This window comes from Amycolatopsis plumensis, assembly GCF_042652605.1.
GTDB lineage: Bacteria > Actinomycetota > Actinomycetes > Mycobacteriales > Pseudonocardiaceae > Amycolatopsis > Amycolatopsis plumensis.
Genome location: NZ_JBHSJY010000001.1, coordinates 8,881,712 through 8,939,010 on the forward strand (window position 1 = coordinate 8,881,712; position 57,299 = coordinate 8,939,010).

The 57,299-nt window shown below is 68.1% G+C and carries 56 protein-coding genes and 2 pseudogenes (2 of these 58 running past the window's edge); 40 read left to right on the forward strand and 18 right to left on the reverse strand.

The window, feature by feature from the left end; translation table 11 throughout:
- The 8 genes from ACFPLC_RS42750 to ACFPLC_RS42785 form a co-directional block, all read left to right on the forward strand.
- Positions 1–837: the 3' portion of a S1 family peptidase gene (locus ACFPLC_RS42750; protein ID WP_378194780.1), read on the forward strand. The gene continues 165 nt to the left of window position 1, outside the view; the window shows 837 of its 1,002 coding nt (coding positions 166–1,002); its start codon lies off the left edge, out of view; the stop codon is at positions 835–837.
- A 173-nt stretch (positions 838–1,010) separates the two neighbouring features.
- On the forward strand, positions 1,011–1,856 hold the full coding sequence (locus tag ACFPLC_RS42755; protein ID WP_378194783.1) for an SAM-dependent methyltransferase: 846 nt from the start codon (positions 1,011–1,013) through the stop codon (positions 1,854–1,856).
- The gene (locus ACFPLC_RS42760) at positions 1,853–2,281 is read left to right on the forward strand and encodes a hypothetical protein (RefSeq protein WP_378194786.1); all 429 of its coding nucleotides are present in this window, start codon (positions 1,853–1,855) and stop codon (positions 2,279–2,281) included. The genes ACFPLC_RS42755 and ACFPLC_RS42760 overlap by 4 nt, the downstream gene beginning before the upstream one ends.
- A gap of 124 nt (positions 2,282–2,405) precedes the next feature.
- Positions 2,406–3,647 carry a hypothetical protein gene (locus ACFPLC_RS42765; protein WP_378194789.1) on the forward strand — a complete coding sequence of 414 codons (1,242 nt, stop codon included), beginning with the start codon at positions 2,406–2,408 and terminating at the stop codon, positions 3,645–3,647.
- A 67-nt stretch (positions 3,648–3,714) separates the two neighbouring features.
- On the forward strand, positions 3,715–4,497 hold the full coding sequence (locus tag ACFPLC_RS42770) for a Scr1 family TA system antitoxin-like transcriptional regulator (RefSeq protein WP_378194792.1): 783 nt from the start codon (positions 3,715–3,717) through the stop codon (positions 4,495–4,497).
- Between the two features lie 17 nt (positions 4,498–4,514).
- On the forward strand, positions 4,515–4,925 hold the full coding sequence (locus ACFPLC_RS42775; protein WP_378194795.1) for a hypothetical protein: 411 nt from the start codon (positions 4,515–4,517) through the stop codon (positions 4,923–4,925).
- Positions 4,922–5,359 carry a hypothetical protein gene (locus ACFPLC_RS42780; protein WP_378194798.1) on the forward strand — a complete coding sequence of 146 codons (438 nt, stop codon included), beginning with the start codon at positions 4,922–4,924 and terminating at the stop codon, positions 5,357–5,359. Before ACFPLC_RS42775 ends, ACFPLC_RS42780 begins: the two co-directional genes overlap by 4 nt.
- A gap of 311 nt (positions 5,360–5,670) precedes the next feature.
- Positions 5,671–5,901 carry a helix-turn-helix domain-containing protein gene (locus ACFPLC_RS42785; protein WP_378236177.1) on the forward strand — a complete coding sequence of 77 codons (231 nt, stop codon included), beginning with the start codon at positions 5,671–5,673 and terminating at the stop codon, positions 5,899–5,901.
- A 154-nt stretch (positions 5,902–6,055) separates the two neighbouring features.
- On the opposite strand, the gene ACFPLC_RS42790 is transcribed toward ACFPLC_RS42785, so the two are convergent.
- Entirely contained in the window at positions 6,056–6,580 is a 525-nt protein-coding gene (locus tag ACFPLC_RS42790) for a hypothetical protein (RefSeq protein ID WP_378194804.1), read from the reverse strand.
- 615 nt (positions 6,581–7,195) lie between these two features.
- Between ACFPLC_RS42790 and ACFPLC_RS42795 the strand changes: the two genes are divergently transcribed.
- From ACFPLC_RS42795 to ACFPLC_RS42805, 3 genes are all read left to right on the forward strand, one after another.
- Positions 7,196–7,594: a DUF7715 family protein gene (locus tag ACFPLC_RS42795; protein ID WP_378194807.1), complete on the forward strand. Its 399-nt coding sequence runs from the start codon at positions 7,196–7,198 to the stop codon at positions 7,592–7,594.
- 45 nt (positions 7,595–7,639) lie between these two features.
- Positions 7,640–8,596 carry a DNA-processing protein DprA gene (gene dprA / locus ACFPLC_RS42800; RefSeq protein WP_378194810.1) on the forward strand — a complete coding sequence of 319 codons (957 nt, stop codon included), beginning with the start codon at positions 7,640–7,642 and terminating at the stop codon, positions 8,594–8,596.
- A 182-nt stretch (positions 8,597–8,778) separates the two neighbouring features.
- Positions 8,779–9,756 (forward strand): DUF4192 family protein, encoded by a 978-nt coding sequence (locus ACFPLC_RS42805; RefSeq protein WP_378194812.1) that lies wholly within the window; start codon positions 8,779–8,781, stop codon positions 9,754–9,756.
- A 163-nt stretch (positions 9,757–9,919) separates the two neighbouring features.
- On the opposite strand, the gene ACFPLC_RS42810 is transcribed toward ACFPLC_RS42805, so the two are convergent.
- On the reverse strand, positions 9,920–11,284 hold the full coding sequence (locus ACFPLC_RS42810; RefSeq protein WP_378194815.1) for a hypothetical protein: 1,365 nt from the start codon (positions 11,282–11,284) through the stop codon (positions 9,920–9,922).
- Between the two features lie 387 nt (positions 11,285–11,671).
- Between ACFPLC_RS42810 and ACFPLC_RS42815 the strand changes: the two genes are divergently transcribed.
- Entirely contained in the window at positions 11,672–12,190 is a 519-nt protein-coding gene (locus tag ACFPLC_RS42815; RefSeq protein ID WP_446681639.1) for a DUF4760 domain-containing protein, read from the forward strand.
- A gap of 244 nt (positions 12,191–12,434) precedes the next feature.
- Here the strand turns inward: ACFPLC_RS42815 and ACFPLC_RS42820 are convergent, their stop codons facing one another.
- Positions 12,435–12,647, reverse strand: a complete 213-nt coding sequence (locus tag ACFPLC_RS42820) for a hypothetical protein (RefSeq protein WP_378194818.1) — start codon at positions 12,645–12,647, stop codon at positions 12,435–12,437.
- A gap of 356 nt (positions 12,648–13,003) precedes the next feature.
- Between ACFPLC_RS42820 and ACFPLC_RS42825 the strand changes: the two genes are divergently transcribed.
- From ACFPLC_RS42825 to ACFPLC_RS47550, 6 genes and pseudogenes are all read left to right on the forward strand, one after another.
- Complete coding sequence (locus tag ACFPLC_RS42825) at positions 13,004–14,008, forward strand: DUF932 domain-containing protein (RefSeq protein ID WP_378194821.1); 1,005 nt, start codon at positions 13,004–13,006, stop codon at positions 14,006–14,008.
- A gap of 56 nt (positions 14,009–14,064) precedes the next feature.
- Complete coding sequence (locus ACFPLC_RS42830) at positions 14,065–14,748, forward strand: hypothetical protein (protein ID WP_378194824.1); 684 nt, start codon at positions 14,065–14,067, stop codon at positions 14,746–14,748.
- A gap of 310 nt (positions 14,749–15,058) precedes the next feature.
- Positions 15,059–15,262, forward strand: a complete 204-nt coding sequence (locus ACFPLC_RS42835; protein ID WP_378194827.1) for a response regulator transcription factor — start codon at positions 15,059–15,061, stop codon at positions 15,260–15,262.
- Between the two features lie 146 nt (positions 15,263–15,408).
- Entirely contained in the window at positions 15,409–15,912 is a 504-nt protein-coding gene (locus tag ACFPLC_RS42840) for a hypothetical protein (protein ID WP_378194830.1), read from the forward strand.
- Entirely contained in the window at positions 15,857–16,798 is a 942-nt protein-coding gene (locus tag ACFPLC_RS42845) for a helix-turn-helix domain-containing protein (RefSeq protein WP_378194833.1), read from the forward strand. Before ACFPLC_RS42840 ends, ACFPLC_RS42845 begins: the two co-directional genes overlap by 56 nt.
- 150 nt (positions 16,799–16,948) lie before the next feature.
- A pseudogene (locus ACFPLC_RS47550) lies at positions 16,949–17,654 on the forward strand (GP88 family protein).
- Between the two features lie 53 nt (positions 17,655–17,707).
- Here the strand turns inward: ACFPLC_RS47550 and ACFPLC_RS42860 are convergent.
- Complete coding sequence (locus tag ACFPLC_RS42860; protein ID WP_378194839.1) at positions 17,708–19,708, reverse strand: hypothetical protein; 2,001 nt, start codon at positions 19,706–19,708, stop codon at positions 17,708–17,710.
- Positions 19,709–20,271: 563 nt separating this feature from the next.
- Here ACFPLC_RS42860 and ACFPLC_RS42865 point away from each other — a divergent pair.
- The 15 genes from ACFPLC_RS42865 to ACFPLC_RS42935 all read left to right on the forward strand — a co-directional run bounded on the left by ACFPLC_RS42865 (position 20,272) and on the right by ACFPLC_RS42935 (position 31,766).
- On the forward strand, positions 20,272–20,394 hold the full coding sequence (locus tag ACFPLC_RS42865) for a hypothetical protein (protein WP_378194842.1): 123 nt from the start codon (positions 20,272–20,274) through the stop codon (positions 20,392–20,394).
- 47 nt (positions 20,395–20,441) lie between these two features.
- Positions 20,442–20,612 (forward strand): hypothetical protein, encoded by a 171-nt coding sequence (locus ACFPLC_RS42870; RefSeq protein WP_378194845.1) that lies wholly within the window; start codon positions 20,442–20,444, stop codon positions 20,610–20,612.
- 428 nt (positions 20,613–21,040) lie between these two features.
- Positions 21,041–23,143 carry a hypothetical protein gene (locus tag ACFPLC_RS42875; RefSeq protein ID WP_378194848.1) on the forward strand — a complete coding sequence of 701 codons (2,103 nt, stop codon included), beginning with the start codon at positions 21,041–21,043 and terminating at the stop codon, positions 23,141–23,143.
- Between the two features lie 138 nt (positions 23,144–23,281).
- Positions 23,282–24,238, forward strand: coding sequence for a PP2C family protein-serine/threonine phosphatase (locus ACFPLC_RS42880; protein WP_378194851.1), 957 nt, complete (start codon positions 23,282–23,284; stop codon positions 24,236–24,238).
- Entirely contained in the window at positions 24,235–25,224 is a 990-nt protein-coding gene (locus ACFPLC_RS42885) for a bifunctional DNA primase/polymerase (RefSeq protein ID WP_378194854.1), read from the forward strand. Before ACFPLC_RS42880 ends, ACFPLC_RS42885 begins: the two co-directional genes overlap by 4 nt.
- Before the next feature lie 16 nt (positions 25,225–25,240).
- Entirely contained in the window at positions 25,241–25,951 is a 711-nt protein-coding gene (locus ACFPLC_RS42890; protein ID WP_378194857.1) for a hypothetical protein, read from the forward strand.
- A 191-nt stretch (positions 25,952–26,142) separates the two neighbouring features.
- The gene (locus ACFPLC_RS42895) at positions 26,143–26,748 is read left to right on the forward strand and encodes a hypothetical protein (protein ID WP_378194860.1); all 606 of its coding nucleotides are present in this window, start codon (positions 26,143–26,145) and stop codon (positions 26,746–26,748) included.
- 12 nt (positions 26,749–26,760) lie between these two features.
- Positions 26,761–27,114, forward strand: coding sequence for a hypothetical protein (locus ACFPLC_RS42900; protein ID WP_378194863.1), 354 nt, complete (start codon positions 26,761–26,763; stop codon positions 27,112–27,114).
- A 53-nt stretch (positions 27,115–27,167) separates the two neighbouring features.
- On the forward strand, positions 27,168–27,770 hold the full coding sequence (locus ACFPLC_RS42905) for a hypothetical protein (RefSeq protein ID WP_378194866.1): 603 nt from the start codon (positions 27,168–27,170) through the stop codon (positions 27,768–27,770).
- The gene (locus tag ACFPLC_RS42910) at positions 27,763–28,002 is read left to right on the forward strand and encodes a hypothetical protein (RefSeq protein WP_378194868.1); all 240 of its coding nucleotides are present in this window, start codon (positions 27,763–27,765) and stop codon (positions 28,000–28,002) included. Before ACFPLC_RS42905 ends, ACFPLC_RS42910 begins: the two co-directional genes overlap by 8 nt.
- 171 nt (positions 28,003–28,173) lie before the next feature.
- Positions 28,174–28,581 carry a hypothetical protein gene (locus ACFPLC_RS42915; RefSeq protein ID WP_378194871.1) on the forward strand — a complete coding sequence of 136 codons (408 nt, stop codon included), beginning with the start codon at positions 28,174–28,176 and terminating at the stop codon, positions 28,579–28,581.
- Positions 28,582–28,583: 2 nt separating this feature from the next.
- Positions 28,584–29,021: a hypothetical protein gene (locus ACFPLC_RS42920; RefSeq protein ID WP_378194874.1), complete on the forward strand. Its 438-nt coding sequence runs from the start codon at positions 28,584–28,586 to the stop codon at positions 29,019–29,021.
- Between the two features lie 66 nt (positions 29,022–29,087).
- Positions 29,088–30,125 (forward strand): DUF4192 domain-containing protein, encoded by a 1,038-nt coding sequence (locus ACFPLC_RS42925; protein ID WP_378194877.1) that lies wholly within the window; start codon positions 29,088–29,090, stop codon positions 30,123–30,125.
- A 410-nt stretch (positions 30,126–30,535) separates the two neighbouring features.
- Positions 30,536–31,045, forward strand: coding sequence for a single-stranded DNA-binding protein (locus ACFPLC_RS42930; protein WP_378194880.1), 510 nt, complete (start codon positions 30,536–30,538; stop codon positions 31,043–31,045).
- Between the two features lie 256 nt (positions 31,046–31,301).
- Entirely contained in the window at positions 31,302–31,766 is a 465-nt protein-coding gene (locus ACFPLC_RS42935) for a hypothetical protein (protein WP_378194883.1), read from the forward strand.
- Between the two features lie 73 nt (positions 31,767–31,839).
- Here ACFPLC_RS42935 and ACFPLC_RS42940 read toward each other — a convergent pair whose 3' ends face one another.
- A complete protein-coding gene (locus tag ACFPLC_RS42940) occupies positions 31,840–32,448 on the reverse strand; it encodes a hypothetical protein (RefSeq protein ID WP_378194885.1) in 609 nt (202 codons plus the stop codon).
- 865 nt (positions 32,449–33,313) lie between these two features.
- Between ACFPLC_RS42940 and ACFPLC_RS42945 the strand changes: the two genes are divergently transcribed.
- The 3 genes from ACFPLC_RS42945 (at position 33,314) to mobF (ending at position 40,355) form a co-directional block, all read left to right on the forward strand.
- Entirely contained in the window at positions 33,314–34,594 is a 1,281-nt protein-coding gene (locus ACFPLC_RS42945) for a hypothetical protein (RefSeq protein WP_378236178.1), read from the forward strand.
- A 66-nt stretch (positions 34,595–34,660) separates the two neighbouring features.
- A complete protein-coding gene (locus tag ACFPLC_RS42950; RefSeq protein WP_378194890.1) occupies positions 34,661–34,882 on the forward strand; it encodes a hypothetical protein in 222 nt (73 codons plus the stop codon).
- A 358-nt stretch (positions 34,883–35,240) separates the two neighbouring features.
- Positions 35,241–40,355, forward strand: a complete 5,115-nt coding sequence (gene mobF / locus ACFPLC_RS42955) for a MobF family relaxase (protein WP_378194893.1) — start codon at positions 35,241–35,243, stop codon at positions 40,353–40,355.
- Positions 40,356–40,479: 124 nt separating this feature from the next.
- Here mobF and ACFPLC_RS42960 read toward each other — a convergent pair.
- Positions 40,480–40,914: pseudogene (locus tag ACFPLC_RS42960) on the reverse strand (histone-like nucleoid-structuring protein Lsr2).
- Positions 40,915–41,185: 271 nt separating this feature from the next.
- Here ACFPLC_RS42960 and ACFPLC_RS42965 point away from each other — a divergent pair.
- On the forward strand, positions 41,186–41,956 hold the full coding sequence (locus ACFPLC_RS42965) for an SAVED domain-containing protein (protein ID WP_378194896.1): 771 nt from the start codon (positions 41,186–41,188) through the stop codon (positions 41,954–41,956).
- 209 nt (positions 41,957–42,165) lie between these two features.
- Here the strand turns inward: ACFPLC_RS42965 and ACFPLC_RS42970 are convergent, their stop codons facing one another.
- From ACFPLC_RS42970 to ACFPLC_RS43015, 10 genes are all read right to left on the reverse strand, one after another.
- A complete protein-coding gene (locus tag ACFPLC_RS42970; protein WP_378194899.1) occupies positions 42,166–43,041 on the reverse strand; it encodes a nucleotidyltransferase family protein in 876 nt (291 codons plus the stop codon).
- 429 nt (positions 43,042–43,470) lie between these two features.
- A complete protein-coding gene (locus ACFPLC_RS42975) occupies positions 43,471–44,145 on the reverse strand; it encodes a hypothetical protein (protein ID WP_378194902.1) in 675 nt (224 codons plus the stop codon).
- Positions 44,142–45,998, reverse strand: a complete 1,857-nt coding sequence (locus ACFPLC_RS42980; RefSeq protein ID WP_378194905.1) for a type IV secretory system conjugative DNA transfer family protein — start codon at positions 45,996–45,998, stop codon at positions 44,142–44,144. The genes ACFPLC_RS42975 and ACFPLC_RS42980 overlap by 4 nt, the downstream gene beginning before the upstream one ends.
- Positions 45,999–46,043: 45 nt before the next feature.
- Positions 46,044–47,168, reverse strand: coding sequence for a C40 family peptidase (locus ACFPLC_RS42985; RefSeq protein ID WP_378194908.1), 1,125 nt, complete (start codon positions 47,166–47,168; stop codon positions 46,044–46,046).
- Entirely contained in the window at positions 47,165–48,592 is a 1,428-nt protein-coding gene (locus tag ACFPLC_RS42990) for an ATP-binding protein (RefSeq protein ID WP_378236179.1), read from the reverse strand. The genes ACFPLC_RS42985 and ACFPLC_RS42990 overlap by 4 nt, the downstream gene beginning before the upstream one ends.
- 107 nt (positions 48,593–48,699) lie before the next feature.
- A complete protein-coding gene (locus ACFPLC_RS42995; protein WP_378194914.1) occupies positions 48,700–50,208 on the reverse strand; it encodes an SCO6880 family protein in 1,509 nt (502 codons plus the stop codon).
- Entirely contained in the window at positions 50,205–51,614 is a 1,410-nt protein-coding gene (locus tag ACFPLC_RS43000) for an ICP22 family protein (protein ID WP_378194917.1), read from the reverse strand. The genes ACFPLC_RS42995 and ACFPLC_RS43000 overlap by 4 nt, the downstream gene beginning before the upstream one ends.
- Positions 51,611–52,426: a hypothetical protein gene (locus tag ACFPLC_RS43005; protein WP_378194920.1), complete on the reverse strand. Its 816-nt coding sequence runs from the start codon at positions 52,424–52,426 to the stop codon at positions 51,611–51,613. The genes ACFPLC_RS43000 and ACFPLC_RS43005 overlap by 4 nt, the downstream gene beginning before the upstream one ends.
- 3 nt (positions 52,427–52,429) lie before the next feature.
- Entirely contained in the window at positions 52,430–52,720 is a 291-nt protein-coding gene (locus ACFPLC_RS43010; protein WP_378194923.1) for a hypothetical protein, read from the reverse strand.
- A 90-nt stretch (positions 52,721–52,810) separates the two neighbouring features.
- Entirely contained in the window at positions 52,811–53,290 is a 480-nt protein-coding gene (locus ACFPLC_RS43015; RefSeq protein WP_378194926.1) for a hypothetical protein, read from the reverse strand.
- Between ACFPLC_RS43015 and ACFPLC_RS43020 the strand changes: the two genes are divergently transcribed.
- Positions 53,267–53,404 carry a hypothetical protein gene (locus tag ACFPLC_RS43020; protein WP_378236180.1) on the forward strand — a complete coding sequence of 46 codons (138 nt, stop codon included), beginning with the start codon at positions 53,267–53,269 and terminating at the stop codon, positions 53,402–53,404. The two genes, ACFPLC_RS43015 and ACFPLC_RS43020, sit on opposite strands and share 24 nt — an antisense overlap.
- A 552-nt stretch (positions 53,405–53,956) precedes the next feature.
- Complete coding sequence (locus ACFPLC_RS43025; RefSeq protein ID WP_378236181.1) at positions 53,957–54,604, forward strand: hypothetical protein; 648 nt, start codon at positions 53,957–53,959, stop codon at positions 54,602–54,604.
- 26 nt (positions 54,605–54,630) lie between these two features.
- On the opposite strand, the gene ACFPLC_RS43030 is transcribed toward ACFPLC_RS43025, so the two are convergent.
- Together ACFPLC_RS43030 and ACFPLC_RS43035 are read right to left on the reverse strand one after the other, a co-directional pair.
- Positions 54,631–55,845 carry a hypothetical protein gene (locus ACFPLC_RS43030; protein ID WP_378194931.1) on the reverse strand — a complete coding sequence of 405 codons (1,215 nt, stop codon included), beginning with the start codon at positions 55,843–55,845 and terminating at the stop codon, positions 54,631–54,633.
- Positions 55,838–56,191, reverse strand: coding sequence for an ImmA/IrrE family metallo-endopeptidase (locus ACFPLC_RS43035; protein ID WP_378194934.1), 354 nt, complete (start codon positions 56,189–56,191; stop codon positions 55,838–55,840). The genes ACFPLC_RS43030 and ACFPLC_RS43035 overlap by 8 nt, the downstream gene beginning before the upstream one ends.
- A 423-nt stretch (positions 56,192–56,614) precedes the next feature.
- Between ACFPLC_RS43035 and ACFPLC_RS43040 the strand changes: the two genes are divergently transcribed.
- On the forward strand, positions 56,615–57,299 hold the 5' portion of the coding sequence (locus ACFPLC_RS43040) for a cytochrome P450 (RefSeq protein WP_378194937.1). 551 nt of this gene lie beyond the right edge of the window; only the first 685 of its 1,236 coding nucleotides appear in the window; the start codon lies at positions 56,615–56,617; its stop codon lies off the right edge, out of view.

A 57,299-nucleotide genomic window follows, 5' to 3' on the forward strand; every position in this document is an offset into this window, starting at 1 on the left:
GCCGGTTCCCTGCAGCTGCTCGACCACGGCGATCCCGACTGGCACTCATGCGGGGTTACCCTCCTCGCCCAGGGCTACGACGAAACCGGTAAGCCGGCCGCGGTGGCGGTCACCGCCAGTCACTGCCTCAGCAACACCCCCAGTCCCGAAGAGCAAGCGCGGATGAGCCCCGCGGCGAAGAAGATCTTCGCCAGCTTCCGCACCGACCTGCGCAACCCGACCATCGACCGCAGCAATCCCGCGATCTATCACGCGCGGTTCGGTTCGCCCAACCGGCTGCAGGGCGGCGTCGTCCGCACCGGCGCCAAGATCGTCGTCCCGCCGCGCTGGGCCTGGGGCCTGCCGGACATTGAAGGCAAGATCTGGGACGTCTCCCTCATCCGCTTCACCGGCCACGTCGACGGCGTCCGCCCGGCCCGCATAGCCCCCACCTGGCTGTGGCAACCCGCGCGGGCGATCGGCTGGGGCATCACCACCGACCCCGCCGCCTGGACCGGCCCCGCACCGGCCCAGCTCAGCCAGCTCGACGTCCCGCTCCTGCACACAGCCAAATGCGCCCCCGGCGGCATCGGCACCAGCGAACTGTGCGCCGGAGTCCCGCCCACCGGCGGCGGCATCTGCAACGGCGACTCCGGCTCCGGGCTCCTGCAACGCCACGGCGGCGACTGGTACCTGCTCGGCGCGGCCTCCCGCACCATCGCCGAGTTCTGCGGCAGCGCGGCCATCTACACCAACCTCCACGCCTACGAGTGGTGGATCAACCAGCAGATCCGCAAGCTACTGCCCGGCGCCCCAGGCGCAACGATCCACACCGCGTCGGCCACGCCCGTCGGCTGACACACAAACACCTGCTCTCGGGGTGGTCGCGGCGGATCCGATGCCGCGACTACCCCCGGTCCAACGGACGCCCCGCCACTGCGCGAGCGCCTGACCAGCTTCGAAAGCACCTCGACATGCCACCACGCACCGCAGCCACACCCGCTCACCCGCACGCGCACGATGGCGAACGCGTGCACGTCGACATCGAAAGTCCTCGCCGGGACGCTGTCGCCGACTACCTGCTCGACGGCCACCTCAACACCACCGTCGACCGCCTCTTCGCCGACCGCCTCCTCGCCGACTACCCGCAGCTGCCCCGGCTGGCGATCGCGGCCGCAACCTGGGATCGCCGCGCCGCAGCGGCCATGCTCGATCACGGGCTCCGCCACTTCCTCGTCCTCGGCACCGGCGGACTGTCCATCTGGGCTCACTCGTCCACGCTGACCGACCTGCACAACGCTGGCGCGCGGATCCTGCTGTTCGAACACGACCCGGTCACCCAGCACTTGCACAGCTGCATCGACCACGGCGCCGCCGCCGGCCGCGCCCACGTCCTCTGCCTGCCTACCCACCGCCACCACAATCTCGCAGCAACACCCGCGGTCACGCACCTGCTCACCGCCGGCGCGCCGCTCGGCATCCTCGCCACCGGGCTGCTGCGGCCAGCCGGGATCTGCCTCGCCGCCATCCTCGCCCTGCTGAACAGCGCGCCCTCCGGCAGTCGCGCCGCGACCACCCAGCTCATCACGCACGGAACTAACGATCAGGACCACATCTATGCATCACTTGTCGCGCGCTTCGCCGAGGCCGGAATCCCGCTCGCCGTCGAGAACCGGCTCGCCGCCGATCAGCTGCTCGGCAACTTTGCGCACATCACGACGGACGCCGTCATGTCGGCTGCGCTGGACCAGGATGCGGCCAGCCCCCTCATGCGCACTGCACTGCTCGGACACCGTGACCCGCGCAGTTCCACCGTCGCGCTCCGCCCGGGCAGCGAGCGGGCCATCCACCTCGGTGGGCGGAGAGAAGGCCGGTGACCTCGAATACCGCTTGCCCCTGCGGCGTCGCCGTTCTGGCGATTGTCGAGGCCGCCACGGCCCAGGAGGCGGTCGCGGCCTACGAGCACGCGGCGTTCCAAGCGCTCGCGCTCGGGGCCCAGCTCCACCTACGTCGGCACAACGCCGATTCCTCCGCAGCTGGGACGGCCGACGGGATCGAGGAGATCCTGCGGCGGCTACGGGTCACTCTCGCGCTGATGGAGAAGCAGGTGGCCGAGAACCCGCCGACACAGACGGCTCCAGGAACGCTCGCCGGATACCTGCGTTGGTGGGCGCACACCACGGGCCAGATCACGGCCGGTCTCTACCGGCAGGCAGCGCACCAGGACGCGGCAGCCTCCGCTGATCAGTTCACCGGCAGGCCCGCCGATCCCGGCTCCGCGGCGACGGGAGGTTGCCGGTGACCGGTGGAGGGCACCAGAGGAAACCGCGACGCCGGACCGACCCAGTCAACGTCGTCGTCGCTGTGATGGGCGGACTCGGCTGCTGCATCCTGCTGTGGGCGCTCGATCTTCATCGTGGGCGCCGGTGAGCATCCCGTACGCACAGCTTCCTGCCGCGATTCAGCGGGTCTACGAGCTCCTGGCCGACCACCCCGGCCCCGACACCACCGCGCCCCCGATTGCTGCAGCCCTCGAAATCAGCGAGCTGGACGCGGCCACGGCGCTGCAACGGCTGCACGCCGCACGCCTGCTCGACCAGCTCCCGCCCGGCGACCGGTACGCCCTCGCGCCCTGGGCTCGCCAGCACGCCACCCATCAACGCGCCCGGGTGCCCGACTCGACTCGATCCGGCCAGAACAGCCGTCTGATCGACTGGTACGCCGCCACCGCCTGCGCCGCCGTCCTGCTCATGGCCCCCGAAGCACTGCGGTTCAGCGCCTCTGCCACGCATGAGGCAGTGCCCCACGATCACGTGGACGGGCACCGTGCGCTGCGCTGGTACACCTGGGAACACCGCGTCCTGAGCCACGTCCTCACCACCGCTGTCGATCACGGGCGCAGTGACGTCGCCGTCGAGCTGGCCGACGCTATCTGGCACCTGGCCCGCACCACCGACCACCACGACGACCTCGCTCACGCCCACCACACCGGCCACACCCTCACCCACCAGACCCGACACCCGATCGCTGCGGTCTTCCGCGCCCGCGAAGCCAAGGCCCTGGCCGACCTCCGACACATCACCGACGCGCTCAACGCCGCGGCCGAAGCCGCCGCACTCGCCCGGGACACTGCCGAACCGGGCATTCTCGCGCTGGCCCACTCCCACAGCGGTCGCGTCGACCTCGTCGCCGGCGACCCGGACCAGGCGCTGCGGGAACTCACCACTGGCCTACGCCACTACCGCAACGTCGTCGACGACCACGGCCACGCCCTCACTCGCCGCCGCATCGGCCAGGCCCACCTGGCCCTCGGCTACACCGCCGATGCCCTCTGCTACCTCGACGCCTCGATCGGCGCCCTGATCCGCGCGGACCACCGGTTGGGGGCGGCGCGCGCATTGACCTACCTCGCCGACGCGTTCACCGCTGACCGACAGCCGTCCAACGCACTGTCGGCCCTCGGTCGCGCTCACGCTCTGCTGGGCAACTCCGCGGCCCCGCGCTATCGGACCGGGCTTGACCTGGCCGCCGCCCGCGCCCGCTACGCCCTCGGCGAGACCACGATCACCCGCCGCCTCACCGAGAACCTCATCACCCGGCTTGACCGCGCCGGCCCCGGTGCTGCAGGTGACCTCGCAGCCGCCGTCGCGCTACATGACCAGCTCTGACCCGGGACGACGCGAGGAGTCCCTCGACGAGCCCGTCCGACGCCTCCGCCACCTGGAATGAGAATGCATGACCACACCTAAATCGCTCCCGGCGCTGCTCGCTTTCAGTAGCGCTCTTCGGGCGGTCAGAACAGATCGAGAGCAAGGCCTGCGCAGGTTCGCAGACAAGCTGGGAGTCTCTGCTCAGACCTTGTCGAACTGGGAAACCGGCAAGCGGGCGCCGGCGATCGACGAGGTGGCGCACCTGCTCGGATTTCTCCGCGTCAGCCCCGCTGAACACCAACGCGTCATGCGGCTCTGGCACCAACTCGACTCCCCGACTTTCATCGAAATCCCGGGCACAGACACCAGTCTGCAGCAGAAGCTCGATGAATTCGCCGTCCGCGTCTGGGAATGGGCACCGCACACTGTCCCGGAACCGTTGCAGACCGTGGAGTACGCCCGCGCGATCCTGCAGCGTGACCAGACACCGCTTGACGACGTTGACGTCGAACTCTTCCTCCGACAAGCCCGACAGTTGGACCGTAAGCAGCCACGATGCAGGACTGTCCTGTTGAGCCATGCAGCATTGGCGCCAGCACCCGAGTCACAGCTACACGCGATCAAGACGATGTCAGATCGTCCCCAGCTGAGGATCATGCTCGTACCGGTCACCGGCACAGTGCGAACGATCGAGCCTTTCACGATCTACGAGACCGATAGCAAGGCCTTCACTGTCGCGTTTCCCCACCACGACAACGTCATCTTCGTCAGTGAGCGAAACCTCGTACAGAGCTACCGGTCGACCTTCAAGAAGCTAGAGCGGGAAGCGATCGACCATGTCGATAGGCGTGAGGGCATGAGGGCATGACTGCGAAAGTCACAGTGGTGACCGAAACTGCGCAACCGATTCGCGCGCTGCTGAGCGACGCGGCATGGCACACGGCCCTTGCTGCAGTACGCGAGCAGGCAGTGATCGATACCCATGAACCCGCAGCGATCATCGAACTGCTGACACGGGCGGTCGACTGCGCGGAACACGACGGCGACAGGGCACTAGCCGAGTCCGGCCGGGTCCGGATACTCAAGCTCGCGCTGACTCACCACGACCACGCCGGAGTGCAGGCAGGCGTGGCCGCGTTGAGCCCTCTCTACCACCGGTGGGACGGCGGGCAATACGCGACATACGTCGCATCCGATCTCACCGGCACCGATGATTCTGCTCCGGTACTGGACGGGGGGCGCGATCGCCATGCTTTGTGCTGCGGTGCAACAGGGCCTTCGGAGACCGACCGATGACCTGCCACGACCGCACCTACGAGATGCCCGGCCTGGACTTCGCCCAGAATTACCGTATCCGTTGCCTCTCATGGCAGCTTGGAACGTTCGAGCGCCGCGGGCACATACGCCGCGAGTGGGCATTACGGATGCAACGCCAGGACGGCGACGGCCAGCAGCGTTCGCTGACGTGGCTACACGACCTACCCGGACACGAAGCACTCGACTGGGACTGGGCGATCTTCCTGCTCGCCCGCGACGCCGGAGACGGCCGACAGTCCTTCGACGCCTACGTCGAGGAACACCTCTCCCAACGCGACGACGATGACATCCCCCGGCACGAGCATCACGACTGGGTGCGCGCTGAGCACCTGTGGCATCAGGTCCGGGACTTTCTCGGGCGCGATCCGGTCCTGCTCACAGCGTTCTTCGACATCCTGCCGCCCGAGCGTTGAATGCCATCCCCGCAACCCTCCGGTTTGGGACGCATCCTCGGCGACGCCATCGCAGTGCCGTGCGTCGCAGCGCTGGTCATTCCGATCATCGCCATGGTCTTCACCCGTTGGAACCCCGTCTCCGGCGCCGTCGCCACGTGGGTGGCGGTGATCGCTGGATATCGGCTGGGGTGGCGCGTTGTTCACGTCCGGGATACGCCAGCTCAGGAAGGAATCCACGATAGATGTCAAGCCCGAACGCGCGTCAGCACCCACCGAAGTCGGCAAGAGGCGGCGGAAGCTGGCCGACGATCGGTGAGCACATCACCGCAGTGCACCGACGATCCGCAGCCGAGGGCGTGCCGGACCCGGACTGGCTTCCCTGGCCGCCCACCGCCCGCAACTGCCCGCTGCTGCTACCGCGGGGCGAGCGCACTCCGTATCGGGTGTGGGAGGTGATGGAGCTGCGGGCCCGCTATGTGCGGTGGCCCCAGATCGCCGCGCGGCTCGGCGTGCCCGAGCACGTCGTCCGCGATTGGATCCACAGACTCGGTAACCGGTGAGCACGAACAGTCCGTGGTTGCGAGATCGATGTGCTACAGCACGCCGGTTCGCCAGATCGAGTGAGGGCGGGACGTCGGCCCGGCCAGCGTTGGACACCGGCCGGACCGACCCGCCCACGCACGACACCCGGCGGATATCAGGGCGTGTGTGACGTCACGGGCACCGCGGAACCTGCGGGGTGCCGCCTCCGCCTGGACCGGTGTGCTGCTCGACCTCCCACAGGTCGCCGCGGACCCAGCCGTAGGTGCCGCCGCGGTAGGACCACCCCCACGCGTGTCCATCGGAGGCCCCGCGCGTGCACGAGACCCAGAACCCGGCGCCGTAGCCGATCGTGCCGAGCACCGGACCGTCCACCGGCCGTGACCGGATGCGCGCGCCGTCCGCGGTCGCGATGACCGCGATCCAGCCCTGAGCCGTCGCGGCCGACATCGGCCGAGCGTGCGACGACTTAGGCGTGGACCAGGTGAGGGTTCCGTCGGGCGCGACCGCCGGCGTGTCCGCGTTGGCCTCACCCTCGCCGACCGCGCCGACGTCCGGTTGCTCGGACACCATGCCGCCGGCGGGCGAGAGCTCCGCTGCCTGACCCGACGCCGCGGCCGCCATCGTCGCACTCGCAAGCGCTCCAAATGTCAGCAACGACGCCGCGATCCGCTTCGCGCACAAAAGACTCGCGGTCATGGAAAGACTCCAGCCTTGAAGGGGCGCGCTCACGGCCGCCTGAACAGAATGCTCATTCGAGCGTGCAGGCAACGGCTCATCAACGTGTGCAAGGAAACCCAACCGCCGATCCAGGCCGTCCGATCACCTCAGCCCGAGGCGTGGCCGGCGGTAAAGCCGGCCGGGCGACGTCGGACAGGGAGATTTTGGCTCGGGAGAGGTGCCCTCCCCAGTGCCCTCTCCCGAGCCGGGAACCCTTCTACCGCTGGGGTTGACGCGGACCGGATCCCCAGAAGGGTCCACTGTGGCCGCTCCCTGTGGACCACCGTGGATCACCTTCTGAAACCAGAGTGCCCCACAAACCAGTAATTCGCCACAACTGTGGCGGATTTTCTGGTAATAACTTTGGGTGTCAGCGCGTGCGCGAAACGCAGCGCCCGACAACCTCCTCCCCTATGCCAGCGCCGGCTGGGCCTGGCTGCAGCTCAGTGCAGCAGACCCGCGGCCCGCGGCAAGCCCACAGTCCACCAGGGACGCCACCGTCACCCTGCGGCCGGCTTGCCCCGGGCCCGCGGGGCCCGCGGGCGAAGGCCGCGTCCACCGCCCACCCCGGGCGTGTCCACCGAGGAGGAATCCGTGTTGAAGTACTTCGTCTCCACCCACCGCACCCAAGGCGAACGGGACAACGACTCCAACAGCATCCCCGAGACCGAGATCGTCGACCTGGCCAGCCTGTCGCACGAGGATCCGGACCACCCGTACTGCGGCTGCGCGCGCAGCTTCGTCGGCATCGCCAGCCGCCAGACCACCACGACCGCCGAGATCGTTGAATCCGACATGACAGCAGTCGAATTCGTCGCCCGCTTCCACGCCGCCTTCGTGGCCATGGGATTTCCCGACACTCCCGAAATGCGCGCCGAGGTCGGCAACGACGCCACGGAGCTGCTGCGGCTGGCGGCGGTGTGGCCGGTCGGCACCGTCGTCAAACGCCGATGCCACGAGATCCGCGTGCGCGAATTCCCCGCCGCGACCTGACCTGACCGCAACCACCAGCCCCGCACATCGCTAGAAGGAGTGCTCATGTCCAGTTCCACCGACGCGCGGCGCGCCCGCGCGTTCCTCCAGCATGTCGCCGAACCCACCAACCCGGTCCTCGCGCGCTACATCGCCGACGTCGGGCCCGTCGACGCCGCCCACCGCATCGCCGATTGCAGCGCACCGGCCGATGTCCTCACCGAGTCTCGCCGCGACGCGAGCTGGCCGCTCGTCGACACCAACCTGCAGACAGCGGCCAGTCTCGGTGGCCGGTTCGTCATCCCCGAAGATGACGAATGGCCGGCCGTCGCCTTCGCCGGGCTCAGCACTCTGGCCCCCAACGGCGACACTTATGTCGGACCCCCTGTGGGTCTGTGGGTTCAGGGCGAGCCACGGCTGGACGAGCTGGCGGCCGCTCCCTCGATCGCGATCGTGGGCTCCCGCGCCGCCACCGAGTACGGCGAACACCACGCCGCCGAGTTCGCCAACGGGCTCGCCGCCCGCGGCGTGCCGGTGTTCTCCGGCGCCGCTTACGGCATCGACGGCGCAGCGCACCGCGGTGCGCTCGCCGCCGACGGCGTGACCGTCGCGGTGCTGGGCTGCGCTGTCGATGTCGGCTACCCGGCGGGGCACGTCGGTCTGCTGGACCGGATCGTCCGCTCCGGCGGCGCCGTCGTCAGCGAATACCCGCCCGGCACCCCGCCGGCGCGCCACCGGTTCCTCGACCGCAACAGGCTCGTCGCCGCCCTCACCACGGCCACCCTGGTGGTCGAGGCCGGGCGGCGCAGCGGCGCCCGGCACACCGCGCGCCTGGCCTACACGCTCAGCCGGCCCGTCCTCGCCGTGCCCGGTCCCGTGTCCTCGGCGACATCGGCAGGGTGTCACCAGCTGATCCAGGACGGCACCGCCCGCCTGGTCACCTCCGTCGATGACGTCATCGGCGTCATCGAGGAAGGCAACGACGCCGACACGGCACCGGAGACGGGTCGTCCCTGCAGCTGAGGCCGGCCGACGCTAGCGCACGCTCCGGCGGCAACCCGGACCTGACGCGGACCTGCCGACCGGGCGGTTGTCACAGGCCGCCGCCGGGACGCGCGCTCGGGCGGTGGCGGCTCACACCTGCGTGGGCCGCCACCGCCTCCCACGGCCCAGACGGCCGGAGAGGCCGATCCGAGGAGCGCCGAGTGACCACCTACCTGACCCCAGGTGAACTGATCGGATCCGTTCCCGACACCTGCGCCGACACCCTGCACGTCATCGCCCTGCCATCCCACCCACGCACCAGCCCCGGGCGCCTCACCGCACCGACCGGCGCGGCGTTCCCCGCGACCCGGGTGCGCGGCCTGACCACCCGCGAGATCGCCGCGCACGTACAAGCTGCGCTCCCTGCCGAGCGTGATACCGACCTGGTCGTCGTCGTGATCGCCGCGGACTGCGTCCGACAGGGGCCGCCGCTGCGGGCCGCGATCGCCGCGCTCGAGGCCGACCTGCATCCCGCCGGGCACACCGTCCTCGGCCGCTACTGGGCGCCCCACACCCGCCCCGGCGCCCCGTGGCGCGACTACCGCCGCCCCACCCACCTCGGCACCGTCATCGCGCCACGCGCGGATCTCGACTTCGCCGGGCCCCTCCAGCTCGGCGGGGACGCCCCGACCCCGACCTGGGCCCTGCCCTTCGCCGCGCCCGGCGAAACCTTGCCGGCCAGCGTCAGCCGATTCGCCCGCCGGGTGGTGCCGTTTCTGGTGCGCCGCGGCGACGAGGCCAACCGGATCGTCGCCCACGCCATCACCCAGGCTGGCCGCGGCGAGTTCGTCGACGATGCCGCGGCGCTGGCGGTCACGACCGCGCTGGCCGACAACGCCGTTTACGGCCCCTTGCTGCTGCAACCGGCCGATCTCGACCCGCAGCGAATCGAGCAACTGTGGATGGCCCTCTACCGCGGCAGCACCGAGCACAACGCTCGTGCTCGGCTGGCCACATTGATCGCCGCCAGCGCCGTGCGCCGCGGCGACGACCCACTCACCGCCTGTGCCTTGGTGCACGCCCACGGGGCGCCGGGCGCAGCCACCGTCGGGCTGCTGTTCCAGCAGGACGCCAGCGCCGACGTTGTTGAGCACGAGCTCGACGAGATCGTCGGCCGGGTCGGCGCGACGCGCTGGTAGCCCACGCCCCTGACATTCAGCTGGGTCGCGGCGTCTCGAGCGTCATTCCACTACTCCGGGACGTCTCGACACCTCCTGCGCCTGCAGCGCTCACTTTCAGGCCCTCGACTCCAACTCCCAGTCTGGCCAACACCGAAACACTGTACCATTGCGAAAGTATTGACTAGCGATTATTTTGTCGCAACTCTCTGCGCCGAACAACGGCAAGCCTCGGCACCGCTAGAACACCCACCACGGCCCCCAGCGCGGACCCGCTAGTAACCCATCGACCGATCATATCAAGCGTTGCATCATCGAAGTCAGCTTGACTGGAGAGCCAGATGCAAAAACCAGTCAAAACCCCCAATAGTGCACCTATCCCCATTGAGGCGCTGGCTAATGCCGCACTCTTCCTTGTCACCTTCCACAACAACAATATGTCGACATCAATCCATAAGCGAATGTTACTTCTCGCAGCAGCTCTAAGAAGACTGCCTACCAGCAAATATGCGATCGCAAAAAGTAACGCCAGGCGCCACGTGTGGCGCGGACTTGGTTCCGTCACTGCCTCCATCGTGAAAATGACTAGACCAACAGCCAGGGCAGTTGAAATACCGGAGAGCCACTGAGAGGCGAGTATTTCGAACTCGCGCCTAATCCGCGCATTGCGTCCCGGCCCCACTTGCCCAGCAGCGTCATCGCTCGGGTCGAGCATAATTACCTTTGCACCCAGCGCCCACACCCAACCGAGACAGTAAATTCCAGCAACAACAGCCGATGCGACCAGCGTTGAGCCACGGTATACGGCCACCCAGGCCAAAAGCAGAGCAACTAGCACGTTAATCCAACGGGACAGCACTTGCCGTGACACGAGCAGGACGCCGTCGCGTCGCCCAGTCAAGGGCGGATCAGGTACCCTGAAGATCAGCCTGACGAAGCACGCAGTCGTAGCACGCATGACCGTGACACCCCAGAGAATCATTCCGACGATAACGGCGACATCAGACTCAATCCCAGCGGAATCCAGGCCGGAACCACGAATAATTAAGACAGATATGACAAACATGAATATTATCGAAACCGATAAGGAGAGCTTGATATAAGTCACCATTCGGCCGTTAATGAAGACCTCCTCGGGATTCTTCGCGTTGCCCCCGTCGGCCTTTACCCGTTCGGATGGGTCGCCGTCTTCCGAACTCCCATCTTGAGCATCGTCTTTGACCGTGTATCTAATTACACGTTTCAATGCTCGCCTAAAGCCCAGGTCGTCTCGAGCGATCCGCCCAACAATGTTGACAATCTGGCGGCGAATATCCACTTCAACTTCGCTCAGTTCGTTGACATTGAGATCCAGACCACGGATCGAGGGTTCATCCATCAGGCGACCCATTACAATTGAACACAGACGGTCAGCGGCCGCTACTGCACGCGCATCGACATCCTTATCGGCAATTCGATGCAGTGCCCTCTGAGTTTGTGATGTTTCTGCAGCCGCCCACGCCGATAATAATTGGAGCACCGCACCCTTGCTTAACTCCATCAAGTTCACCCGTCCAACTCGACCGATACCTGCCTATCCCCAGTCGCTCTCGCGTGCCGAAACGCAACATTCACGAATCCATGCCGCCTCGACCTATTGGACACGGAGGGAAAATTTCAGACTTGGAGCGCTGCTTCGCGACGTCTGTTCGTATCGATCAGTGAGCGCTCGCGACCAGATCGACACCTAAGCCCCGTCGCTCACCGTAAGCCTACGCAGGGTGGCGAATGGAAGACGAACATCAGTCACATGATGCTACGACGGTCAGGTCGTAACAGCTCGCTCCGCGCTGCGACTACCCATCGGCAACCTGAACCTAACTTCAGGCGACCATCCTTGTAATTTTCAAACAAAGTCCTCAGGGTAGGAGTCATGAGTAACTTCCAGTAGGCAACATTGATCATTGCAGCAGTCGCAGCGGCGGTCAATGTATGCGCTCTCTTCTTCGTAGGAATGCAGGTTCGTCATGCCGCTCGCGAATCGCTCCGTGCTGACAGAAATTTAGAGGACGAGCGACGTAGACAGCGAAAGAAAGACACGATCGATGCGATGGTGTCCTCCTCGCGACAATGGGAGGAATTCAGGATGGCACTCCCGTGGAACGACAGAGACAAAGAGAATGTACAGGCATACCTACAACACATAGAAAGGAAGCCCGCCGCGCGCGCACCGGTACGCAACTATCTTGATTTCCTCGAAGTAGTTGCCGTCGGCGTGAACAGTGGCGTATTCGATATCGACACAGTTTCCAGGATGGTCGACGGGAGGATCCTCGCGGTGACGGAGAACTATATGCCGTACATCAACCTCCGCAGAGACGAGTTGCGGAGCCCCAGCTTATACTCGGAACTAGAGGTCATGGCACGGTCGACACGCAATCATCGCGACCGCGAGTCTGCTTCTGCCAATGGCTAGCCGGCCTCGCTGTAACCATTGCAATATCGACTACACTGCCACGATGATTCGTTGCATTGGCCTCTTGCGCCACTGACGTGCCCAGCCGAGCCCTGCCGACCAATTCCCGGCTTGATGGCGCATATGTACGATCGCCGGTACGCATGCGTCCTCGTCCGCTAACAGCGGGGTTTTTCAACTTCGACAGCCAGTTCGTTGAGGTCCGTTGTGAACAAAATTTTCAGTCCGCATAAGTCACTGCGGTCTATGTCTCCGCGTCGGCCACGCCCTCTGGCCCAGCGACCGCGACGTCTTCCCTGAGCGGTTCGCCTGGTATATCCAGGTCAAGCAGGACTTCCGGGACGTCCAGTGCGAAGTGGCGATCCTCGAACGCCGCCTTCACGGCCAGGCTCAGGCGCGGCCGCTGCGCAACCTGCATCCGGCTCCGTTCTCGCCACGGCCCGATCGAGCTCGACATCGAGCATCTCCTGTGCGCCCCAGCCTGGGTAAATGGCCTGAGAATCGTCCACGCCGCCTCCAGTGGGATCACTGCTCCAGCACGGGACCGAGCTGGATGACGTCTCAGCGCGGCCATCGCGCCCTCGACGCATCACGCGGGGCCGGCGGGCCGGCATTCGGCCGTCGCGGTATGAGCGAGCCGAGGGAACCAGGCCCGCGCCGGCGGTGCACAGCCACCAGCTCGTACAGCAACGTCGCCGTACTGGACGGGCTCGTGCACCGCCGGCGCTCGGCCTGGTGAGCCGTGGCCGTCCACCCGCGAGCCCGCCGCCTCCGGCACCAGGCCCGCACCCGTTGCGCAGAGAGGCTTTCCTCGTGTCCAAGGAAACCAGCAAGTGGCTCAACACCAACGTCCTCGTCGGATTCACCGACAAACGCGGCCACGCCTGGCACTACCGCGCCGAAGACCAAGGCGCCGAGCCCAACCACTACCCCGGCCCGATCCCCATCGCCGAGGTCAAACGGCGCCTGTTCGGCTGGACCGCCGAGCCGGCCCGGGTGTTCGTTGAGGACCGGTTCGGGCTTCGCCTCGCCGAGCACCACCTGGGCGTCACCACCTCCGACACCGGCGACATTCTCGCCATCCACACCGACGAATACGGCATCCACCAGTACGACACCTGGCTGCTGGACAACGTCGCCGCCCTGCTCGACGACGGCCTCAGCATCGGCTCCGCCGGACTGCTGCGCGGACGTAGGCAAGCCTGGGTCAGCGTCGAAGTCCCCGACAACATCGTCACCCCCGAAGGCGTCGAGTTCCGGCCGAACCTGCTGGCCTGTTCCAGCCACGACGCCAGTCTGAAAACCCGCTACAAGCGGGTGGTCACCAACGTCGTCTGCGACAACACCATGAACATCGGCCTACGCGAGGACGGCCAGGACCACGCGATCGTCCACAAGCGCAACAGCAACCTGCAACTGCTCAACGCCCGCGAGGCGCTGCAGATCGTGCACACCGTCTCCGACGACTTCGCCGCCGAAGTCAAGAAGCTCTGTCAGACCACCGTCACCGACCGGGCCTGGAAAGCGTTCCTGGACGCTCACACTCCGATCCCCGACGAGCCGGGCCGCGCACGCACCAACGCCGCCACCAAACGCTCCGCACTCACCCGGCTATGGACTAGCGACAGCCGCGTCAGCCCCTGGAAGAACACCGGCTGGGGCGTGGTCCAGGCCGTCAACACCCACCTGCACCACGAAGCCGTCATCCACGGCGCCACCCGCGCCGAACGGAACATGACCCGGGTGTTGAAGGGCGAGCTGGCCAAGCACGACCGCGCCACGACCACCACCCTGCACAAGGTCCTCGCGACCGTCTGAGCTGCCGCCGGTCCCCACCCTTCGCTTTCTTTCCGGTTTACGAAAGGACTATCGCCATGGGCACCAGCACCTTTCCGCCGCTGCCGTGTGCGGCACCGACGGCTGCACGAACTCCGGACACGGCATCTCCATCGCCGTGTCCCGCCCGAGCGTCTACCGCTGCCACGACTGCATCGCCTGCCTCGACGCCCTGGGCCCCCCGCTGGATCCGTGGGTTCACCGACGAACGTGCCTACGCCGACCGCAACACCGAACTCGGGCACCTGAACGCGGCGGCGCTGCGAGAACAGCCCGCACCGGTGCTGGCCACGATCGATGCGGCGCGGGATGCGTTCACGGTGCTGGCCGACCTCATCGGCCCGGCGCTGGCCCGCGACGCGGTCACCGCGATCGTCGACGCCGGCGACCAGGTCATCGACTGCTCCGTCACCAACTGGTGGGCCGCCTACCGCCACCCCGAACACCACCCCCACACGGCACCAGCCCGTGCCGCTTACCGGTTCGATCACCTCTGGCCGGTGCGGGTCGGCGGCCGCGTCCTCGGCACCGTCCACTACGTCACCACCGGACACTTCGATCGCTACGAGCCCCGCACCTGCACCGGATCCGTGCTGCGTCCCGACCTGCCCTCCGACGAGCAGCCCTGCTACAGCTCCGTCCACGACGCTGCCGACGCTCTGATCGCGTGGACGGCGGATCGCCAGGCAGCGGGCGGTGTCATGGTTCTCGACCACGCGTGACCTCGCGGGTTGGCGCGCGGCCTCCATCACGCGACCAGGCCCGGCGGCACCGGTCAAGGCCCTCCGGGGAGGTCGACCACGCGCCCGCAGGACGGGGCCTTGACCGGTGCCGCGGCGGGACCTGGATGTCGGTGGGTCGTCCGCACCCCATCCCGCGCGAAGCCACCTGAATGAACCGGGAATCCCCGAGTTCGGCCACGCCGTCCCCCCGGTCGGCCGAACCCCGGTTCGGGGTTGGCCGGGTCAGCGCACGCGCCGCGCTGACCTGGCCAACCCCTCGCCTTCACCACACGTCCTCGGAGGTCCGACCATGCCCCGCACGACTGCACTAACCGCCACCGAACGAGAAGTCCTCCACGACGTCGCACACGGACTGAACAACATCCAGATCGGAGTGAAGCAATTTCGCTCGGCCGAAACCATCCGCACCCACATGAAGAACATCTTCTTCAAGCTGGAAGCCCGCAACCGCGCGCACGCCGTCGCCATCGCCTACGACACCGGCATCCTCTAATGCCGGCGCCCGCACCTGCCGCTGACACAGCCGGTACCACGGCGATCCTCTCCACCGACCTGCCAACCACACCGACGCGACAGCGCCGCGACCACCAAGACTGCCAGCCGCTCCGTGCCACGTAAACCGACTACGGGAGGACGACGATGACCGACTCCAGTCGCCGTACCGCCGCACCGACCTACCTCGACAGCCCGGATCTGCTGCTCGTCATCGACGACGCGGATATCGGCGCTGACGCCGAAACCGTCATCGGACAGCTCCTCAGGCGGGATCCGGCGGACGCAGCGCTGATCGCGCGGGGCGACGCGATGTTGTCCGCCGCCGACGCGGGGACCGCCACCAAGTGGCTGGCCACGTCGATGACCTGGCTCTACGGCCGATCCGCTCCTCCGCCGCCTCCGCAGCCCCAGCGTGAGCGGCGGGCGGTTCCGCGCGCTGACCGACCACACCGGTGTCCCCGTAAACTAATGGTTACTGACAGTGATAGGTGCATGTCGGCGCGAGCCAATGAGAAGGCAGGGCAGGCGATGAGTCAGCTGGACGTGCGGATGCGGATGGCGCGGGACGCCGCCGGGGGTCAGTCTGTCGTCCATGGCGGCCAGGACTCACTACAGCAAGACCTACCTCTGGCAGCTAGAGGCCGGTGAACGCGTCGTCAAACCCGAGCACGTGGCCGCCTACGCCACCGCCCTCGGCGTCGCGGTCGAGGCGCTCTACGGCTCGCCGCTGGAACCGTTGTGGACCCTCTGGGACGCCCGCGACGACCTACCGGGCGAGGCCGAGCGCGACCGGGTCACCGCGTTGCTGGACCATCCCCGTTCCGTCGACCAGGCCGCCTTCGGCACGCTCGCCGACGTCCTGACCGTCGTGCGCCGGCTCGAAGACGACGCCGGCGCCGAGCACGTGATCCCGATGGTGGATGCCCAGGTGCGGGTGGTCGAGCAGTCCGCCGACGAAGCACGCGCGAGCGTCCGGTCGGTGGCGGTCGGGCTGCTGTCGGAGCTGGAGCAGTACCGGAGCTGGCTGGCCATTCCCGGCAAGCAGTGGAGGCTGGCCGGAGCGCACCTTGACCGCGCGGCCGTGCTGGCGCTAGCGGTCGACGATCCGCTGCGACTGTCCACCGCGCTGTCGTTCTCGGCCTACCGAGCCATCCGGCGCCGGAAATTCAGCACCGCCGACGCGTTGTCCGACGCCGCTCGTCGCGACACGCGGGTTCACCTCGGCTTGCGCACCTACGAGACCTTCCAGCGCGCCGAGATCCTCGCCCAGCGCCACGAAGACGCCGAGGCGGTTCGGCTGCTGTCCGACACCGACGGCATGATCGAGCGCCTGCCACCCGCCGACGAGCTGCCGCCCTCAGGCTACTGGTACACCGCGCCTTTCTTCCTCGGCCAGCGCGCGTTCGTCCTGGGCGCCCTCGGCGACCACGCCGCCGCCGGCCAGGCCGCCCGTGACTGCCTTGCCGAAATGCCATCCTCGTGGACATCGTCGGAGTGGGCATCCCGCCGCCGCAAACTCGCCGAGCTGACCTAACCGCTTACCCGCGGCCACACTTTCCCTATAGGACAGTCCCTCCGCCGCTGCCCATTTCTCGTCGCCGTCCCACAGCCAGGTGTACGGTGGAAGAACCGGATCTTGGTGTGGCCTCCCCATGCATCGATTGGCATGAGGACGGCGGTCACGATGACCCTGCTGCGGCAGAACCGCGAACTGAAACGACTGGGCATCTGGAACTGGTGCCTACCAGCGTTCGCCGGGAAGCTACCGGATGGCCGCAACTACAACGCGTGCCCCTCCGCCGGCGTATGCGCGCAAGCCTGGTACGCCAGAAACGGCACCTATCTCTTCCCTCAGGTGAAAGCACGCCACCAAGAGAACCTGCGCTGGACCATGGACGACCTGCCCGGCTGGCAACACGCCATGCTGGATGAACTATCACACAAACGCTTCCTCGACGCGTGGGTGCGGATCCACGACAGCGGCGACTTCTACTCCAGCGCCTACCTCACTGCCTGGCTGGAGATCATGCGGGCCCGGCAACGCACCCGGTTCTACGCCTACACCAAGGAAGTCGCGGCGTTCCGCGAACTGGTCGAGCCCAACCCGCCCCGGAACTTCTGGTGGGTCTACTCCTACGGCGGCACCCAGGACTCCACATTGGACTCGACTGTCGACCGTGTCGCCGATGTATTTCCCCGACGAGCAGTCCATCGCCGCGGCGGGCTGGCACTCGCAAGAGGAGTCCGACCTGCTGGCGGCCCTCGGGCCGACACCGGTGGGGATCCCGGCCAACAACATCGCGCACTTCAAAGCTCGGCAAGCCGGGCGGCGCTGGAGCCGGTGGCAGGCCGGCGTCGACGCCATCGCCCCAGCTGGGACAGAATCGTAGATCGTCGAGATCTTTCCCCCACTGTGCGAACACCGCCGCGGTGCGCTCCCAACCTAGCCAGTGTGGAAAACGTTCATTCCCATGTTCTCGGCTGCCACCTTCACGAACTCCGTGTTCAATCGGAGAGGTGGCGTGAACATCTCGACTTCCGCTTTAGCGGCTGGGGCGTCGCGGCGAGCATAAGCTCCACATATCGTGATAACACTCAACGCATGAATCGCGAATATAAGCGCCAACTCATCTTCCTGCGTCCACGTGTCGTTCGAGTCTTCGTTTATGATAGATTGGCGCCAACGCGGGAGTTCATAAGCGACCCTTGCGTCGATCTCGAAAATCTGAGCCTCCTCGTAAGGGGCTAGTCCCATCAAAGCGCTTACAGCAGCCCCGATGGCGCCTCCGATGCCAGACGCTGCCAAGTTAACCAATAGGCCGTCAAGCCGCTGGACCCAGCGATCTCTTGTAGAACCCTTAACTGCTGCTTGTACGGCACGTTCGACCGCGCCGAGCCAAGCGGGAGGCTCATCTTGGGGCGATCCACTATCGTCATCGAATGGCAAACCTGCGTTTTCGGCGATGCTCCGAGCTAAATCGACGATCATTACCTCGTCTACAGGCATGCCCGTCTGATCTGCCAGTTGTTGACGGGTATCCAAGATCTGATCTTCACCGAGTCCGGCCCGGTCTGCCAGGTCTGCGTATAGGAGATTTACCATGCGGTGCAGCCGTTGACCTTGGCTAAGCTCAACGTCGCTCTCACCCCTTAGGTACCAGTCAACCAGGAGTTGGAGTAGAACCTTATCCTGGTGTGAAGACGACGGACGACCCACATTCTTTGTTGCAAGGAACCGGTAAATCGCACCCGCCAGCAGTTCATTATTTTCCAGGTCAGCTGGACTGACAGAAGGCGCTCCGCGCTCGTCGAGTCTTGCGCCGATTACCTTCCGCCAAGTGTCCGAGTCCGGCGGAGGTCGGTCACCGGCGGCGTGTGGAATCCATAAGTCCTCTTCATTGCTATCCGTTTCTGCAACACCATTGGAGACGTCGTCACGATCGGTCACGGCTATCACCGCCGCAAGGTAAACCACCTGCACTGTGACTACCACGCCTAACCCCGCCAGCCAGATCGCCATGACCGAGGGGAAGAAGGTCGCCAACAATGCTTGACCGAAGGCGAGTCTCACCTCATCGTCGATATCCTCGGCGAGGAGATCGGCAATCTTTCGCGCCGTGGAACTCCTGCGTGCACTGTCGCTCAAGTCGTCAAGTAGCGACTGCAAACCACCGTTTGCCAGCAAGGGGCTCAGGATGTCGGATACATACCTTGAGTCGAGGACGTCGTGCATTAGTTCAGACGCATCGTCTCTGGCGACAAGCCGTTCTACAAACCCTACAACAGCCGGGGTTCCACAAAAATCAACAAGGAAGCGCCTACGCTCATCTGATTTGAGCAGTTCCGCTCCAAGTCCAACGAACCTTCGGTCTCCTAACAACATCCGAAGGAAAGTAACACCGCCATCCGTGGCGGCCAATGCACGTGCCAGTTCTTGCCCGCCTGGCGAATTCGCCAGGAAGGTTAGGTTCCGGCCCGTTTCCTCCGTTCGCAAGGAGTCTAGATAGATTCTCGACGCCCAATCCCAGTCGCCAGTCATGAGTTTCACTGAAAGTTGCCGTCCGGCCGGCGAGTTGGCCAGACTCGAGAGTATTGGACGACTTATTTCCGTGGCCATGAGACTGACGTTCAACCTGCGAACGTCTCCTCCAATTAACGGGAATGAAAAGAGAACCGACTTGCCGATACCGTCGCTCAACTTGACACAGAGACCGCCTTCGTAGCCTCCTGTATTGATTGAGTCAAGCAACGCTGCAAAATCTAAGAGCCTAAGTGCCGCTGCCACAACGTAATCACCGGCCTTGGTCTGACTTAAGTGTGACGCCAACTCTTGGGCGCCAGCAAATGTTAAGCATCGCTCAATGAAATCCGGAAATCGTTGAGGTGAGACATTGAGAGCTCTCAAGTTGTACTTAAAGTGAGGCTTAGACACAATCTGCTCCATCGGTGCACTTGTGGTACGGCATCTACTCAAATGTAGAGCACCTCCGCGCCCTACACTCGAGTCCTCGCATCTCCAGACTCCATCCGGTAGTCGAGCGCTGGTGGCGAGGCGTTACACGTCCCCCACCGCACGGTGTGGAGTAATCCAGACGTGTCTGCTCGATCATCGCGATGTGGACTCTCACAAACAGGTCTTGATGGTGACGACGTCCAGGTCGGCTTGGTTCAAGTCGGTCCGGTTCGACTCCACCCCCGTAGCCGCGGGGTGGTCCCGCTGGGCCGTGAGCCCGGCTCTGGTCGGACATCTTGGTCCAGACGCCGATGACGCAGGTGTCCACTTCCGTGGTCCTGACTGCCAGCACGATGATCCGGCTGCTCCGGGCTGAGGCTCCGGAGCCGACGAGTATTCGAACGGTCTACGTGGAGACCGAGCTGCCCCTCCTCCGCGGAGTTGGTCAGCCCGCGCCGCGAAGCTACGTCTGGCCAACGGCCACTGGCTTGACTAGGGTTCGGCGACACAGACGCAGCTGCGACACCTCATCCGTTGACATAACATCGGCGCAGGTGCTGCAGCCGATCTGGCGTGACCGTCAGCGGCGAGTGCGCTTCAGCATCGACGCCAGGCTCGAGCACGCTCTCGCGCTCGCCGCGCTGCTCGGCAACCGCGTCTCCTCGATTGACCACTGACCGTCCACGCAGCGTCGGAGCCCACGCCAGCCGATCCGGTCCTCTCTTTGACCGCAATTCCGTTTCTCTCCCGGAAGGACGCGCTCGTGCAGGCCCTTACCCGCGTAGTCACCTTCTCCGACCAGCAACCCGGGATCGTCGACGTCCGCGCCGACCTCAGCGTCGGCGACTCCGGGCTTGCACGGCCTGAACTCGACGACCTCGCACGAGACTCGTGACCGGGTGCGTGCGGCCATCCGCAACAGCGGCCTCTCGCGGCCACACCCCAATATCGGGGATATCGAGCTGATTCTCGCGCGCCGGCGCCGAGCCATTCACCTTCCACGACACCCGGAGAGGGATCGTGAGGAAGCTGTTGCAGCGCCGAAAAAGCGGGTGCAGGTGTTCCGGTCGGGCCGACGCACTCTAGCGGAGCCTGGCGTCGGCGCAAGTCCGCCCGTTCACGGTTCTCGGCTGCGGATGAGCAGGCCGGGGCGGGCTTGTCGCCGACGCGGGCGGCCCCGCTTGGCCGAGTGCGTCCCGACCGGGACACCCGCACTCCGCTCGTTCTCCACCGCGTCACGGCGGTAGAGAACGAGCGGTGCGGGGTTCGTGGCCGGTCACCGAGATAGGCGGTGGCCGGCCGGCCCGTGTGAAGGAGCCCTTCGTGACCAGCACGATGGATCTGCCGACCCAGCGCGACACCGACGACCCCACCCCCACGCCGGGCACCGAACTCACGCCCTCCGACCTCGACAGCGCCGCCATCGAGCCGCCCGTCATCGACGACGCGGAGTCCGAAGATGTCGGCGACACCCCGCTCGACGAGCTGTCCGAAGAGGAGCGCGCGGTGCTGCACGCCCGATGGGACGCCGAGGTCGACACCGTCAAGCACGTCGACCCGCACACGGTGCTGCTCGCGGAGAACGTGCGCACCGACAACGCCGAAGCCGACGAGGAAACGACGGCGAACCTCAAGACCCACGGCGTGAAGACGGCCACCAACGGCTACCGCGACTACGACACCGGCGCCATCGTGGTCACCGAAGGCCAGCGCCGCGTCCTCAACGCCCGCGAAGCCGGCTGCACGGTGCCGGTCTGGATGAAGACCCCGCCGATGGCCGACGAACGCAAGGCCACCATCGAGCGGATCGTCAACCAGTTCATCGAGAACGACATCCGCGTCGGGCTCACCCTGGGCGACAAGGCCCGCGGCATCCAGCAGCTCGCCGCGTTCAACCTCACCCCCACCGGTATCGCCCGCAAGCTGGCGCTGGGCAAGAAGGGCAAAGCCTACGTCGAGAACGTCCTGCAGGCCGGACGCAGCGAGCTGGCCATCAAGGCCACCGAGCGGTTCCAGCTGGACCTCCTGCAGGCCGCGGTGGTCGCCGAGTTCGACGAAGCCGGTGACCTCGACACCGCGAAGGAACTCATCCGCATCGCGCGCGAGGCGCCGAACAACTTCGCCATGGTCGCCGAGCGCAAGCGCGCCGAAAGCGCCGAAAACCAGCGTTTCGCCGCGCTGACGGAAGACCTCACCGAGGAACTGACCAACGCCGGGGTCACGATCTTCGACAACGGCCTCTCCACCTACGACGGAGATGCCCGCACGCTCGACCGGCTGCGCCCCACCCCCGAGCACGAGCCCCACACCGAACTGACCGCCGAGGAGCACGCGTCCTGCTCCGGCCACGGTGCCTGGATCGAGGAGGAATACGACCAGGACAACAAGCGGATCCCGGTGCCCGTCTACGGCTGCGCCGACTTCCTGGCCCACGGGCACGCCCTCAGCTACGCCCCGGCCGGCCGCGCGGACTTCACTCCCGTGGCCACCAGCCCCACAAACGCAGGCGCCTCCGGTGAGGCCGTCCACCTCGACAACCCCGACGCGCTGGCCGCGACCAGCGAGGACGACGAGGTCGCGGCCGCCCGCGCCGCGCAGGCCACCGCGGAACTCGAGCGGAGGAAGGCGGGAATCATCCGCAAGTGGGTGATCCAGAACAACAAGGACTGGGACGCCTCCGAAGCACCGCGGCGGGAATGGCTGGCCGGGCTGGTGCAGCGCAAGACCGCGCCGCAGGGCGCACAGCTGTTCCTGGCGCTGCAGAAGGCCGAAGGCGGCTACGAGCTGCGCCGCGCCTTCGAACGCAACCACCCGCTCGCGATGAAGCTGCTCGGCCTGCCGGTCGGAGCCACTCTCGCCGACTTGACCGACAAGGTCGCCAAGGCTCCCACACCGGGGAAGGCCACCCTCTACGACCTGTTCCTCACCCTCTGCGCGATCGAGTCCGACTTCTCCCGCCCCCGCACCCCCTGGCGTACCCCGTGGGGCTCGGCGAAGGCGTACATGGCCGCGATCATCCGCTGGGGCTACCCGGCCTCCGACGTCGAGCGGAAGGTGCTCGACCCGGAAACCGAGCGGGACGTCCTCGCCGCCCAGCTCGGCGACCTCGACACACCGGCCATCAGCGACGGCGGAGTGACCACCGAGGGCGGCGAGCGCGACGACAGCGACGTGCACGGCCGCGAGCCGGGCGAGGACGCCGACATTGACCTGGCCGACGACTCCGATTGTGACGGCGGGCCCGACATCGTCGCCGACCTGCACGACCTCGACGAGGACGCCGAGGGCGACGAAGACGACGCCCCGGACACCGACGACCGCAACGAGACAGCGACCGAGGCCACCGGTGACGACCTCACCAGCGACGAAGCACCGATCCAGCCGGACACCGAGGTCGGGGCGGAACTGACCGGCGCCGCGATCTAGGCGCCCGGACACCACCGCACCCGATTCCTCGCCGGGGCGGGCCCGCGAACTGCGTCGCCGGGCCCGCCCCGGTGCCGCCTCGTCCTCGCCTCCGCCCCGGGCTCAGCACCGGATCCGTGCGTGAACGGAGTTTTCTCGATGCATCCGCACCTGCCGCCGGTCTTCGACCACATCCACCGCACCGGCACCTACGCCGCCGCACACCACCCCGTCTGGCCGCACGCCCCGCTCCCGTCCGGCCCGGCCTGGACGCATGCCACCTGCCGCTGCGGCTGGGCCGAGATCGCCGAGTCCCCCAGCGACGCCCGCGCTCTGGCCCGCCACCACCGCCGCTACGCCGCCGAACACCCGGCCTACCTGCCCGGCACGGCCCTGCACATCGGCGGCCGCGCCCACCAGGCCGACGCCACCGGCACCCACGGGTCCATCACCGGCACCCGCCACGGCTGGGCCCTCGCCGACGGCATCGGCGACAACCCGCTGGCCGCTTACGCCGCCGGCAGTGCTGCGGCCACCGCCGCCTACGCCGCCGCCGACCGCGGAGCGGTCGCCGGGCTGCTCGCCGCCACCGCCACCCTCGCCGCCGTCCACGACGGCGACACCGTCATGGTCGTCGCCACCCCAATCCCGCCCGAACGAGGCGATGGCTGGGACATCGCGTGGGCCGGAGACTGCCGCGCCTACGAATATGACGCCGACACCGACGTCCTCACCCAGCTGACGGTCGACCACACCACCGGCCAGCAGCTGCGCGACACCCTCGCCGAGCGCTACCGCGGCCGACCCGCCGATCTCGAGGATCTGGCCGCCGGGCAGGACCACGCCGTCACCACCTCCGTCGCCACCGCCGAAGACGACACCGTCGGCCGCGTCACCACCACCGGCCCGCGCCGCCGGTTGCTGCTGACCTGCGACGGCGTCCACCAGCACGTGCCCCACGCCTCGCTCGTCCGCGGGCTCCGCACGTTCAGCGACCCGGCCGCCTGCGCGAACCGGCTGACGCTCGCCGCACGGTACTTCCGTAGCACCGACAACGCCGCCGCCATGGTCATCGACCCCGTCCCCGCCCCGATCGCCGCCGAGCTGGTGCCATGAGCACGCCCACGACAACCGCGGCGGTCGCACTCGTCGCCGGCGCCAACGGCCTGCTCGGCGCCGCATTGGACGCCGCCGGGCGCGGGTGGCCGGTGTTCCCGCTCGTTCCGCGGGGGAAGCGGCCCGCCATTCCCCACTGGCAGCAACGGGCGACCTGCGATCCCGACCGCATCCGCCGCTGGTGGCGCCGCCACCCGTTGTGCAACGTCGGGATCGCCTGCGGGCCAGCCGGGCTGCTGGTGCTCGACCTCGACGCCGCCCACGGGCCGATCCCCATTCCGTGGGGCCGCCGAGGCGTCCGCCACGGCCGCGACGTCCTAGCCCAGCTGGCGCAGCAGGCCGGCGAACCGGACCCGGTCGACACGTTCACCGTCTCAACCCCGCGCGGGGGCGAGCACCGGTACTTTCACCGGCCGCCCGGGTCGCAGCTGCGCAGCACCGTCGGGGGTCGCGGGCGCGGGCTCGGCTGGCACGTCGACACCCGCGGCCCCGGCGCACTCATCACCGCCCCGGGATCCATCGCCGTCGTCAAAGGTGTGCCGGTCCCGTACGCCGTCACCTGGGACCTGCCCGTCGCTGACCTGCCGGGCTGGCTGGTCACCGCCCTCACCCCGCCACCGCCGCCGCCTCGCCCCGCCGTGGTCCCGGTGCTGCCGGCGACCAGCCGCCGGGTCACCGCCTACGTCCAGGCCGCCCTGTCCGCTGAGTGCCGCAACGTCGCCACCGCCACCGAAGGCCACCGCCACATCGCCGTCTACGCCGCCGCCGCGGCCCTCGGGGAACTGCTGGGCAACGGCTGGATCAGCGCCGCCGCGATCACCCACTACCTCACCGACGCCGCCCGCCGGCACCTCGGCGTCGCCGACTTCACCTGGCACGAACTGACCACCACCATCCGCGACGGCATCGCCGCCGGCCGCGAAAACCCCCGCATCCTCACCGACCGCCCAGCGCCCCGACACCGGCCGCAGCCGGGCGCCCGCTGACCGAAGGGACCCTGTCATGCCCGACACCACACCGTCCGAACCCGACGCCGCATCGAGGCTCACCTGGCTCTGGCAGCGCCAACCCGACAGCACCGACCTGGAAAAGGCCCTCATCCCCGCCCACCTGGTCCCCGCGGGGTGGCTGCCCATGCTCCAGCACCGCTACACCGAAGGCGACCGCGTCGAGTTCGACTACGACGGGAACAAGCAGCTGGGCACGGTCGTGCAAGACCAAGGCATGTACGTGGCCATCGCCGGCGAACGCCCCGGCTCAGGGTTCACCATCCACAAAACCGACATCCGACCGCACGACGCCGATCCCGCAGCACCGGCCGACCCGATCATCGTCTCGGCGATCGACCCGCATCCCGACCCGGTCGTGCGCCGGGAAGGCCACACCGCGACCGCGTACTGGAACCTCGGCCGGCCGGCCGGTGACGGCTGGCTGCCCTGGGCCCGTCTACACGTCGCCTTCCAGCCCGACATCGGCTTCGTCGCCACCCTTTCCAGCGTCGAAGAACGCGACCAGGCCGGCGAACACCGCGAACGTCAGCGGCACCTCGACCCCGTCGTCGTCCACCACCACCCGACGCGCCGCCCCAGCCACCACGCCGTCCGCACCTGCCTGCGCGACGCCATCGAGATCCTGATCTCCGCCGCCGGGCAACGCCAACCGGTGGTGTGCGCCCACTTCGTCCCGATCCTGGCCGCCGCGCAGGAGAAGTAGCAGGTGGTCGACTCGTGGCCGGGACACCGCGCGGCGCGCCCGGTCACCAGAAAAGCACGGCGCGGCCCGGACCTTGCCAGAGTGCCGGTTCACCGTCCGGTCGCGGTCAGCCCGGGCCGCGCCGTGCTCGACAGGCCCCGTTCACCACCGGCGGCCCCGTCCGCCGGTGACCGACTGTTCACGGAGGACGCATGGCAGAGCCGACGATCCACGTTCCCGAGGGGTACTGCCCGACCCGCCTGCGCGGGCTGTGGGCGCTCATCGGCTGTCTCGTGTGCGGCGGCGACGGTGAATTCCTGGTCAGCGATCGCGACGACCCCATCGAGCCGTCGGATGGCGACGAGCCCGAACCGTGGTACCCGCAGCCCTGCGACTGTCTCTGGGCACCGCCGCCGCACGAGCTACGCGCGTTCAACGCCGCGCAGACCCGCCTGTGGCGTCACCGCAAGCGAATGCGCGAGGTCTTCGACGCGATCGGCCCGCGCCAAGTCGGCGGCATCTACTGGGACGGGTACTGGCATCGCCGGTACCTCGTCGAGACCGTCACCTTCCGGTTCCGCGACGGCGACCTGACCGAACCGGACTGGTCGATCACGATCCGCTGGGACAACGCGCAGCGCACCACCCACCGCACACCGTGGAATCCCCGCTACGACAGCACAACGCCGCCGGCGGGATCGCCCGGTGCAGCTCCCGCACCGCCGGAACTGCGCTACCCCGCCGCGGTTTCTTGCCGGTGGCGCCGTTCCCGGTTCGCGCTCGTCCGCGTCATCCACCACGCGTTCTGCACCCGCTGAAAGGAAAACCCGATGTCCGCACCTTCTCCGCCCGACGTTCTCGACCGCGCCGCCGGACCCGCTTCCTCTCGCCGGCTCGCGGACGCTACAGCTGACGGCGGGCTCGGGGTACTGCGCCGCCGCGACGAACCGGTTCGCTGGCACGGACGCGACGAGACGGCCCGCGAGTACGTTCACCCGGGCCGCACCGTCATCGAGGTGCCGAACCGGCCCTGGCCGATCGGGCGCCCGGAGGACTGCGACGACCAGACTTCCACCGGGCTCTGGTTCGACGCCACCGGCACCCCACAGCCCCACAGTGCCGACCGCACGGCGTCCGACGGTGTCGCGCTGCTGTGCCGCCGATGCGGCCTGGACTGCACCTGACGCCGGCGAAACCGATACCGCGACGTCCACTTCAGACACAGGCAGGTGACCAGATGCCCGACAACATCCCGCCCCACGGCTTCCCCGCCGACGTTCTCTGCGTCGACGAAGGACTGGTGTGCAGTGACGACCAGCCCTACTTCCCGGCACAACTGGGCGAGCCGAAGTTCGCGGCCCACGACGAAGACGGCCGCCGCCTATACACCGTGACACCGCGGTTTCGTCGTGTCGTCACCGAGTGGATCGCCATCACCGTCGAAGCCACCTCCGACCATCTGCGCTTCCGCTGGGACGGCGACGACCTGATCGTCACCGACCACGACGCACTCCACGATGACACCGATCCGACAAGCGGTCCCGCCATCGAGCGCCTCCAGCCCGACGCTGACGGCCGGTACGTCTTCCCGACCTGGCTGTGGCACGAACACGACGCCACCATCGAACACCTCGACGACACCGCGCACGCGGCACTGGCCGTCCTGGCAACCGACGATCCAATCCACGTCGACACCGTGATCCGTTACCTGACCGAAAACACCTACCCCGCCCCTGATCCGCAGAAGCTACGGGACATCCGCGCCCTGCACCGGACGCTCGCGGGTTCACCCACAGCACCAGCCGACGCCACCGAGTCCGAGGAGACCCACGATGAGTAGCGACTACGCCGGAATCCCCGCAGGATGCGACATCACGCTGGCACGCCCAGGCGAGGAGGCCGGTCTCCAGCTGCTCGCCGACGGCGACTTCGCCCTCGTCCTGACCGATGATCGCAACGACACGGTGATCACCGTCGAGGGCACCCGGGGAGAACTGCTCGACTTCGTGCGCCGGACCCTGCAGGTGGTGGAAGAAGAGGGGGACCTCACCTCACGGCCGCCTGCCGACTGACCGCAGCCGCGATCAGGCACTCCGGCCGGTGCGGACGACCGCCGCCAGCACAGCACACCCGAGCCCTCGGGCGCCGACTCCCGCGCCACGTCACGCGGGCGGGCAGGCGCCCGAGGACCGCGGGTGTGCTTGGGAACGGGCGGCTCACCCGCACCCGACACGGAGGTACCCATGACCACAACGACCGTCCACACCGCACCCGCCGACGACACCGAGTCCGCCTACAGCCGGGCGTGCCGGCTGATCGAAACCGAACTCGGCGGCCGCCGGCTCCCTCCGGAACCCCGAACCTGGCTCGACGACCTCGCTCGCACCCGGCGGCACAAGACCGCGTTCATCACCGCAGTCTGGAACACCTGCTTCCCCTCCGGTGTCGTGGAAGCCTGCCGCGTCGTCGAAGCCGTCTACCCGTTCCTCGACGCCGCCGGGCTCTGCACCGAGGCCGCGCTCACCGCCGCCTGGAACATCCTCGAACCCGATGCCGGCACCTGGCCCGCACAGCTGCAGGACCAGCGGCGCAGCTTCACCGGCAAATGCCTGAACCGCGCACTCGCCGAAGCGAACGCGGCGGTGGCCTGACCATGTCCCACGAGCGAATGTGGTTCACCCCCTACGACTGGAGCCGCTCCTACGTGCTGCCCGAGTCGGTCGCCTGCAACATCCCCCACCGCGGCAGCCTCGACGGCTACGGCGCCTGGAACGTCGCGCGCGGTGTCCTGGTCGAGCTGTGCCGCGCCCTGCCCGGCGTACCGGTCTCGTTGCTCTACGACGAGCCCGTGCAGCGCCGCGACCGCACGCGGATCGCGATCCGGATCACCGCGCACGCCCGGCGCGCCGACGGGCAGGACGTGCGCGTGATCTACCGCAGCGAACGCAGCGACACCGAACCCTGGCCGGAGTTCTGGAGCATCGCGGTCAACGGGTTCATCCCCGCCGCCAGCCACGACGTCCGCCGCCCGTCGCCGCCCTGGATCGCACACACCGCCACAACCACGTTGCGCACCGAGCTCGGCCGCTGACGGGCGGCCTATTCCCGGTCCCCAGCCGCCCGCGCCCGTGTTCTTCATCTGAAAGGACGTCCTGCAATGGCACTCACCATCGACGGCACCAGCGACGTACTCGCCGGACTGCCCGCAATCTTCGGGTTCGTCCCGCGCCACTCGCTGGTGCTGCTATCCACCCTGCACCACACTGACCGCTTCACCAAGGTCGGCCCGATGAACCGCGCCGACCTCGGCTACGTCGTCGCCGACCCCGCACCGGCCGTCGACGCGTTCGCCCGTCAGGTCGGTGACCTGCCCGTCCAGAACGTTCTCGCGGCGATGATCCGCCCCTCCACCAACCCCGCCGACGACACCGACCTGCCGCGGCGCGACACCGCCGACACGATCACCACGCTGCTGAACGACCACGGCTTCACCGACATCGACGTCGTCCACGTGCCCGACATCGCCGCAGGTGCCCGCTGGCGCTCCTACCAGACCCCGGGACGCACCGGCGTCCTGCCCGACCCCGCCAGCACGGTGTTCGCGGCCGCCGCCGCGGCCGAAGGCCGCATCGTGGCCGACCGCCGCCAGGACCTGGTCGCCCGCTTCAGCCCCGCCCCCGCACCTCTGCGCGAACGCCTGCACCACCCGATCGCCGCCGCCATCGTCGACGCCGGCCTCGACGCGGATAAGCCGGCCGCGGCGCTTGCGCGCCTCGCGCGCGCCGACGCGGCCATCCGCGCGGCCAGCGAGGGCACGCTGCCGACCGACGAGACCGCGATCGTCGACCTCGTCGCGACCTTCGTCACGATCCCGTTCTTCGACGCTCTCATCGCCGTCGACGGCGGTCTGCATCTCGGTGTCGAGAACCTGGTCATGCATCTGTGGCGCCACGCCTGCGACCCGGGCGCCAGCCGGCTCGCCACGGTCATCGCGATGCACGCCTACCAGCGCGGCGACGGCGTCACCGCCCGCATCGCACTCGAGACCGCCGACCTTCAGCAGCCGCTGCCCCGGCTGCTGCTTGAAATGCTCGACCGGTGCGTACCGCCGACCCAGATCCGCACGCTGGCCCAGGAGATGAGTCGCGACACCCGCGACAAGCTGCTCGGCGCCCAGCCCACCGACAAGTCCTGACGCTCGAATCCCGCTCCGAGCGGTGCCGAGCCTGAGCCCCGGCACCGCTCGTGATGGTGGAGCCGACACCGTGACGAGCCGGTCGCTCACCCTCGACGGTCACCGGGGAGCGGAAGGCGGATGGCGGGCGGGCTGTCTCACCAGCGGTGTCCTCGCCCGGCTCGCTGGGCCGTGGATCGCCCGAAGGTAAGCACACCGCGGCCGGGGGCCATGCGTCCCCGAAGCCCGGCCCGATCCGCCCGGGTGAACCAGCCCCCGCACCACGCGAACTCCGATTCCGGTCGGGTGCCGGCTGGTTCACGCGCGGGCGGATGAGCCGCGCCGGGGACGTCGCCTGAAGGCGACCCCCGGCCGCCGCGTGCTCAGGCTGCGCCGCGTTCCACACCCCAACGAGCACCAGGGAGGCCACCATGGCCGGCGACACGATCATCACCCTCATCGGCAACCTCACCTCCGACCCGGAGCTGCGGTTCACCCCGGCCGGTGCGGCCGTCGCGAACTTCACCGTCGCCTCCACCCCGCGGACCTTCAACCGCGCCACCAGCGAGTGGGAGGACGGCGAGACGTTGTTCCTGCGGTGCACCATCTGGAAGCAGGCGGCCGAGAACGTCGCCGAGTGCCTGACCCGCGGCGCCCGCGTCATCGTTCAGGGCCGCCTCAAGCAGCGCTCCTTCCAGACCAAGGAGGGCGAGAAGCGCACCGTTGTCGAGCTGGACCTCGACGAGATCGGGCCGTCGCTGCGCTACGCCACCGCCACGGTCACCAAGAACGCGAAGAACGCGGCCTCGACGGTGAACCCGGACCTGGCCACCAGCACGCACACCGGCGCGTCGCCGGCCGGCGACCCGTGGGCCGCGGCCGCCGAGCCGGGACTGGTGGGCGCGACCCCCGGTGGGTTCAGCGACGAGCCGCCCTTCTGATGAAACCCGGTGTCCGGCCGGACCTTCCCCTCCGGCCGGACACCACCCCCGAAGGCCGGGGCCCGCCTCACGGCGGGCCCCGGCCTTTCTCATGTCACCCCGACACATCCCGGAGGCCCCGATGCCCACCACCCACACCCACCGTTCGTCCACGGCAACCCCATCTACGGCCCGGACTCGCGTCGCGCGCGAGCGACTGCGTGCCCTGGCCCGGAAATCACCCTTTGGGGTAGCAGAATCGCCCTACGCTCGGAACATGAGCATTCGATACGGCGTCACCATCCCCGGGCTCGTCCTCGCCGGAGGCACCGGTGCCTACCTCGGCATCCAGCCTTTCGGCTACATCGGACTCCTCGTCACGCCCTTCACCGACCCCGCTGGGCTGCTCGCCCTCCCCGGCGCGCTCCTGTTCGGTGCGCTCATCGGTTGCGTCGTCGCCTACCTCAGCCGCCACCGCGTCAAGCCCAAGCTCGACCGCGCCAAGCGCTACCGGCTCGGCGCCATCCTCGGCGCCGTCACCCTGCCCGGCTACGTCTTCGTCGGGCACTTCCCGGGCGCCGAGGACGGCGGCACCGCCGGCCACTGGGCCGTCGGGATCGCCTTCTGCTGCGGCATCGCCTCCATGATCGCCTACTACCAGCGGCGCAAACGCCTCGTCCTCGCTCAGCGCGCCCGGCGCCTCGCCCAGCAGCAGGCCGACCGGCAGTCGGCGACCCGCTGACCCTCCGGCAGCCAGAAGGGGGCGGTGGCACCTATCGGTGCCACCGCCCCCTTCTGCATGGCGATCTTCTGAGCTAGTCCGCCGGAACGTCTCCCTCACCATCGGGGTATGGCACATGGGTCGGCTCGTGCTGCGAACTCTCCGCGAGCCGCTCGGCGAGTCCTGCTGTCGAATCCGCGTCTGCGCCCGAGACTGAGGCGGGACCGTCGCTGGTGTGGCCTCTTGCCTCCACCGCGAGACGCGACAGCACCGTCACCGTTTTCGGCGAGATCCCCAGCAGCGCCGCCGTCTCGGACGCGCCGACGTCCGCCGCGCGGATCTGCGCCACTGACCTCGCCATCACCGCGCGCCACTCGCCGATCTCCATCTCGGCGTCGGTCCGGACCTGCTCGGCCAGCCGCTCGAACTCTTCGATCTTCGCTGCGCGTTGCCGGTCCAGCTCCGCCAGCCTCCGCTCCAGCTGAGCCTGCAGCGCCGCGACGCGGTCCTCGCGCCGGCGCTCCACCGCCTCGATCGCCGTCACCGCCTCCGCGAACGGCCCCAGCGCCGCATCCACCCGGCGCTCGTTCTCACGCTCGCGTTCCAGCTGCTCCGCACGGCGACTGCGCGCCGCCTCCAGTCGCTGCAGCGTCGCCGACGACCGGCGCTTCCGCACCGGCCCTGTTATTTGACGTTCAACCATGACGCACCTCCCGCGCGGGGAGGGCAGCGGTAACACTGCCAGCCTACCCGCGGCCATGGCGGTCCCCGGCGGATCGGCGGCGCCGCGCTCACGCCGGCGAGCTGATCCCCGGCGACGCCTACCCGCACACGACGACGGCCGACGACCGGCAGGGGAAGTGGCGCGGTACCGCCGCAGCAGCCCCGAAGGGCCACGCCACCGAAGTGGCGAGCCGCAAAACTCGCGGCGGCCCGCTGACGCTCCGCCTCAGGGACACGTAGGCCCACGGAGCGCTGCAAGCAGCATATCGGCAGGTCAGCACACGAGGTCGCCGAGGGCGGGGCTCTACCGCATCGGCTGGCCAAGCGCTCACCTCTACAGCACGCCGGCCGTGGCGCCTCTCCGTCTTCATGTTGCGTCCGCGGGTGGTGGGTGGCCCCGAAATTGTATCGGTCGTCCCCCCAAATACAAGGGCACCCCAAAATATTTTTGACCGAAAAGCGTGGCCAAAAATATTTCGAGGCCCCACCCTTGCATTCGGGGCCCCTACTCCCTAGGTCAGGCGTTAAGGGCAGGCCAGGGGCCTGCCCTGGTTGCTTCGGGGCCACCCACCACCCACTCAGCAGATGGCCACCTTCACCGCACTGACCGGCACGCACAGCCCACCTTGCGGCAGGTCAGCGTACACGACGGAAGCCGTAGCCCGCCCGCCCCAGTAAATCAGTACCCCGCATCAATACGCGTCCAGAAATTCGTCAAAACAGGAGGGCATTAACGCCATTTCGACTGGAACAACACAAGCGAGCACGATAGAATCGAGATGCAAGGTAATCGGGACCGCAAACCCGAGAGCCGCACTCATCCGACACGTAAGGGACGCATTATCATGATTTCAGCCATTCACCGTGAGGGCATCGAACGCGCCGTGCAGGCGTTGCAGGCGCAACCGCCGCGCGAACGGACCGCGCTCACCGAGTTGCGCAAGATGTTCACCGACAGCGGGGAGAACCCGCCCGCGATCCTCGCCGCGTGCGCAACGCTGCTCAACACCGACGCCGCGATCAGCGGTGACGTCCTCGCCGCCGTGCGCGCCGCTCACGCCGAGTGGGACAGCTACGGCGAGACCGAGCGCGAGCTGTTCAACCGGTGCGTCTACAGCAGCGAGAGCCGCCGTAACGTCGCCGTGTCCGAGGTCAACGACGTCACGGTGTTGTTGCGGTCGCAGCCGCCGCGTATCGCCGAGGCGCTCAACGGGTTGCGGTGGCTCAACGCCGCCACCGGCGGCACCCAGCAGCACGTGTTCACCGCGTGCGCGACGCTGCTGAAGAACCCCAGCGCGACTCACCCCGCCATTGTGGAAGCCATCCAGACCGCTCACCGGTTGTGGCCGAGTCTCGCCGAGGACCTGCGCACGCTTCTGATGACGTGCGTGTACGCCAGCAAGGCCCGCGCCGAGCACGCCCGCCGCCGCACCGCCGCCCGGCAGCAGGCGGCCACCGCCGGTGCGGCCGAGCCGCACCGGTGCGGCAGTTGTGACGGCAACCTTGCCGACACGCCGGAACTCCCGTATTGCTCCGATGCCTGCCGCCGGGAAGCCGAGTCAGCGCAGCGCCCCATGCTGGGTGAGCACACCGCGACCGAGGGTCCGGCCGAGCATGCCACCACGGCCGACGTCACCGAGCCCGCACCGGTGCCCGCGCCAGCCGCCGAGGTGACACCGAAGGTCAACCGCAAGCGCCCGGCAAAGGCCGGTCACGAGCCGATCGAGAAGAAGGCGGCCAGTCGCTACGTCGTCGGCGGAATCGAAGCCCAGTACGACCAGCAGTGGCGCCAAATTCAGCAGGCGATCCCGACGGCTGGTTTCGTGCGCAAGGACGAGCGCGGGGTGGACCTCTACGAGCAGGAGCGCCAGCGTCACTCCGACCTGGACGACAGCAGCGACGCCGCAAGCGACCTGACCGGGTACGCCGTGTCCGACGAGCATTACGAGCGGCTTGCCTTGCTCCCGGTCGCGCCGGGCGCGTTGTGTGTCGCGTGCCACCTGGAACGTTCCGTCTTCGAACAGCGGTCCGAAAGCACCGACCGCCGTTGCGAGGCGTGCCGCGACCGAGACATGCCCTCGCTGTCCGCGCTCAGGCTCTCACGCGAACTCGCCGCCGTCGCCTGACCACCCCGCACCCAGCGGGGGCACCCGGACCGGGTGCCCCCGCCTTGCCTACGAGGAGCCGCCACCGTGCGCACCTTCCATGACATCCTCGCCGACATCGACCGCGAGCTAGCCGCCGCCGAGAGTATCCCGACCGACGCACCGGTTTCCGTCGCGGCATTCCTGCGCGAACTGCTGGCCCGCGAGGTCCAGACGCTCACCACACCGAACGGCGACACGGTCGACACCGTGCCCGCCGCCGCCATCCGCCGCGAGCTGGACCACCTCACGCACAACGCCCGGCCCTAACGACCGCCCCGCCCACAGCGGCCGCCGATCTCACGATCGGCGGCCGCTTTGCTGTGTCGGCACAGTCAGGGGACCGCGCAGGCGCCGGCAGACGGCGCTGGGGGCGCCTTAGTGCAGGCGCCGGCGCTCGACCGCAGTTTCGGTTCACCACCAGCCCGCCTCACCAACTCCACCCATCCGCCGCACCCCGCCCACCACCACACCCCACCCCGCACCTTCCCCGCCACCCACTCACCCCGCCGACCACGCCACCGCCGCCACCTCACCCTGCCTGCCCTCTACCCCGCACACAGCACCTCTTGCAGACGTTCTGAACCGGGTGGGCGCCGCCGCCTTTTCGGCGTAGTCTGGTGTGGACATGATGGGCTTGCGGAAGCTGAGCCCTGGTGGTCATGAGTACCTCACGAACACGGTGGCGTGCGCCGATCGCAGCCGTGAGCTCGCACCCGGCGAGCTGTTGAGTGACTACTACCTCTCCCGTGGTTACCCGGCAGGCCAATGGTTCGGCGCCGGAGCAGAGCACTTAGGACTCTCCGGCGCAGTCACCCCTGCCCAGATGAACGCCCTGTTCGGCGAAGGCCGGCACCCGGACGCCGACGCCATCGAAGCCGAGATGATCGCCGATGGCGCCACCGCCGAAGAAGCGTTGAAAGCCACCCGGCTGGGGCGCCGGTTCCCGCAGTACTCTGCGCTGGATCACCTGCGCTTCCAGGTGTCGCAGGCGTACAAGGACCACAACCGCCTGCACGGGCGTCCGATCGGCGCCCCGATATCCGCGCAGAAACGTGCTGAGCTGCGTCGCGGCGTGCAGCTACAGGCATACCGCAAGGCCCACGACGGGCAAGGACCTGCCAGTGACACGGAGCTGAACGAGTGGCTTGCGGAGCAGAAGCGCGATCTCAAGTCGGCGGTGTCGGGTTTCGAGATGGTGTTCGCGCCGGACAAGTCGGTGTCGATTGCGTGGGCGATGGTGCAGCCGACGGAGCGGGAGCTGATCGCCGGTCTGGTCCGCCAAGCCGCTCGCGACACGTTGTCCTGGGTGGAGGACAACGTCGCGTTCACCCGCCGCGGGAACATGGGCGAAGCGCAGGTCGACGTCAACGGGATCACCGCGGCGCTGTTCGAGCACTGGGATTCCCGCGCCTCCGACCCGCACCTGCACATCCACGCCCTGATCTCCTCGAAGGTGCAGCGCAGCGACGACGGCGAATGGACCGCCCTCGACGGCCGCACCGTGCTGGCCGCGACCGTCACCGCGTCGGAGTACTTCGACAACCGCCTGCGCGACCTCTTCCGCGAGCAGGGCGCCTCGTGGGTGCAGCGGGGCGCCGAAGGCGTCGACATGAAACGCCCGGTGTGGCAGCTCGACGGGATTCCGGTCGAGCTGGTGAAGCTGTTTTCCCAGCGGCATCGTCAGTTCGAAGCCGCCCGGGCGAAACGCATCGTGGAGTTCAGGGCCAAGCACGGGAAGGAGCCGACGCCGAAGGACATCTTCGCCATCGACAATGCCGCCCAGTACGACAACCGCCCCGGCAAACAACCCCCGAAGACCCTGCCCGAACACCTCGCGGCGTGGCGCGACCACGCGCTCAGCATCGTTCCCGCCACGGTCCTGGACGGGCTGGGCCGGAAGGTGTTCCTCAGCGGACGCGCCGAGCCGGACGCGGTCGACATCGCCAAACTCGCCGAGGTCACGCGGGAGGTGGTGTCGGACAACTACGCGCACTTCTCCTGGTGGAACCTCGCCGCCGAAGCCCACCGCCAGTCCGCGCACCTCCGACTGCCCGTGGACAAGCGGGGACAGCTGATCGTCGATGTCGTCGACACTGTCCTGGCCCAGCCTGACACCCTCGCCCTCGTCGGCCCGACCGCGGTCAACGAGCCGGCCTCGTTGCGTCGACGGGACGGCGAGTCGGTGTTCGTGGAGCACAATTCGACCCGCTACACCACCACCGCCACACTGGCTGCTGAGGGCGACCTGGTCGCCTGGGCTCGCCGCGGCGGCGGGCACCGGCTGCGCGTCGACACCGTCGAGAAGGCCCTCGCCGGGCAGGGCCTCAATGCCGGGCAGACGGAGATGGTGCGCCAGTTCGCCCGCTCCGGACGGCGCCTGCAGCTCGCACTCGCGCCGGCCGGGGCCGGGAAGACTTCGGCGATGAAGGTCCTGGCGACCGCGTGGCGGCGCACCGGGCACCGCGTTTACGCCTTCGGCCCGTCCGCCCGCGCAGCGCAGGAGCTGGGCGCGTCGATCGGGGCGAAGCCGCACACGCTGCACCAGCTGACCACCGCGCTGCGATTCGGGTTCGCCCATCGCGCATTCCCGATGGGGGCCGGCGACCTGGTGATCGTAGACGAGGCGGCGATGGCCGGCACCCACACTCTGCAGAAGGTGGTCAAGTACGCGCTGAACAAGGGCGCGGACGTGCGGCTGATCGGCGACGACGCGCAGCTGGCCGCGGTCGAAGCCGGCGGGGCGATCCGGTTGATCGCCCACGACATCGGTGCGGTGCGGTTCCGGGAGATCGTGCGGTTCCGCGGCGAGGATCGGCAAAAGCAGGCCGCGGCGTCGTTGCAGATTCGGGCCGCGAACCCGAGGGGACTCGAGTACTACTTCGAGTCGGGCCGGGTCAGTAACGGGTCGCTGGAGACGATGCGGAACGCGGCGCGCTCGCACTGGCAGGCCGACCTCGACGCCGGCGTGCAATCGCTTTTGATCGTGCCGACCAACGAAGACACCGTCGCGCTGAACGTCGACGCCCGGGAACGGCGCCTCAACCGCGGCCTGGTCGATCGTGGCCGGGAGGTGGAGCTGCACGACGCCACCACCGCCGGGGTCGGGGACTGGGTCGTCACCCGGCACAACCAGCGACTCCTGTCGCTGTTCGGTGGGAAGGACTTCGTCAAGAACGGCGACGTCTGGACCATCACCGACGTGCACCGCTCCGGCAAGATCACCGTCCGGCACCAGGTGCACAAGGCCGCCATCACGCTGCCGGCCGGGTACGTCCAGGCCCACGTCGAGCTCGCCTACGCCGCCACGGTCAACCGGGTTCAGGGCATGACCAGCACCGGCAACGCTCACCTGCTGGTGCCGCCGACGATGACTAGGGAGCAGTTCTACCCCGGCATCACTCGCGCCATGCTCGGCAACTACCTTTATGTCGTCACCCACCACCACGTCATCGACCAGCACCTCGAAACCCCAGAACCGGTGTCCCCGGAGTCGGTGCTCACCGGTGTGCTGAACCACTCCGGCGCCGAAGTCTCGGCCACCGAGACGATGCGGGAGGCGCAGGACGAGGCGGTGTCGATGGGCACGTTGGTGTTGCGCTACAACTACACCGCCACCTACCGCGACGACGACCGCTACCGCGCCATCCTCGCGCGCAGGGCCCCCTCCACCGTCGATCTCGACAGTGAACCGACGCTGATCCAGACGCTGCGCAACGCCCACGACCTCGGCTGGGAACCCGACCCGCTCGTCGCCGCCGTCATGCGCTGGCGCCAGGCGCTCGACGACGCCGACAACCCGGGCGCCGCGCTGCAAGCCCGGATCAGAAAACACCTTGAGCGCCGTAAGCCACCCTCCCCAACGGCACCTCCGCTACCCGCGGATGTCACTCGCTGGCGGGGCATCGTGGACGCGATCGCCCCGCACGCGGCTGTCGAAGACTCGGAGTGGGACAAGGTCTGGCACCGCGCCGCCGGCGGGGTGGCGGTCGGGTTCGACGTCGACGCGGCGCTGACCGTCGTTGCCCATCAGCTCGCTGCGCGTCCGGTGGTGCCGGATCCGATGCCGGATGACCGCTACGCCGACGCGGCTTTGGCCGCCGAGCTGCAGCGCCGAGGTGAGCGTGGTGAGGCTCATCAGCGCGCCGTTCCGTGGCTGGCCCGTCCCGACTTCGCCCACGTGCGCCATCACCCCGGGCACGCGCAGTACCTGCACGAGATGAACCAGGCGATCGCCGATCGCGTCGAGCAGCTGCGCGCCGCGGCGATTCGGGACCAGCCGGAGTGGACCGCCAGCCTCGAGCCGCGACCGAATAACTTGATTGCCGCCGAGGACTGGGACGACCTCGTCGGCCTGGTCGCCGCCTACCGTGAGACCTTCCGTATCGAGGGCGAGGAGCCGCTAGGTGAGGAGCCCGATAGTCACGGCGCGAGGGCGCACGCCTGGCGCACCCTGAGCGAGCGCTGGGACACCTTCGGGCAGACGCCAGCGTCCGCGTCATCCGCGCCCACGAAGCCACGATCGACGGCTCACACCACCGAGTTGGACGACGTGTTCGCCGAGTTCGATCACGCCGAGGACAGAGTCGCGCTCGAGCCGTTGAACGTGCTTATCCGTCGCTACGAGCTGCTGGCCCGCGACGGTGACGAGGACCGCTACCTCGACGTCCTCGCCCGCTACGTCCCCGACGCCATCAACGCCGCTGCCGAACCGGCCGCTCTGGCGGCGCTAGCTCGCGCCCAGGACCGCGGATGGCAGGCCGAACGTCTCGTCCGCGACCTCGTCGACGACTGCGGATTCAGCTGGGCCCACGACCCGGCCGCGATGCTCGCCAAGCGCATCAACGACCACGTCAGGACCCACGATGCTCCCGCCCGGATCGCCCCGGCGACCGACGAGCAGATCGGCCGCTGGCAGCAGATCGTCGCCGCGCACCTGCCCGACGCCGTCGTGACCGAGGAGCGCTGGGGCATCGTGTGGCGCCACGCCGGCGGCGGCGCCACCGCAGGACTCGACCCCGACACCGCGCTCAGCGACGCCGTCCGCCAGATCGCGGCGACCACGACCGGTGCCGAGAACACCGCCCCCCGGACAACCGGGGTCGCGCTGGTGAGCGCACTTGTCCGCCAGCACGACGCCGGCAACGGGCACCACTCCGCGCTGCCCTGGCAGGCCCAACCCGATCTCGCGCACGCGGCGAACTACCACGGTTCGCTGGAACGACTGGCAACCATGAACGCGGAGATCACCGCACGAACCGACCAGCTGCGGGACCAGGCCGTCCGGGAGCAACCAGCGTGGCTTGCGCATTTTGGTGCACGTCCCGAGGATGCCGCGCTCGCGCGGCAGTGGAATCAGGTTGTCGGGCTGGCTGCGGCGTATCGTGAGACCTACGGCATCACCACCGCCGATGCCGCCTCCCCACTCGGCCGCCAACCCGCCGGCAACGACCTTCGCGCCGACGCCTGGCGGGATATCACCCGGCAATGGAGGCACCTGATGACCACACCAGACCACGAAGACGCCGCCTCAGACGCGATGCTGACCCGCGAATCGCTGCGCGACTCCGCCGACGCCTACGCCGCACGGTTCTACGCTGAACTCGCCGCCGACAAGGCACAGGAAGAGGACGCCAAGGAAGAGCCGGTCGCGTCCGCGCGACGAACCGAACTGGAAGAGGAACTGGTCGACGGCCAGGACCACGGTTACGGCGAAAGCACCCACCGCGGGCTCAGCTACTGAATCCACCCATCGACGACGTCCGGCGAGGACAACCACAAATCGGTCTTGTGACGTCCTCGCCGGACATCGACGTTCACCCGTAATCTCCACCAGGCACTGCTTGCAATGCTTTCAGCTGCCAGCGTTACTTCTTCGCGTCCTCGACCTTCTTGCGAGGAGCACGCTTCCGCGCTACGGGTACACCCTCCTCGACGACGATGGGCTGACCGTCGTTCGCGTCGAATGCTTCGATGATCTCAGCCGGCAGACGGCCGCGCTAGGAGACCGCGTAGCCGTTGGCGGTCGCCCACGCGCGGATCTGGCGTGAACGTTCGCGATCCTCAGCCGCAGTGCCAGGCTTCTTCAGTCGGGTAGACTCCCCGGCGGCAAGCCGCACCTTACGGCCGCCGATGCGTCGCCCCGCTACGACGTAGCGGGCGAGTTCGTCGCGTAGCGCGGCCGCGTTGGCGTCGGAGAGGTCGATCTCGTAGCTCACGCCGTCGATGTCGAAGGGGACCGTCTATTTGGCCACCTCGCTGTCGAGGTCGTCGACCATTTCCACGAGGACTTTCTGCGCCATATCGGGGCCTCCAGTAGCTCGACTTCGACGGCAGCGACTCGAACTCGACTTCCGGCGCGCCGCCAACGTCGCCTGGCGCCCAGCTTAATAGGGTAGTTTTACCTTGGCGAGTCGCCCACGCCCCAGCACAGGCTCCGAACGGACGGTTGCAATGACAGGTTCAGGACGGTCGACTTCAGCTCGGCTGACGGTCGTTGGTTCTGGTTCCAGCGGTTCCACGGGGAAGTGGGTACCTGTCAACGATGGCACTGCACCGCTCACTGTGGGCGGGATGGCCGCAGGCGGGTTTGGGGTCGAGGCCGCTAAGTCGTTCCTGGCTAGCGAGCCCGCTGGGCGATGGTGGTTCGTGCTAGCTTTCGCGAGCGGGATCGTCCTCGTTGCCTTGGGCCTCTGGCTGAGGAATCGCGCACATCGCCGAGTGAGGGTCGGCATCGTAGTCACTGCGTCGGACGATCGGCGCGGGCAAGCACGTGGCCGGCAATTGGAACAACAAGCGGAGACGTTCAGCCAGCGCACATGCACGATAACTCTGAAGACTGGCATCGAATTGACCGGCGACAGCACCTCACGTCACCAACTTATCGACGCTCTCGCCGACGAGACGTTGTCGGCCACCATGATGGCTGAACGCCTCACACCTGACGCGGCCCGAATCAACCTCATTCCTACCATGCCGCTACACGTCGCATTCTGGTTCGGCGCCCGACTGGGGCACACCCACGCCCGTGAGGTAGTGGTACACGCTATTCGGCAGGCGGATGGCGCACCGGCATATTTTCCTGCCACGTTGTTACGCGCAATCGACTCCAGAGTCGAACCCCTGAACGTAGACCGTTTGGAAGCCGTCAACCGTGGCGACCCGAACAAGGTCGCCCTTGCACTGGATCTCCAGGGCCGCGGCGATCAGTTCTTCGACCAGGTGATAGCGGCGTGCCGCCTCCACGGCTTTGGGCGCATCCTCCGGCTCTGGAGCCCGTCAGCAAGACTGGCCGAGAACACCGCCACCTTTACAGGAGCAGTGGAGCAGACCTGCCGCGCCTGACGAGAAGCACCTCTGACCGCCGACGCGCGAACCGGTCGCCACGCGATCTTTCTGAGCGGTCCAGTTGCAATCGCACTCACACTCGGCGCCAGACTGGCCTCGCCAGAGCACCGAAGGTGGACACCGTTCACCTTTGACGCGATCAGCAACACCTATGAGCCTTTCCCGCATTTCGGTCCGACGTAAGCCAACCGCTCGCACGTCTGCCGTCATGTCCACATTCGCTCGTTTGAGAGCATCATTCTGAACCCTCCGTGCATGAACTCCATCCATTGCCGATAGGTTGTGTCGTTGACGAGATCCCAGGGCACGAATGACTGACGCCGACGTTCTGTCTCCGCGACACCGCGAAGATAAGATCCAACCTTCTTTCGCGTTTTATTCAGACTTCGCGATGAATAATAGACATCAGGCACTCCATATGCAACCATCTCCAAGGTCGCCGAGGAAACACCTATTGACGAATCCATGGGAATACTCTGACCCGGGATAGTCGAACGTCTAGTTGCTGGCCCGCGGTACTTGATATCGACGTGGTTCTCTTTTAGGTGGCGGACGAGTTTCTTGAACATACCATCAGTGCGCTGATCTTTTTCTCCGAACTTCGCAATGTACTTTTTGGGATGACTGACCTGCACGCCGTACCCATTCCAGAAAATGACTCCCTGGCCAGCCGTGTTCATCGAAACAGGGGAACTTTCTAAGTACCGCTGACACACAAGGAGATCGACATTGACGTGGCCAGGAAGGACCGGTGCAACTTTGAGTACGCTTCGATTTTTCCCCCACATGACCATCGAACTCAGCCCCGGCGAAATCATCTCGAGGTCATTGCTCAGGCCTTCCGCAACGGCGTCCCTGAACCAGGAGTACTCTGGGCCACTCAAGCCTCTCCGCCACTCGGACACGATCGGATGACACAGTTCAACTACTATGTCGATGTCGCCGTGAGGGTCAACTTGAGTACCCTTCGCATAGGACCCGTGCATGTAGATGTCAAATCCGCAGCCAGCGGGTGTCAACACGCTGGCGACCCGGTCCTTCAAGAATACAAAGGTCGACATCCTGGCGTCGCTGAACGTCATGTTGACGATATTGGCACGTCAGTGCCTCGTCGGCAAACGGGGTTCCGGTGATCACGTGCCGCCATTGGGTCTTCGCAGATCGATCTCCTGGTATGCCCCGAATCCCCTAGCCGCATAGCTGGCCACCAGCGCACCGCCGAGAACCTCAGCACCTACAACGGCTGTTCTCCTGGCCGTGCTCAGGTTCGCACGAGCCAGTAGTCGCGGACATCGCAAACGTAGCGCTACTAGCCGGACGTGCAACCAGGTACGACAGCACAGCACCTAAGGCGACAGCCATCAGCGAAGCCCCCACGTCTGCGAGGCGTTAGAAGTCCCTGATCACAAGCGCAATCCACCGAGTACACCGACAGCGCCGACGTGCTCGGCCACTATTTCGCGCCGACGACGCACCCCGTATGCATCACGATCAGCGACGCACGTGCGCGATCACGACTGTCCAGGCACGCTTTCTGGCTCCGTACCAGCGCTCTCGGCAGCTGCCTGTGCACGTCGTTCGCGATGTTCGAGGGTGAAGCGATCGGGACGGGCCGGTGCGCCGGCGGTCTTGTGGCCGTCGGAGCGGCAGCGCTGATGAACCCACTCGGTGGCCATGCGTTCGGCGAAACCGGGTCGCCAGTGGTCGTGCCAGTACTGGGCATCGCGCGCGGTGGCCTTCTTGCCCAGGTGGGCTTCGCGCCAGGTGTAGGCGAGGGTGGCGATCTCGGCGACCAGGCCGGGGTGGTCCAGCCAGCAGTCGGGAATGGCGAGGGCGCGTGTGCCGGGATTGCCGACGTAGGTCTGGTTGTAGTACTGCACGAAGTGCGCGATCGTGAACAGCGGCGTTTCTCCGCGGTGCTCCTTGTCTTCGGCCGCCTCGGGTGGCAGGAACGTCAGCCACCGCGCCAGCCGCGGATCGCTCTCCGGCTCTTCAGTCAGCTCCGCAAGCTTCTCCGACACCTGCTCGATCTGCCGGCCCAGGACCTTCGCCACGGTCTCCAGCCCAGCGACCACCCTGTTGATCTCGTCCAGTGATCGCGGCTGCGGTTCTTCCGGCTCGTCCGTCGGCTGCCCGTCGTGATCGGCGGCGTCGTCAGGACGTGCGGCGATGTCGTCGTCGTTCATCGCAAATCACCCACGCCGGGAAGCGTCAGTGGGTAGCCGTCAGGAGCAATTGCGGCCTGCCCGGAGCGGATCACGGTGATATCGGCCTTGAGCTGGAGCCAGTCCGGGCGTTGTTCGACGTCGACGGTGCGGCCGAGGATCGGGCGGAGATTGCCGTGCAGGATCAGCACCCGGCCTCGGTCGAGGGTGCGGATGTCGCCGGCGCGCAGCGTCGGGACGGTTTCCTCGCCGCTGGCGCCACGGCCGACGCTGAGCAGTCCGTCGCTGTGGTGCTGATGGGTCCGGCGGCGGTGCTGCCCGGACAGCGTGGACAACCACTCCAGCGTCTTGTCATCCTTCAACCCCGGGAACGCCGTCAGGGTGAGGGTGTTGTCGATCAGCTGCAGCCGGCCGGGTTCGCCATAGAGTTCGTCGAGCTGGGAGCGGGATTGCGCGGACCAGTGGATCAGCACCCCGCGGCCGGCGGAGTCGGCGATGATCGCCGGCAGCCGTGGCACCGGCGTCCCCGCGAACAGCTCATCCAGGATGGCGGTGGTTGGCGGTTCCAGCCGGCGGCGTTCGTGGCGTAGTGCGGTGTCCTGGGCGGTGGTGAGGATCTGCTCGACCAGCGCGGTGAGGACCGGCCGGGCCTGGGGGGCCTGGTGTTCCCCGGCGATGATGAACAGGCTGCCGTGGCGTTGCAGGAACTGGTCGATGTCCAGTTCGTCGGCCGGGCTGGGGGTGGCGAAGTAGCGGATGGCGGGGTTCATGAACGGCTCGATGGCCCGGCGGACCGACATCCAGACCGCGTCGGAAGTCTCGGCGACCATGCCGATCTCCGACTCCAGGTTCTGCGCCAGCTGGGGATACTGCTGCTCCAGCAGTTCCACGGGTTCCCGGTCGGCGGGTTTGGCGATCGACCACCGGACGAGGTCATCTACGGTCCGGTGGTGAGTGGCGGCGGCAAGCAGGTAGGCCTGCATGACGATCGTCGCCCGGCCGCGGAACACCGCGTCGTTGCCGCCGACGTTCTCGAGCCCGAGCGACGACGCTTCGATCAGCGTCTCCGCCCGCCGTAGAGCGACTGCGGGGTCGGCGCAGCCGGTGACCGGGGACCAGCGCGCGTGCGCCGGCCAGGGCAGCGTCCCGGTCGCGTCGATCACCAGCACCGGCCCGGCTCCCGGGCGGCGGGTGCGGGCCAGCAGGCACCACTCGGCGAGATCGTTCTTCGTCGTCGACGCCACCAGCGCGCCCGGCGCCGCGAGCACTTTGTGCACCAGGTCCGTGCGGCTCTTGCCCGAGCGAGTCGGGGCGATCGTCCCGGTCGGGGTCTCCAGCGACGTCACCAGCTGCAGACGACGGGGCCCGCGGTGCAGGGGTACTGCAATCTCCTCGACGGGTGCGGTCTGGCGTTGTTCGTCGGTGAGGTCGCCCCGGGTCCACGCCGCAGTTCTGCGCGCGGCCTCGATCGACAAGGTCTTGGCGATGTCGCGGCGGGTGGCGTGCCCGGCGTCGGTCGGCGCGACCCGTCGCCAGACCGGGATCGCGGCGCCGACGGTCAGGCCGGTGGTGAGCATGGTGATGGTGGTGAACCAGATGTAGAACGCCAGCTGGTGATCGCTGACCGCGCCTGACCACGGGACCGGCAACGCCGGACCGGGATCAGCGGCGTGGAAAGCCACAGTGAGCACGAAGCCCGGCCACGCGATGATCGGCGGCCACGTCCACGTTCCGGCGGCGAAGCCGGTCACCAGGACGGCGGCGGTGACGACGATCGCGCCCAGGGTGCAGAGGATTGCCAGGGCGGCGACCGCGAGGCCCATCAGGGCGACGTCGCGGTCGAGGTCGAGGGTGTCGGTGCGTGTGCGCGGCATCGGCCGCTCCTCCCGGACAGCGGGAGAGCGGCACCACGGCGACGTTCATCGGAGTGGGCTCCCTCCCGGTGGCGGGGAGGGCAGACTGGGGTCGGCGATCCGGCGGATCGCGACGATCTTCGAGGTCCACGCGGAGAGGGACTCGAGAATGACGCCGGTGTCGGTGTCGTAGGCGTCGACGATCAGGCCGTGTCCGGCGTACATCCCGACGTGCCGCGGTACTTTTGCGGTGCCGAGCGCCCCGGGGATGAACAGCAGATCCCCCGGCTGCACCTGCTCGATCGAAGAGACGGCGTGCCCGGCGTGGACCTGGCTCACCGTGCCGGCGGGGATCCCGATCCCGGCGGCGGCCCAGGCCGCGAGCATCAGCCCGGAGCAGTCGTAGGCGTCCGGGCCTTTCGCGCCCCAGACGTAGGGTTTGCCGAGCTGCCCCAGGGCGAAGCCGACTGCGGCGCGCTGGCGGACATCGTCCGGCAGTGTGAACCCGGGTGGCAGCTTGGTCGGGTCGACCCGGCCCGGGTCGCGGGGGACGTCGGATCCGCCCTGGTCTGGGCACAGCGTTTTCGCCTGCACGGCCTGCGTGCCGCCGCCGGGTGCTGCAGGAGTGGGGTTGTCGGGGCCGGTCCAGAAGCGATCCACGATCGCAGCGGCAGTGGGTTCGCGTGGGGCGTAGCGGTCCGGGAATCCGCTGCGCTGGACCGCTTGCTCCGCCTGCCCCGGCGGCACGGTGTCCCAGCCGGGTAGCGCGATGAGGGCGTCGAGGAACTTGCCGGTGGCGTAGACGGGGCTGAGGATCTGCTCGCGGGTGCCCCAGCCTTGGCTGGGGCGTTGCTGGAATACCCCGAGTGAGTCGCGGTCGCCGAAGTCGAGGTTGCGCAGCCCGGACTCGACCATCGCGGTGGCGATCGCGAGGACTGCGGCACGCCGTGGCAGGCGGCGCTGCTGGACGACGTCGACGATGGTGCGGGCGATGTCCATCTCGTCGGCGCCCAGCTGCTGCCGGTCGACCACGATCGACCCGCCGCCCGGACCGCCCTGCTCGCAGCCGCTCAGCTGCACGACCGTCGCGGTCGCGGCCGGTACAACGACGAGCGCCAGCGCGAGGATCGGCAGCATCACCAGCCCGACCAGCGCACCCGCCACGCCGGAGAGCAACCCGCTTGCCTTCACAGCGACACCGCCGGCGACTGACCGTCGGGCAGCCGATGCGATTTCCGGACCAGCTGGGTGTTGGTATCGAAAATTTGCCGCTCAATCCGGCTAAGCACAGTCTGCACCTTGAGGCCGGTACGGTTCTCGATCTTCCACAATGCGCGGCCCTGGCGATCGTTCGCCCATCCGGTTGTGGCCTCGTGCTCTTTCTCCGAGAGCGCAAGGACATCAGCCAGTTCGTTCGCCACGCGCGTGGACTGTCCAAGAAGGATCCGGATCGAGCAGAGGGCGAGCAGGTCGCGGGCGATGGCGACCTCTTGTGATCCGGTGGCGCCGACGGAGAGGAAGTCGCCGGGTTTGTGGCTGACCAGCACCTGGATCTTGCGTTCCGCGCGCGAGAGCCGCAGTTCGCTGTCGACGGCCTGCACCGCGCGCAGCCCGAGACGGAGTTGGCGCCATATCTCGTCGCGGACGACGATCCGCAGCTCCCCGTCCTCTTGCAGATCCGTGGCCAGCGACGACCACGAGCCCAGGCAGGTCAACGCGACAGCGATCGCCTGATCGCCGCGGGTGCGTAACCGCGAGAGGTCGAGGCTCTGGATCGGGGCGTCCCAGTCGACGGTGAAGTTCGTGGCTGCGTCGAACAGCCCTGCCAGTGGTCCGCTGATCAGGTTGGCCAGCGCGTCGGTGATCGACCGGAGGTGGTCCAGGAATTGGCGGCGGCCGACGAAGCGCAGTTCCTGCCACAGCTGCTCATCCGGATCCGACAGCGCCCGGTGAACGTCGGGGATGGTGATCGGCGTCAGGCTGGAGTAGCCGTCGGTGACGCCGAGCAGCTGCCGCAAGACGGCGGAGAGGGCGGCTTCGTCGGTGACGGTGGGCCGGTAGCCCTGGGCTTCGGCCAGCGCGACCAGCAGCTGCACCCAGCGGCCCAGGACCCCGTCGAGCTCGTCGCGTTGCCGGTCGGTCGACCAGGTGTCCCAGCGGGCGGCCAGGGGGCCGAGGTCGAGGGCGTTGAGGCGGGCGGTGCTGCCGCGGCCGAGCATGATCGGCGTGACGCCCAGGGCGTGCAGCAGCGGGGTGTATTCGCCTTTGACGTCGCCGGAGATCAGGGTTCGGACGCCGGTGAGCATCATCCGCAGCAGGAACGCCACCACCGTGGAGGACTTACCTCGGCCGGGTTCGCCGAACAGGACCATGTTCGGGTTGGTGCAGATCGACCGCAGAACGAACTCGACCGGATGCAGGTAGAACGCACCGCCGGAGTGGACGTCATAGCCCATCCGCGCCCCGACCGCCGGCAGCGGGCTCGCCGCCAGCAGCGGGAACAACCCACCGAGCACGTGTGTGCCGGCCTGATACACCTGCAAGGGCGCCGGCACCGGCGACCAGCCGTACCCGGGGCGGGCGAACCCGCGCTGCGGTGCCGCACGCCGGTTCACGCGGCCGGTACGGCCGTCCGCATGTCGGTGCCCTGTCGGTCGCGTGCCGAGTGCGGGCCCGAAGGTAGCGAGCAGTTCCGCGGCGGTCCGCTCGTCGGTGCGGCGGCTCATGACGCACCGCCGCGCAATCGGGGCAAGCCGACACCGACGGGCAGGACTGCGGCGACGAACCCGGCGTCCTGGGCCAGTTCCATCCGCAGCAGCTGGAAGCGGCCGGCGATGTCGTTCTCCAGCTTGGCCGCGTGGTCCTCGACATTCCAAGTGTCCGGGATGGTGACCGCCGCGGCGACGGCGAACCGGACGATCCCGTGCCCGGCTGCGACCGCGTGCTCCTGCGCTCGCGCCCCGCCCGCCTCACGGGCCTCGGCGGCGCCGGAGTTGAAGCCCTTCGAGGACTTCCAGTCCCGCACCACACCGGTGCGGAACCGCAGCCGGCGCACCGCCTTGCGGGACCGGTGCTGGGACAGGGTCTCGTAGTGGATGGCGAGGCTGCGTCGCTCGCCTGCGGTTCTGACCGCCAGCAGCCCACCCAGCGACCCGAACACCGTCCCGGCCTCGGGCATCAGCACCGAGTAGGACACGGTCGCGAAGCCGTCGTGGTAGTACGCCCGCGCCGACGGTGCAGGTGCGTGTACTGGTCCGGCGGTCGCCCAGCGGACACCCACTTCGGTGCCCGTGCGGTGGCGGCGCGCGGCGAGGCCTGCGGCGCTGGCCGGGTTGAACCCGGTGCGGATCGCCACTGCCAGCTCTGGACCCGACAGCCACTTGACGGCGGTGGCACCGAGGGATTTGAGCTTGTCCTCGAGTCCGTCCAGCACCCGGTAGAGCACCGCGGCCCGGCCGGCGACCCCGCCACCGGCTGCGGCGGCCGGACGGCGGAGAGCGTCTTCGGTGCCGGAGAGGGTGACGAACACTTCGTGCCGGACCGACACCGCCCCGACCAGCTTGTCCAGCTCCTCGGCCGCCTGGCGTACGAGCGCGGGCGCATGCGGGACATCGTGTTCGGCGCGCCACGCCTGGTAGTCGGCGCCGTCGTCAGGCACGGTCCGCACCAGCAGCGTCATCCGGTCGATGACCTCGCGGTGCCCGATCGACAGCAGCAGATTGCCCAGCCGATTGGCCAGCCGCTCGCACTGGGCGTCCGAGAGCATCCCGACACCGGCGTGGGTCAGGCGGGCGGTGGCACCCCACCGCCCGTCGCCGGTGTCGTGGATCAAGCAGACGCGGCCGACGTCGCGTAGCGGTGGCCCGTCGGGGAACCGCAGCCGGGCCAGCACCCCGGGCAGGTCCGGCTCATCCAGGTCTGTGGCTTGCCCGGTGACCGCGCGGGACTGCCACCGCGACCAGCCCAGCGCGAAGCCGGCTCGGTAGAGCAGCAGGTGCCCGAGCCAGCGCAGCGCGGGACGCCCGCGGACCGGCACGACGACCAGCGTCGCCGCCGTGCCGCAGAGCGCGCCCAGCAGCAATGCCTGGCCGAACTGCTTGGCCGCCAGTGCGAGGATCACCGGCACGGCCAACCCGACGCACACGAACGCCTGCACTGGCGTCAGCCCGATGATCCAGCCCGCGTGTTCCTTGCGGGAGAGCCCCTTATAGATGCGTGTCGCGGTACTCACAGCAACGCCGCCGCATCCCCAGCTCCACTGGCCGCGGCGCCGCCGCCGTCATCCGGCGGCGGACCTCCCGGCGGCTTGGGCGCTGGTGGTGTGGGTAGCCCCGGGTCGTCGGGCGGGTCCTGCGGTGGCGAATTCCCGTCGTCACCGCTGTCGTCGACATGCCCGGCCATGCTCGTATTACCGGTGCCGCCGGCCTCGGCAACAGGCGCAGCTATGGTCTCCGCAGCCGAGTCGGCTCCCGATTCTTCTCCATCGCCGGATTTCTCGCCCGCGGACGCGTCGCCGCCTGGAGCAGCGCCGGTCGCGTCCGCAGTGCCGGATGCGTGCTCGTCGTCGGTCGCGTCGGACGGGCCGAGGGACATGTCGTCTTCGGCGGCGGCCTGGTCGAAGCGGTCGACGTTCGCCTGCTCCTGGCCGTCGCCCCCGTCTTCTTCCCCGTTGATTCCGTTGCCACTCAGCTCTTGACGTGCCTTGTTTCCGAACGCTCCGGCTATGCGTCCGACGATGCTGTTGGCGCCGTAGGAGTCCAGACCAGCATCTGAAAGCTTGTCGCGGAACACCCCTTGCGGGTCGGCACTGGGATCGATGAATGCGAAGAGCTTGAACAGCACCAGCGGCACGCACAGTGCGACGAACAGCACCCCGATGCCGGCCAGCAGCCCGGACAGGCCCTGCGCACCGCCGACGATCGCGACGGCCAGCACCACGACGAACGCCAGGGCGGGCTTCATGACGATGGCGACCAGGCCCCAGCGGACGACTTTCCAGTACCACCGCGCGCTCGCATCGGCCACGAGCCCGGCCGCGGCGATGGGGATCGTGGCGACCAGTACGTAGATCGCGGCCTCGCGGAACACCGCCTCGAACGCAAACCCCAAGCCCGCAGGGATCACCCCGAAAGCACCGGCCAAGCCGAGCACGACGTTTTTGACCTCGTCCGAGAGGGCGTCGGTGAATCCGGTCATGTTCAACGCGTCCCGGAAGTTGCCCACCCGCAGCCCGGTGGACAGGATAGCTTCGGTCAGGCCGTCGGCGGCGACGAGGAATGCCGCGACCACACTGACGGTGAGGGCGAGGGCGATCCCGTACTGGATCGGGCCGGTGATCAAGCGGAGGAAGCCGCGGCCGCCGCGGGCGACCGTGGTGATGATTTGCCAGAAGAACATACCCAGCGCGATGGCTCCAGAGATCCAGAGCGTCATCGGCCACAAGACCGAGACCGGTCCGTCCGTGGTGGACACGGTGAAGATGGAGAATTGGTCCACCAGCTCGAACGCGGTACGCAGGATAAACAAGGCCGCGGCCCAGGTGGCCGCCATGAACGGCTCAAGGATTCCTGCGGCGGTCGCGCTGATCGCCCCGCCGGCCAGTTCACCGAGCTTGTCCAGCAACTCGAGGGGATTCACCGGGCACCGTCCCGGTTCAGTGGCCGGTACCCCGCGGTGACGGATTCGATGCTGCCCGGCCATGCGCAGGTGGCGTACGCGGCGCGCGAGCCAGGAGCGATGCGCCAGGCAGTGCCGGTCCAGCGCAGAGCCTGGCAGTCGCCGATGCCCATGCTCGTGGCCTGCCCCTGGTAGTCGAAGCTCAGTTGCCCGAGCGTGCACACCACCGCGAACCGGCCGGCGTCGGCGGTTCCCTTGATCAGCCCCTGGGTGACCTCGTAGGTCACGGTCAAGCCGGGCTTAAGCTCGCCAGGGCGGATGCCGGCGCGGTCGCGGAAGGAGGTCAGCAGCGCGTACAGGCCACTCCCCTGCGGCGCCGGCGCGTGCGGCAGCGCCGATTCGACGTAGGCCCGCAAATACGTCGCTGGGTCGCCGCCACGCAGCGCAACTTCGTTGAAATCAGTCAGCCAGCCAAGCGCGCCTTCCGCGGACGCCGGGAATCCATCGGAGATCACGCGGTCCGCCAACGGCGCCGGTCGCGGCACGGTGATCGGCGGGCCGGCCGTTGCGGTGGTGAACGCGTGCGGCAGGGCCGCCTCCGGTGGCAGTGTCAGCATGGGACGGCTGGCCAGCGCGGTCGCCTCGTCAACCGGTGCCGTGGGTGTGGCCGTGGGCGCGACGCCGGGCGGGGACGTCGTCGCCGGTGGCGCAAGCGGAGTTGTTGCGTGCCGAGCGATGAGGACGACCCCGATCGCGGCCACGAGCACGGCGGTGACGGTGATCCAGCGGCGGGCACGAGTACGGGCGCGTGGGGATGGCGTGGTGGTGAACATGGCTCAACTGCCTGCGAACGAATTGATGAGGGACCAGCCGATGCCGTAGAGGATCGCGCCAGCGATGGCGCAGAGCATCATGACGACGCCGACTTTCCCGGCGCGGTGATGATCGACCCAACGGCCACCGACCCACACGATCAGTCCGATGAAGAACCCGGCGACGAGCGCGACTCCCGCGCCCCACTTGACGTTGTTAAGCAGCCCCAGGATCTTGTCGCCACCGACCTCGGGCTGCACGGGTGTCGGATTCGGGATCTGGACGACCCAGTCGATGACACTGTGCGCGGACATCGCGCCCTCCACATCGCACCACCCGACGTCTCGTCAGGCGGGTCAGGTGGGAGGGCGTTGAAGTCGTTCTCAGCTGAATGGTGGGCGGCCTCAGCCGGTGTCGGGCTTGGAGACGCGACCGCGGCTGATCCGGGGCCACCGCAGTGCCGGGCGGCGTGTCGGCGGCTGCAGCATGCGCCAGGAACGAAGCAACTGTTCGGCCTGCGAGCGAAGTGCCGCAGGTGTCACCTCGGCCGTGATGCCGTGGCTGGCGACGTTACGCTCGTGCGGGAAGAAGACAGCGTCGGGTAGCAGGACGCTGGTGCGGCGCCCCGCGGTGCCGGCCACGCCTTTCGGCCATCGGCGGGCACCCACGACGAGCAGTTGCGTGGGTGGGGTCACCGCACAGGCGCGCACCCACGGCTCCAGGCGGGCGAGGACCTGTTCGGCGTGCGCGAGTCCAGGCACCGTCGCCCGGACTACCAGTGCGGGTATCGGTGAGGGGCTGCCGACGCGCAGCCATTGCCCTGGCCCGAGTGTGGGGTCAGTTGCCAGCCGCCAGGGGTCGTGGCCGATGTCGACCACGGTCACGTCGACACCGCGGCCACCGCCGGGGTGCCAGTACGGCGGCGGCGGAAACATCACCGGCTCGGCCGCGGACTCTGCCACGTCGAGGCGGGCAAGTATCGCGCGGGCTCGCCGTGAGAACCGGATCCCGGCTGCGGGGCCGGGTCGATCCCGCCGGGGCCCGTCGGCTCGCGCGGCGCGCCCGAGTCCGGATCGGACCGGATCGCCGGCATCGACGAGCAGCACCGATCGGGCCGCCAGCTGGAGGGCGTCAGCGATCGCGACGGCGGTGCTCGTTGCGCCGGCTCCCGGAGAGGCAGCCATGATTGCCACGACGCGGCCAAACGGTGACCAATCGATCAGCCCGGCCGTTCCCTCCGCGGGAACGGGCGGGTATCGCCCTGTAGCCGGTGCCCCCACGCCAGCGCGGACACCCGCAGATAGGTCGGATCTAGTCATGACGGGCTTCCCCTCAGCGGTGATGCGCCGGTGAAGGGTGCGGCGGTCACAGTGGGACCGTGCTCCAACCCCGTGTACGGGATGGCATGGGTTGCTTTCTCTCGGTAAACCGAAGATACTCGCAACGAGTGTGGCTCTTTGCATTCGATGGTAGACGTAACTCGGGATGTGTCAACACGGGCCATTACGACGAAGTCAGCGCCAGGGGTGACGAAGCTGAGGGGGTGTGGTGTGGGCCGACGGTATGAGGATGAGCCGGTTTTCGACAGCTGGGAATCGACTGCGCCGGAGTACCTGGCTTCGCCGATCCCGCATCGCTCCTACGCCGGGCAGCAGCAGCTCACCCTCGAACTGCTCAACCTGGACACCTTCGCTGAGCGGTTGACGTACTTGTTCGACCACGAGTCGACCTACTACGTGCTCGAGGGCGAGGCCGTCGTCGAGCCCGACGAGATCGCCCGCCTAGCCGCCGACCAGACGCCCGGGTTCCGAAGTTTCGTTGCGCGGGTGCCGCTGGTGGCGCGATGGGTTCAGGCCCGCAGCGGGGTCACCCTGACCAAACAGGCCCTTCACAACTTCAAGGGCGGGGTCCGCGAAAATACCCGCCCGTCGATCAACCGGGCCTTGGCCGCGTTTTGGCGCATTCACCAAGATTTGCTCGACCCCCACGTTGCGGCCGCGGAGTTCGCGCTGCCCTACGACGAAACCGACCGCAGAGCCCACGAGCTGATGACCGAGTTCGGCGGGGTCGGGGTCGACGCCCGCACGATCACCAGCTACCTGGACGGCGCCCACGAAGCGGACAAACAGCAGTTGCTGAAGGTGTTGGAACGGATCGCCCAGACCGCCCGCGACACCGGCCACGGGCGGCCCGGCTGACGGTCCGACAGCCGGACCATCCGTCATCACCTCCGGCTGCCGGCGACGGACTGCGTCGGTCCCATCTTCTTCGCCAGCCGCTGTACCCGACGGTCGCTCAGAGCCTCGCCGACAGCTGCCAGATAGGCAAGTCGTGTGCCGTCATCGACGCGCAAGTGCTCGGTTTCCGGCCACCACGCCTCGCCATCCTCAGCATCGTCGGCGCCATCGCGGGTGCGCTTCCGCGATGGGTGTGACAACTGCGCGACGAGTGTGGCTATCGCGATCTCGATCTCGACGGCGGTGGCCATCGGTTCGATGTCCATGCCATAGACGAGCGTGAGTTTCCGCAGGCCCTGGCGTATCGTGCAGCGCGTCGCCGAGCCGATCATCTGGTCGACGATGAGTAGAGCGTCCTCGATTTCGACCAGCTGCTGAGCCTGGGTCAGTGGCGGCCGGCGGCGGCTGGCGAGCAGGATCCGCGCCCGCCGCCACAGGCGCTCGATCGCGGCGTCCTGGCGTGCTGTGCGGCGCCGGTCGCGTCGGTCGAACACCGAGCGGGTCGCGGCGGCGAACAGCGAGCCCAGGACGAACAGCAGCAGCCCGGCGGCGTCGGTGAATACCCCGAAGTGGCTGCCCCGGGACAGATGGTCCGGGTCGGCCAGCAGCCGGAGAGCACCACCGAACCGCCAGCACAGCCCGACCAGCGACACCGCGATACCCAGCTGGGCCAGGGCGACGCCGCCGCGGACCGCGGCCACCTCACCCATCGCCACCACGGTCAGTCCCAGCAGCAGCAGCGCCAGCCAGCCGACCATGTAACCGAGGTAGATCGCACTGTAGAGCTGGGAGGGCAGGGCCGGGTTCTTGGGCGAGGCGAACCAAGACGTGTGCGCGCCGGCCAGTACGTAGAGGGTGACCATCGCCGTGGCGCAGATCAGGAAGATCGTGACCACGCCGGGCATGGGAAGGCGGAGCTGCCCGAGGGTGTGCAGAAACGCGGCGGTGAAGACCATCGCCAGCATCGCCAGCAGGTGGTGGGCCACGATCGCGACGTTGTGCAGCCCGGTCAGGTGGTCGGCCCAGTCCAAGGTCATCGGGTTACCGGCCGCCATCGATAGGGCCATACTCGCGATGCCGGCGGTCAGGAGGTGGCGGCTGAGGGTGTAGCCGACGCCGCGGTTGACCAGCACCTTCCGTGCCGATTCGGCGACGCCTGCGGCTGCAGCGCCGTACCAGAGGAAGGTAACCGCGTCAGGCATCGGCGCACAGGTGGCGACGGGCTCCGAAAGCCGCGCGCAGGGCCGTGCGGCCTGGCGGGAGGTGGCGATCACGGTGGCGCGCGGTCCCGGCCCGCACGTGCGCCTGCAGCAGGTCGGCGAACTGCTCGGCTTCGATCTCCCGGCGGTTGTCGGTGCTCGTGCGGCGTCCGCAGACGTAGTCGCCCGGGTGGCCGAGGAGCCAGTGCCCGACCTCGTGGAAAGCGATGTGGAACACGTGCGCCGGGACGGCGGTAGCCGCGACGCCGAGCCAGCACTGTGTCCGCATGCGCACCAGCAGCCCGCTAGTCCCGCGTCCGCTCGGCATCCTCCCCAGGACCACGGTCATTCCCCGTTGCTTTCCGACGGCGTTCAGAAACGCGCGTAGCTCGAAGGGGTACCGAATCGGCAGCGTGGCGATGAGGGTTTCGCAGCGCCGGATGAACTCCTGATCTTCGGATCCTGTGTTGGTCAACGTTGTCCCCTGGATGTCGTGTCGATCCCGCCGGTCCCCACCGGCCCCCTAGTCGACGCTGCCGCGGTGGATCTTCATCGCAGCAGGTCAGAGCGTTGCCGCCATACTGACGGACGCGATACATCTCAGACGCCCGGACACGCCCGCCGGATCCCGCAATATTCGTGTGCGGGGGTCAGGCGGGGGTGCTTGCGGTCGTGGCGGGGTCGGTGCGGGACCGCATATTTCTCGCGCGGGCCGCATTCTCGCCTGGTGGAGGGTTGATTCCCTGGTCTGCGGACGACTAGTCAGGAGGTCATGGTGCTGAATTCGGGGGACGCGCCGACGCGCGGTACTGACACTGATCCGACGGCGTTGGCACGGCAGTTCAACCATCTCGATCCCGCCATCGCCGAGGGGGCGTACGAGACGCTGGGGACGATCCGAAGGGGGTGTCCGGTCGCGCGCAGCGGTGAGCTGGATGGGTTTGTTCTGATCACTGGTTACGACGAGATCCGGGAGGTTGCCCAGGCTCCGGACCGGTTCAGCGCCTACGTCGACGGGCTGGGCGCGGCGGCCGTGGTCACCGAGATGCGGGAGGCAATCGCGCCGATGTTCGAAACCGACGACCAGCATCATCATCAGTGGCGGCGCGCGCTCACGGACTTCTTCACACCGGCGGCCGCTGCGGCCCAGGAGCAGTACGTGCGGGCGATCTGCCGGGAGACACTGCAGGGACTGATCCCTCGCGGTGCTGCGGACCTGGTCGCCAGCTACACCCAGCAGGTGCCACCGCTGGTGATCGGGCGGGTCCTCGGGCTGGCCGAGCTGGAGCGGGCGTGGCTCTCGGAGCATGTCCGGGCGCTATACGCCGCCGACACGTTGACCGAGGCTCACCAGATCGGACGGGTGTACGCGGACTTCCTGCTCGGACAGATCCGCGAACGCCGCGGTCATCCTGGTCGTGACCTGCTCTCGTGCATGGTCACCGTCGAGGCCGACG

Bases quoted from the DNA above. Each gene is read 5' to 3' on its own strand.
- ACFPLC_RS42770 (WP_378194792.1), top strand. From the start codon at position 3,715: ATGACCACACCTAAATCGCTCCCGGCGCTGCTCGCTTTCAGTAGCGCT.
- ACFPLC_RS42915 (WP_378194871.1), top strand. From the start codon at position 28,174: ATGACCACAACGACCGTCCACACCGCACCCGCCGACGACACCGAGTCC.
- ACFPLC_RS43005 (WP_378194920.1), bottom strand. From the start codon at position 52,426: ATGTTCACCACCACGCCATCCCCACGCGCCCGTACTCGTGCCCGCCGC.
- ACFPLC_RS42885 (WP_378194854.1), top strand. From the start codon at position 24,235: ATGAGCACGCCCACGACAACCGCGGCGGTCGCACTCGTCGCCGGCGCC.
- ACFPLC_RS42835 (WP_378194827.1), top strand. From the start codon at position 15,059: ATGCCCCGCACGACTGCACTAACCGCCACCGAACGAGAAGTCCTCCAC.
- ACFPLC_RS42880 (WP_378194851.1), top strand. From the start codon at position 23,282: ATGCATCCGCACCTGCCGCCGGTCTTCGACCACATCCACCGCACCGGC.
- ACFPLC_RS42975 (WP_378194902.1), bottom strand. From the start codon at position 44,145: ATGAACGACGACGACATCGCCGCACGTCCTGACGACGCCGCCGATCAC.
- ACFPLC_RS42940 (WP_378194885.1), bottom strand. From the start codon at position 32,448: ATGGTTGAACGTCAAATAACAGGGCCGGTGCGGAAGCGCCGGTCGTCG.
- ACFPLC_RS42935 (WP_378194883.1), top strand. From the start codon at position 31,302: ATGAGCATTCGATACGGCGTCACCATCCCCGGGCTCGTCCTCGCCGGA.
- ACFPLC_RS43030 (WP_378194931.1), bottom strand. From the start codon at position 55,845: ATGCCTGACGCGGTTACCTTCCTCTGGTACGGCGCTGCAGCCGCAGGC.
- ACFPLC_RS42860 (WP_378194839.1), bottom strand. From the start codon at position 19,708: ATGGAGCAGATTGTGTCTAAGCCTCACTTTAAGTACAACTTGAGAGCT.
- ACFPLC_RS42970 (WP_378194899.1), bottom strand. From the start codon at position 43,041: ATGACGTTCAGCGACGCCAGGATGTCGACCTTTGTATTCTTGAAGGAC.
- mobF (WP_378194893.1), top strand. From the start codon at position 35,241: ATGATGGGCTTGCGGAAGCTGAGCCCTGGTGGTCATGAGTACCTCACG.
- ACFPLC_RS42790 (WP_378194804.1), bottom strand. From the start codon at position 6,580: ATGACCGCGAGTCTTTTGTGCGCGAAGCGGATCGCGGCGTCGTTGCTG.
- ACFPLC_RS42900 (WP_378194863.1), top strand. From the start codon at position 26,761: ATGTCCGCACCTTCTCCGCCCGACGTTCTCGACCGCGCCGCCGGACCC.
- ACFPLC_RS42780 (WP_378194798.1), top strand. From the start codon at position 4,922: ATGACCTGCCACGACCGCACCTACGAGATGCCCGGCCTGGACTTCGCC.
- ACFPLC_RS42965 (WP_378194896.1), top strand. From the start codon at position 41,186: ATGGCCGCAGGCGGGTTTGGGGTCGAGGCCGCTAAGTCGTTCCTGGCT.
- ACFPLC_RS42820 (WP_378194818.1), bottom strand. From the start codon at position 12,647: ATGTCGAGCTCGATCGGGCCGTGGCGAGAACGGAGCCGGATGCAGGTT.
- ACFPLC_RS42920 (WP_378194874.1), top strand. From the start codon at position 28,584: ATGTCCCACGAGCGAATGTGGTTCACCCCCTACGACTGGAGCCGCTCC.
- ACFPLC_RS43035 (WP_378194934.1), bottom strand. From the start codon at position 56,191: ATGACCGTGGTCCTGGGGAGGATGCCGAGCGGACGCGGGACTAGCGGG.
- ACFPLC_RS42930 (WP_378194880.1), top strand. From the start codon at position 30,536: ATGGCCGGCGACACGATCATCACCCTCATCGGCAACCTCACCTCCGAC.
- ACFPLC_RS42830 (WP_378194824.1), top strand. From the start codon at position 14,065: ATGGGCACCAGCACCTTTCCGCCGCTGCCGTGTGCGGCACCGACGGCT.
- ACFPLC_RS42895 (WP_378194860.1), top strand. From the start codon at position 26,143: ATGGCAGAGCCGACGATCCACGTTCCCGAGGGGTACTGCCCGACCCGC.
- ACFPLC_RS42980 (WP_378194905.1), bottom strand. From the start codon at position 45,998: ATGCCGCGCACACGCACCGACACCCTCGACCTCGACCGCGACGTCGCC.
- ACFPLC_RS42905 (WP_378194866.1), top strand. From the start codon at position 27,168: ATGCCCGACAACATCCCGCCCCACGGCTTCCCCGCCGACGTTCTCTGC.
- ACFPLC_RS42945 (WP_378236178.1), top strand. From the start codon at position 33,314: ATGATTTCAGCCATTCACCGTGAGGGCATCGAACGCGCCGTGCAGGCG.
- dprA (WP_378194810.1), top strand. From the start codon at position 7,640: ATGTCCAGTTCCACCGACGCGCGGCGCGCCCGCGCGTTCCTCCAGCAT.
- ACFPLC_RS43010 (WP_378194923.1), bottom strand. From the start codon at position 52,720: ATGTCCGCGCACAGTGTCATCGACTGGGTCGTCCAGATCCCGAATCCG.
- ACFPLC_RS42910 (WP_378194868.1), top strand. From the start codon at position 27,763: ATGAGTAGCGACTACGCCGGAATCCCCGCAGGATGCGACATCACGCTG.
- ACFPLC_RS42840 (WP_378194830.1), top strand. From the start codon at position 15,409: ATGACCGACTCCAGTCGCCGTACCGCCGCACCGACCTACCTCGACAGC.
- ACFPLC_RS42845 (WP_378194833.1), top strand. From the start codon at position 15,857: ATGGCGGCCAGGACTCACTACAGCAAGACCTACCTCTGGCAGCTAGAG.
- ACFPLC_RS42890 (WP_378194857.1), top strand. From the start codon at position 25,241: ATGCCCGACACCACACCGTCCGAACCCGACGCCGCATCGAGGCTCACC.
- ACFPLC_RS42925 (WP_378194877.1), top strand. From the start codon at position 29,088: ATGGCACTCACCATCGACGGCACCAGCGACGTACTCGCCGGACTGCCC.